We start from the raw sequence: 57,127 nt of genomic DNA, 5'->3' as shown, positions 1-57,127 counted from the left end.
GCTGACGGGTCGCATGAAGCTTGCCGTGATCCTGGGCGCGGCACTTCTGGCCATCCTGTCGTCCAATCCCGCGCGCGCCGAATTCACCGTCTGCAACCAGACGCTCGATGTCGTCAATCTTGCCGTCGGCCAGAAGGTCGACAATGCCGACCAGACCGACGGCTGGTGGACCATCGGCGCGAACCAGTGCGTGAACGTCATCCGCGAGGAGCTGACCAACCGCTACGTCTACATCTACGCCACCGATGTCTTCGGTCACGCGATCCTGAACGGGTCGACCGAAATGTGCATCGAGCGGCGGCGCTTCTCGATCCGCGGCATCGATGAATGCTGGCAGCGCGGCCATATCGCCGCGGGCTTTCTCGAAGTCGACACGCTCGAACAGGCGCGGTGGACGTTTTTCCTGACCGGACGCAATCCGTGACGCACAGCATCGACACCAGCTTCAAGGCAAAGAAGCAGGCCCGCCTGGCGCTTCGCAGGCGCAGGCTGTGGCTGAGGTTCGCTGCCGGCTTCGCCGTGCTCGCAGTGATTTCGTTGGGCGTCGGCTTCTATCTCACCGCGGACTATTGGTCCTTCGGCGACGAGGACGAGGACCTGCACGCTGTCGAAGGCGCCGACGACGTGCCGGCCGACGCGTCCGTCTACGTGCCCGCAATCATCGATCTTGCCGGGGACCCGATGTGGATCACCCTTGCCCCCGATGCCGACACCTCGTCGAAGGCCCAGTCGATCGCGCGGCCGGCGGAACTCGATCAGGCCGGCGTCTCTCCGCAGATCGAAATGCTGTCGGACGTGATGCTCAGCGCCAGCGAGAAATTCATGACCACCATACCGTCGACGCAGGAGGATTTCGCATTCTTCCAGGCGCAGCGGCAGACCGCGCCACCGCCGTCCGGCGACGTGCCGTCCAGCGACGCGCCAGCCAGCGACCTGCAGATCGAGCTTCAGCCATCGCCAGCAGCGGGCGAGACGCCGGCAACTGCGCAGCCGCAGGCTGATGCCGACGATCCCGAAGCAGGTTGGGGCGAAACGATCGATGCCGGCGAGGTCGCCCTTCCCGCCTTCCAGAAGACCCAGATCGAAAACAACACCAGCGTCGCGACCGTCACCAGCGAGTACCAGCGCTTCGAGGCGACCGAAGACACGTTCGTGAAGATCCTCAACGACCGCAGCCTGGACAGCGTTGCGCTCGACGCGCATTTCTCCGCCGAGGATGCCAGGCAGGCGGGAGAAGCCCTCAAAAGCCTGTTCAACCGCGACGGCCTGGAACCGGGTTATGTCGTCGCCATGCGTGGCTTCAGGCCGACGCGCGAGACGACGACGATGTCGCTGATGCAGGTTTCGATCTATGCCAAGAACGTCTTTGTCGGCACGCTGACGCGCAACTCCATGGGCACATTCGTATCGGGTGTCGACCCCTGGGTGCGCGAAGATCTGTTCAATTATTCGGGGGCACAGGAGGAAGGCACGCACAAACGGCAGTATCGCCTGCTCGACGCAATCTATTCGACGGCCGCGCGCAACAAGGTTCCGACCGGCGTGATCGGCGAAGCGATCATGTATCTGTCGCGAGGACAGGACCTGGATGCCTTCGCCAGCGAGGACCAGCGTCTGGTTCTAATCTATTCGCAAACGCCGCGCGGCAAGAGTGAGACCGACGGGCGGGTCTTGTATGTCGGTGTGCAGGGTACGGAAAAAAGCCTCGACTGTTTCGTCTTCCAGCAGAGCGACGGCCAATTCGCCTGCGTCGGCGGCGACGATCAGGTGCGCTCGCTGACGGTCACCAACGGCATGGTCACGCCGGTCAACGGTGTCATGACGTCGACCTTCGGCCCGCGCAAGCACCCAATTCTGGGCGTGGTTCGCATCCACAAGGGCGTCGATTGGGCAGCTCCAGTGGGCACGCCGATCGCGGCCGCCTTCGATGGCGAGATCACCTTCCAGGGCGACGGCGGCGGCTACGGCAATCTGGTGAAGATCGCGAACGGCAACGGGCGCGAGACGCGCTACGCCCATATGCAGAAATTCGCGATCGCCAGCGGTGTCGGCACCAAGGTGAAGGCCGGCGACATCATCGGCTATATCGGCACCACTGGTCTGTCGACCGGACCGCATCTGCATTTCGAACTCTATCAGAACGGCCAGGCGATCGATCCGCTCGGCACAGTGACCGCGGCGATCGCAACAACGAGCGATCCTGCCGTCGAAACGCTGACCGACCGCATCGTCCAAGTCGAAAGCGGCGGCAGTGCCCGCGCCAAGAACCCGCTGTCTTCGGCAACCGGCGCCGGCCAGTTCATATCAAAGACCTGGATCCGGATGATGAACACATACCGTCCCGACCTCGCCCGCACGCTGTCGACCGCCGATCTGCTCGCGCTGCGCTACGATGCCACGCTTTCGCGCGAGATGGTGCGCAATCTGGCGCGCGAAGGCGAAGCCTATCTCAGGGCGCGCGGCCACCAGATCACCGCCGGCCGGCTCTATCTCTGCCATTTCCTCGGCATGGAAGGCGCGCATCAGGTGTTGGCGGCGCCGGGGTCGTCGCAATTGAGCGCCGTGCTCGGGTCGGCCGTCATCCAGGCCAACCCGTTTCTCACCGGCAAGTCCGCCAGCTACGTCGTCGACTGGGCCGAAAGGAAGATGGGACGCAAGCTCCCGCCGGCGACCGGGACGGGCCAGGGGACGACCACGGTGGAAGTCCGGCAGACATCTCCGGAGTTCGAAAAATACAAGCAGGCCGTCACGGCCCTCATAGGCTCGATTCAGAAGACGCTTTGAACCTGCTCCTTGCAGCGTTTCGCCGTCACCGTTGGTGTTCCCGCCGCCAAGTGTTACAATAATGAACTTTTTTCGGGCTCTTTGTGAACCAAAACTGTGGTCGAGATCACATACGCTCAAGAGCCGTTTTGGCAGAAGCGACTGTGTCGCTAGTGAAAGTTTAGCATGCGCAGACAACAATAGCGCGCCCCAGTGGGGCGGAGGGCTGATCCATGAAAGCGTTCGCCGTCCTTGTGAGCGGAATTATCCTGTTTGTCCTAGCCTCGCTTGGCGCCCAGGCTGCAGCACCCGATGCTGCCGCGCCCGACGTCAAACGCGTGGCGCTGGTGATCGGCAACAGCAAATACGTCCATGCGGTTGCCTTGCCCAATCCCGCCAACGATGCCCACCTGATCGCATCGACCCTGCGCAATGCCGGCTTCGAGGTAATCGAGGGGGTGGATCAGGACAATGCCGGCATGCACAGCCTGATCAGCCGGTTCACCGAGCAATCCTACGATGCCGACCTTGCCGTCATTTTCTATGCCGGCCACGGCATGCAGGTCGACGGCAAGAATTTCCTCATTCCGGTCGACGCCGAGCTGACGTCGCCCGCCTATCTCAAGACCCGTACCGTCCAGATCGACGAGTTCATGGCGGCATTGCCGTCCGACCCGGCAGTCGGCGTCATCATCCTCGATGCCTGCCGCGACAATCCGCTCGCCAGGACGCTGGCTGCCTCGCTGCCGAAGTCGCGCTCGCTGGGCTCAGGCCTGGCGCCGATCGAAGCAAGATCGGAAGGCGTCGGCACCGGCGGTATCCTGATTGCCTACGCGACGGATCCGGGCGCCATCGCCTTCGACGGCAACGGTATCAACAGTCCCTACTCCACCGCACTCGCCAGGCACCTGACCGAACCAGGCATTGAGATCCAGAGCGCGCTGACGCGCGTACGCGGTGAAGTGACCGAGACCACCAAAGGTCGCCAGCGCCCGTGGCATAACGCGTCGCTGGGGCGCGAGGTCTTCATTGGCAAACCCGTCGTGGCGGCGCCTGCGGCAAAGCCGACCACCGACGCGACCGGCGCCGCGGCGGCAGCCGCTCCTGCCCTGGTGGTTGGTGAGCCTCCGTCCTGGGAAGTCGAACAGCGCCTCTGGGATGAAGCCTCCAAGCGCAACTCGGTGCCGTTCTACGAAGCCTATCTCGAGCAGTTTCCAAGCGGCCGCTTCGCCACCGTGGCGCGGCTGAGCATCGATGAATTGAACGACCCCAAAGCCGAAGACCGGCAAGTCGCAGCAGTCGATACGGACGAGGCGAACGCCAACTCCGGCTCTGCCGTGCGCACGTCGGTCGGCATTTCGGACGACATGAAGCAGGCGCTCGGTTCCGAGCTGACGGAAAGCGCCATCGGTCTCGATCGCGAGGGGCGCATCGACCTGCAGTTGCGCGTCGAAGCGCTGGGCAACGAACTTGGCCGCGTTGACGGAAACATCGGGCCTAAGACCCGCCAGGCGATCGGCGACTGGCAGGAGAAGAACGGTCTGCCGCCGACCACCTTCCTGACGCGCGAGCAACTGGCGTTCCTGGTTATCCAGACGGATCCGATGATGGACGCCGTGCGCGCCAGACATGCCGCCGATCAGGCCCGTCCGGCGCCGCCGAAGAAGCAGTCGGTGCAGAAGGCCCGCGCGCAAAAGCCGGTGGCACAGAAGCCCCGCAAGAAACAACAGCAGGTCGTTCAGAAGAAGCGCACCGACCGCGATACCTTGGTTGGGCGGGAAGACTCCCCGCCGCCTGAGAACAACAACGACTTCCTGACCAAGGCGCTGATCTTCGGCACCGGCGTGGCGGTCGGCGGCGCGCTCAACAAGAACTGACGGACCGGGCTCTGTTCGACAGCCCGGCGCGACAGGCGCCGGCGCTGGTTATTGCGCGCTTATGCGCATCTCCACCCGTCGGTTGACCGGATCATAGGGATTGGGGGCGCGCGGATTGTTTTCGCCCATGCCAATCGCCTTGATGCGGGCTGCCTCGACACCGCTGGACGTCAGGAAGGCGGTCACCGATTTTGCCCTTCGTTGCGACAGTCCCTCATTGTAGCGGGCCGAGCCGGAGGCATCGGTGTAACCCTCGACGACGAAGCTGAGTGTGCTCAACCGGCTGTCTTTCAGCGCTTTGGCGAACTCGTCGAGCTCGGAGCGGGCGGTCGCGTCGAGCTCGGCGGAATCCAGTCCGAAATTGATCAGCATGTCGAGGCTGGATTTCTTGGCCGGCGCCTTGTTCGTCTCGCTCTTGCTGCCGCACTCTTCCTCGGTGCCGACGCAGATGCCGCGCGCCGCGCCGAGATTGCCGGCTCCGGCAAAGAACTTCACGATGTCTTCCGATTTCTGAGTTGGATCGGCGGAGGCGTGGGTCGCAAAAACCACGACCGCCAACACGAGGGCTGAACTGCCGAAATTCATTGCGGTTACTCCTGTCTGAGCATCCGATCTTGCCAGCCGCGGATTATACCAAATCTTGCGGCGATTGTCTGTGAACAAACGCACGCGGCCGGCCGGCCTCGGCCTAGCCAAAGGAGAGACTTGACCCGCGCCTCGCCGGGCGCTTGAGTGGCGTATATTCCCTGGGGAAAGCGTGGCGGCCATGGCCAACGGGCTCCGATTCAGAACGGCACGGGATCTTTTCATGGCTTGTCCCGCTATTGCCAGGGACATGCGCACGGCGCCGACCGAACAGGCTTCGATCGAGTTCTGCCGCACCCTCCTCGCCGGCCGCGTGCCGGAGGAGGCGATCACGTTCTGCGCCTATCTGCTTCCCGAGCGGGCCGCACTCTGGTGGGCGCATGAGTGCCTGAGCCATCTGACCGAACTGCTGGACGGGAATGACCAGGAACTGCTCGCATTGGTTCGCGATCGGGTCGGCGAACCCGACAGTCCTCACCATCGCGCGGCGGTGAGCACGGCCGCCGCAATGCAGCCGGTAACGCCGGGCGGCTGGATCGCCCTGGCCGCGGGATGGGATGATATCGGCCCGGCGGCCGCGGAGCCGGCAGCGGCATCGGACCTGCAACCCTTCCCAGCCGCCCATGCCGTCAACGCAGGGATTCTGGCCGGACTGGCGCGCGTCGCGCTCGATGACCGTTCTGCCGTTCTCTCCGCCTTTGTCGAGATGGGCATCCAGATGGCGGAAATCGATGCGCTGCACCAATCAGCGGCTACGTATTAGCCCGAGGCGGAAACGCCTGCCCGCTAACACCTACTGATCAACCTCCCCAGCCGCCGCCGCCGCCGCCGCCGCTTCCGCCCAAAGTGGGAACGACAGGCTTTACAGGGGCTTCAACCGGCTGGACCACCTCAACCGGTTCGACCACTTTCTTGGTGGTGACGTTTTTCTTCTTCAAGACCTTTGGCGACGGCACCGTGCGAACGACCTTCGGCTGGGGCTTCGCCACCAGCGGCGTAGGTTCAGGCTGGGGCACCAAGGACGTGCAGCCCATGAGTCCCGCCACAAGGCCGGACAAAATTGTTCCGATGATTGCCTGCTTCAATGTCCTGCCCACCATTGCCTCCCAGTTGATCAAAACACGTCCCGACGCGGATTGGCTTCTTCCCAGACTCGCCTGGCCACTTTGACCAATTGGGCGTCCAGCGAACCGGACGCGGGAATCTTCGACTTGAGTTCCTGGCGCAGCTCTTCCAGCGCCGCCGTTTTCGGCTTCGCTCCAAATTGCGCCAGTATCTTCGGGGCGTCCGGCAACTCCTTGCGCTGATCGAGCGCGACCGCGAATGCAAGGAAACGCACGGCGACGGCCTGATCGACCTTGTCGCCCTTTTGCAGTTCGAGCGCCGCGCGGTCATAGGCACCGGACTGATCGCCGCGCGCGGTTGCCAACTCGAACAGTCTTTGCGCTTCGGCGAGATCTTGCTCTACGCCAACGCCATCCCGGTACATGCGCGCAAGGCTGGCCGGAGCGTAAGGCTGGCCAAGCTCCATCGCCTTCTGGAAAAGCGCCTGCGCCTGCTTCGGGTCTTTTTCCACGCCCTGACCGCTGAGGTAATTGCGGCCGAGCAGGTTCATCGAATACATGTCCTGCCGCTGCACGCCGGCCTCCAGGAAGGCGACGGCACGAGCCGCATCGGCGGTCACGCCGTTGCGGCCCTCGGTGAAGATCGCGGCGAGATCGTTCATGGCGTAGGTATGCCCCATCGCCGCCGCCTTGAGCAGCAGGTCCAGGCCCTTGGCCGTATCGGGCTTGACGCCATAGCCATTGAACAGGGCGCGGCCCCAGGACGTCATGCCATAGGGATCGCCCTTGTCGGCCGCCGCCTTGTAGAGGGCATTGGCTTGCGTGCGGTCGATGGCCATTCCGGTTCCGGTCGCATACATGTAGCCGAGTTCGAACACGGCGCGCACATGTCCCTTCTTGGCGGCCTCCTCGACGGCCGTCTTCGCTTCCTCGACCTTGCCGGCCGCAAGCAGCGCGCGCCCCAGTTCGTAGCGAAAGCGCGGCACATCCGGATAAGCCTTCACCGCGGCCTCGCAGACTTCCACCGCCTTGGCGCCGATTTCATTCGGCAGCAGGCCGGGGACGACACCTTGCAGGTCGAGCGGTTCTCCGGCGGCCGTATCGCAGGGGTCGACCGTCGGCGACAATTTCATCGTGGCGGGCTTGGACGAGCTGGCGTCCGCCCGGATCTCGAAGCCGACCGTGACCGGCGCGCCGGCGCCGATCTGGGGCTCGTAGCGCAAATGGTCGACTTCACCGGCCACCAGGCTCGATTCGGGCGACAGGGTTCGATCCGGCAGCGAGAGTGTTCCCGTCGCCGGATACCCCGAAACCTTCAGACTGACCGCCGGATCGTCGGTCGGGAAATCCAGGTTCAGCGCCACCGGGCCGACACCGACCGGAACATCGATGTCGCGGTTCTCGATCGCCTCGGCCGCGCCGGTGATGTGAATGCCGCGCTCCAGCACCTGTTGCTTCTGCTCGGCCTCGAGCGAAGCCATGACCTGCTGGCCCTCGGCGCCTTCGCCGCTTTTGACGCGGAACACCAGTATGCCCTGGGATTGGCCGCCCCAATTGTCATGCGTGGCATAGGCCAGCATGTCCACCTCGTCCTGCGTGGCGACCCCCTTGGGGACATCCATCTTCAGGCGTGGCAGGTCCCTGCCCTGGATGGGCTCGCCCGCCTCGACAGGCTTGCCGTCCAGCATCAGGCGCCCGAGCGCGGGTGGTCTCTCGATACTCACGGTGATTGTTCCGCCGTCGACATCGACTGGTTCCGGCAGGCCGAGATCGACCGGGCCGACCCCAGACAACACGACCTTCTCCAGCACCGGCGGCAGCGATGGGCGGTTGGCGCGGCGCATGAACACAACTTCGTCGATCAGCGACGAGTTTTCCCAGGGAACCTGCACGCCTTTCGTGGCCTCGACCACATCCCGGCGCACAGCCGCCATGACAGTGCGGATCTCCTGGTTCGGCGCGAGCGCGCGACGCGAGAACGCCGCCGAGAACGGGCTGAGGTCGCCGGTGCCGTCATAGGCAACCGCCCCGGGTTCGGTGGCAAAGGCAATCAAGGTGTTCAGCGAGCTTCGCACCTGCGCAAGGCCGGTATTCCCTGCGGTGAGAAGCTGGTCTCGCAGCCAGTAATCCTTGCGCGGAAATGGATTGTTGCGGCAGGCATCGAGGATGATCACCTGGATCTTCGACTTCGAACGCAACTGCTCCAGCACATCGTTGAGCTTGATGGCCTGGACCTCGATGTCCGCCGCCTTTTTCAACGAGGCATCGACCGGGATCAGGAAATTTTCGCCACCGACCTGAAAACCATGGCCTGAATAGTAGACGACCGACAGATCCGCGCCGTCCGCCGCCGAGAGATAGTTGCGAAACTGCTCCTCGAATTGGAGCTTGGTAAGATCCTTGGCGACGAAGACCTCGAAACCGGCCAGCCGAAACGTCTTGGATACGTCCTCGGCATCCCTGTCCGGGTTCTTCAGCGCCGGAATGTCCCGGTAATCGGAATTGCCAATGACAAAGGCAACCCTTCGATCGGCGCGAGCTTCGAATGCCGTGAACCCCGTGAGGATCAAGGCTGCAATGAACGCGCAGCATCGGAGCATGGCAGATTCCTTAACTGCTATTACCTGGAGACCACAAGAATGCAGCTTGCGGTATCGAGGTCTGTTAAAGAGGTCACAGTCTGCCGAGACAGAAAAAGAGAGAGAGAAAAGCCGTCGCGACAGCGGGCACATTCCTCGTCTGATCAGGGTCTAAATTAGCTCAGAGCCGGGCTGTCCGCAATGATGTCGACGGTTTCGAGCGTACCGGCGCCATCCTTCATGCATTTGCAGCGCAGTGCGTCGGCATAGAGCCAAGCCGATGCTCGATCTGCCGGGGTTAGAAACCTCGGGGCGCAGGGTCGAATATCCGCCCGGGATTGAGGATGTTGTTGGGGTCGAAGGCCGCCTTCAGGCGCCGCATGGCGGCGATTTCGGCTTCGCTGCGCACCAGGTGCAGCCACTTCTTCTTGTCGAGGCCGATGCCGTGTTCGGCCGAGACGGCGCCGCCGGCGGCGGCCACGCCCCGATAGATGATGTCATAGGCCATTGCCGGCTCGCTGGTCTGCACCTGATAGTGGAGATTGCCGTCGCCGAGATGACCGAAGACGTAGATCTCGGCATTGCGGTCGACGGTGCGGATCGCGGCTTCCGCATCTCGAAGGAACGCTGCCATCCGCGCCAGCGGGATGCTGATGTCGACGCCGACCAGGCCCTCGATCGAAAACAGGAAGCGGTTGGCGTCTTCCCGCACGTCCCACAGTGCGCGGAACTCGCGTGGCGACTGCGAGACGACCACGTCGTCGATCACGCCCTCCTCGACGGCCTGCATCAACACCGCGGCGAACCGCTCGCTGTCCCGGTCCGGCTCGGTGCCCTGTATCTCGGCCAGCACATAGACGGGCGAACCGACAGGCAGCGGCGCTGGGGCCTGCATGCCGGCGACCATGGCGCCGTAGAGCGGCGAAAAGTTCACCTCATAAGCCGAAAGCAACGGTCCGAGCCGTTGCCTGAGCAGCCCGAGCAGCGCGATGGCCGCTTCCAGCGAGGCGAGCGCGCAGAAGGCATTGACCTCCGTGGCCGGCTTCGGGTGCAGCCGCAGGCAGGCGCGCGTGACCACGCCCAGCGTGCCTTCGCTGCCGATGAAGAGCTGGTTGAGATCGTAACCGGAATTGTCCTTGGGCAGACCTTTTAGCGAGGTCAGGATCGATCCGTCCGCCAGCACCGCTTCCAGACCCAGAACCTGGGCGCGGTACATGCCGTAGCGCAGCACGCGAATGCCGCCGGCATTGGTGGCGACATTGCCGCCCACGGTGGCCGTTCCCCGCGCCCCGATATCGACGCCGAACAGCAGGCCGGCCGCATCGGCCGCGTCCTGAACCACCTCCAGCGGCACGCCGGCTTCGGCGACGATTGTCGCTGCCTCGCGGTCTGGCGCCTCGATCGCCGTCATCCGCTCTAGCGACAGCACCGCCTCGCCCGGCTCGACGCGCGTCGCACCGGCAAGGCCAGTGCGGCCGCCATGGACGACAAGCCGCTGTCCGATGCCGTTGCAGAGCCGCAGCATCTCAGCCACCTCCGTCGTGGTGCGCGGACGCAGGACGAGCTCGGGGCGCACTCCATTCTTTCCGGAAAGGTCGTCGCTGTAACGCGGATCGACCGCGTCACCAACCAGGACAGAAGCGGTGTCGAACCGCGCATGGAGCTGGGTAAGAAGCTGTTCCACCGGTCGCGTCATAGGGTCTGGATGTCCTGGAAGAAGCCTGTTCCCGGCGTCCTGCCTGGGGGCAGAGCCTTGGTCAGCGGCATGAATTTACTTTTGCCAATGAGGTTGGACGCACGGCGGAAAACCGTCAATCCAGGCATCGCAAAATCATTCACTTGACATTTGTCGATCACGATCTGACTATTGTCAGCGTCGACATTTGGAGACGGGGAGCTCTGGTGTCGATCACCCCAAACGGGGTTGCCGAATGCGTGGGAGGAGAACGGCGTGGAGCTTTTGCTCGAGGTGGAAGGGCTGAAAAAGTCCTTTGGTGGCGTCGCCGCCTTGCGCGACGGCCGCTTTCAGCTTCGAGCCGGCACGGTTCATGCACTCTGCGGCGGCAACGGCGCCGGCAAGTCGACCTTCCTCAAGATCCTGATGGGCATCTTCAAGCGCGATGCCGGCGCCATCCGCCGTCGCGGCAAGGAGGTGGAATTCACAAGCCCGGCCGACGCACTGGCCTCGGGCATTGCCATCATCGAACAGGAACTCAGCCCCGTTCCCCACATGACGGTCGCCGAAAACATCTATCTCGGCCGCGAGCCCAAGGCGCGCTTCGGCGGCATCGATTTCCGGGCGATGAACCGGTCCGCGCAAAAGCTGCTGGACGATCTCGAATTCGATATTCGCGCCACAAGCTACATGATGAACCTCTCGGTCGCGCAGATGCAGTTGGTCGAGATCGCCAAGGCGCTCAGTCACGACGCGGAGGTCATCTTCATGGATGAGCCGACGTCGGCGATCGGCGAGCGGGAGGCCCAACACCTCTTCGACGCGATCCGCCGGCTGCAGACGCAAGGGCGCGGCATCGTCTATGTCTCACACCGCCTGTCGGAGATTTTCCAGATCGCCGATTCCTACACGGTCTTTCGCGACGGCGCCTATGTCGGCAGCGGGGCGCTTGCCGACATCGACCGGCCCGGCCTCATCCGCATGATCGTCGGGCGCGAGCTGTCGGAGGAGTACGTCAAGACCAACGCGCCGACGCCGGAAACCGGCATCGAGGTCGTCGCCCTCTCTTGCCCGAACAAGATCGAGGACATCTCCTTCTCGGCCCGAAAGGGCGAGATCTTCGGCATTTACGGCCTGATGGGCGCCGGGCGAACGGAAATCTTCAACTGCCTGTTCGGGCTCGACAAACCGTCGGCGGGACGCGTCACGGTCGACGGCGCCGAAGTCACCATCTCCAAGCCGGCGGACGCCATGGCGCTTGGCCTGGCGCTGGTCACCGAGGACCGCAAGCTGACCGGTCTCAATCTCTCCGATTCCGTGCGCGCCAACATCTGCATGGCGAGCCTGCCCGAAATGAGCCCCGCCTTTGCCATGGACCGGGCTCGCGAGGCGCGGGCAAGCCGCGACATGCGCGATCAGTTCCAGATCAAGGCGGCGCGCGACACCATGCCGGTCTCCGGTCTTTCGGGAGGCAACCAGCAGAAGGTGGTGCTCGGCAAATGGTTCCTGCGCAGCCCGAAAGTCCTGCTGCTGGACGAGCCGACCCGCGGCGTCGACGTCGGTGCCAAGCGTGAGATCTATCGTATCATCAGCGACTTCGCCGCCGCCGGCGGCACGGTGGTGATGATCTCTTCTGAAATCGATGAAGTTCTCGGCATGTCGGACCGGATCATGGTGATGCGGGCCGGCAGGAGCGCCGGGATCTTCAGCCGGGAGGAAACAGATGCCCAATCACTCGTCCACCTTTCAACCTGAACCGGGACAGGGTGTTCGCTCAATGGCGGAGGAGCCGGTAATGTCGGTTGGCGACGACAAGAAGGCGAAGGGCTGGCTGGGTTCCGAGCAGCGACGGCTGTTGGTCCAGGAGTACGGCATCTTCCTCGCCTTCCTGATCCTGGTGGCGGTTCTGTCGGTCTCGAACGAGTTCTTCCTGACCGCCGGCAACATCTCGAACGTGCTGCTGCAGACTTCGATCAACGGTGTCCTCGCCATCGGCATGACCTTCGTCATCCTGACCCGCGGCATCGATCTCTCCGTCGGCTCGGTTGTCGCGCTTGCCGGCATCGTCAGCGCCAGTTTCGTCACCAGCTCCGCGACCGCTGGAATTTCCGGCGCGCCCTATCCCGTCGCCCTGGGGCTTGGCATCGGCCTGCTGGTCGGCATTGCCTGCGGCGCCGTCTCCGGCTTGATCGTATCGCGGTTTTCGGTGCCGGCCTTCGTGACGACGCTGGGCATGCTCTCGGCCGCGCGCGGGCTGACCCTCATCTACGGCGGCGGCCGTCCCGTTCCCGCGCTGACGCCGGCTTTCCGCTGGATCGGCACGGGCGACGTCTTTGGCATACCCGCTCCGGTCATCATTCTCGCGATCGTGTTCGCCGTCTCGTGGTGGATCCTCAACCGGACCCGTTTCGGCCGCTACATCTATGCCGTGGGCGGCAATCCGCATGCCGCAAGGACCTCGGGCATCAACATCACCCGCATCCAGTTCGTCGTCTACGTCATCTCCGGCGGGCTTGCCGGTTTCGCCGGAATGCTGCTCAGCGCGCGTACCGGTTCCGCACTTCCCCAGGCCGGCATCGCCTATGAACTCGATGCGATCGCGGCGGTGGTGATCGGTGGAACCAGTCTTTCCGGAGGCGTCGGCCGGGTCACCGGCACATTGATCGGGGCGCTGATCATCGGCGTCATGAACAACGGTCTCGATCTCATGGGTATCCAATCCTACTACCAGCAAGTGCTCAAGGGCGCCCTGATCGTTGGCGCCGTGATGCTCGACCAGAAGAGGAACTACGGGGCTTAGCGCTTTGGACCCAAAGCGGATTCCGCTTTGGCAATATCGATACTCGACAGCCCCCTTCAGGCACCGGACCTGCATCACGCGCGTCCGTTGAAAGGCGAACCATGTCGGTCGCTCACTTAGTGGAGGTAACAAAATGAAAAGATGGATGATTGCGCTCGCATCCGCGACCGCGCTGCTGGCCTCGTCTGCGATGGCGCAGGAGAAGATCAAGATAGGTGCAGCACCCTACGGCTTGAATGCGGAATTCATGCAGATCTGGGCGGCGGCGCTTCAGGAGCACCCGGCCGTCAAGAGCGGCGAAGTCGAGCTGACGGTGTTTGACGGCCGCTATGATGCGCTGGTCCAGCAGGACCAGTTCAAGACGATGGTCACGCAGAAATACAATGCGATCATCTTCGCGCCGATCGACGTCGACGCCGGCGCCGCTGCCGTACAGTCGGCCGCCGACGCCGGCATTCCGGTCATCGGCTCGAACACCCGCGTCAATTCCGATCTGCTGACCTCCTATGTCGGATCAGACGACACGATCTCGGGCTACATGGAAGCCAAGACCGTGCTCGACAAGATCGGCTGCAAGGGCAACGTCGTCATCCTCGAGGGGCCGGTCGGCCAGTCCGCGCAGATCTCCCGCCTCGAAGGCAACAAGAAGGCGCTTGCCGAATGCCCTGACGTCAAGGTTCTCGAGGACCAGACGGCAAACTGGTCGCGCGCCGAAGCCCAGACGCTGATGGAGAACTGGCTGACGGCCCACCCGAAGCAGATCAACGGCGTCATCGGCCAGAACGACGAAATGGCCCTCGGCGCGATCGAGGCGATCAAGGCCGCCGGCCTTGACGTCAAGAGTTTCGCCATTGCGGGCATCGACGGCATCACCGACGCCCTCCACGCCGTCAAGGCCGGCGAGATGACCTCGATCCTCCAGGACGCGCGCGCCCAGGCTCAAGGCGCGCTCGACCTCGCAATCTTCAAGGCCAAGAAGGGTGACTACAAGCCTCAGTCCGACATCTGGACAACCTACAAGGACATGCCGTGGAACGACGGCAAGGAGAAGATCTACAATGTCCCGTGGACGCCGGTGACGGCTGAAAACGTCGACCAGCTGCTGGCGACGCGCAAGTGATACAACCGTGGGGCGGGCTGAACGCCCGCCCCACTTTCCATCAGGACTGGAAGAAGAAAAACATGACCGATTCAATAGACGTCGATCTCAATTTTTCGCTGGCCGGCAAGGTCGCCCTGGTCACTGGCGGCGCCTCCGGCATCGGCAGTGCCATTGCGTCGGCATTTGCCGCGAAAGGGGCCGTCGTCGGCGTGATCGATATCAATGAATCGGTTGCGCGGGCGAAGGCCGACGAACTCGGCGATGGCGCGAAATCCTTCGTCTGCGACGTGGCCGATCCACAGTCCGTGGAAGCGGTGTTCGCCGCGGCGCAAGCGGCTTTCGGCCAAATCGACATCGTCGTCAACAGCGCCGGCGTCGCCATCCTTGCTCCCGCCGAGGAACTCACCCTCGACGCCTGGGACAAGACGATCGACATCAATCTCAAGGGAACGTTTCTTGTCTGCCAGGCCGCCGGGCGCGCCCTGATCAAGGCCGCCAAGGGCGGCAAGATCATCAACATGGCCTCGCAGGCCGGCAGCGTCGCGATCGACCAGCATGCCGCCTATTGCGCCTCGAAATTTGGCGTCATCGGCCTGTCGAAGACGCTCGCCGCCGAATGGGGCAAGCACGGCATCACGGTCAACACGATCTCGCCGACGGTAGTTCTCACCGACCTCGGCCGGAAGGCCTGGGACAACCCGCGCGGCGAGGCGCTGAAGCAGCGCATTCCGACCGGGCGCTTCGCCTTTCCGCAGGAGATCGCCGCGGCAGCGGTGTTCCTGGCGTCGAACGGCGCCGACATGATCAACGGCGCCGACCTCCTGGTCGACGGCGGCTACACCATTGTCTGAGCGGCGAAGGATCGGAGTAACAATGCAGCGGTTCATCAACAATCCCGACGAGGTCGTCGAGGATACGGTCAAGGGCTTCGTCAAGGCGCATGCCGACCTGGTCAGGCTGGGCAGCAACCCGCGCGTCATCGCCGCCCGCCATGCGCCGGTCGGCGGCAAGGTCGGCGTGATCACCGGCGGCGGCTCCGGCCACGAGCCTGCCTTCATCGGCTACACCGGCCGCAACATGCTGGACGCGGTTGCGGTCGGCGAGCTGTTCTCGTCGCCGACCGCAAAGAGCTTCCTCGACGCCGCGCGCGAAGCCAATGGCGGCAAGGGTGTCGTCTGCCTCTATGGCAACTACGCCGGCGACAACATGAACGTGAAAATGGCCATAAAGCTCGCGGCCAAGGAAGACATCGAGATCGCTACCGTCGTCGCCAATGACGATGTCTGCTCGGCGCCACCGGAAGAGCGCGAGAAGCGCCGTGGCGTCGCCGGCGAGATCTTCATGTGGAAATGCGCGGGCGCCAAGGCCGCGCTAGGCGCCGGCCTCGAGGAGGTGCAGGCGATCGCGCAACGGGCGATCGACAATTGCCGTTCGATCGGTGTCGGCCTTGGCCCGTGCACGCTGCCGGCGGTCGGGCATCCCAACTTCCTGATCGAGCCGGGTACTATGGAAGTCGGCATCGGCCATCACGGTGAACCGGGTGTGCGTGTCGAGCCGCTGAAGCCGGCAGCCGAGATAGCGCGCGAAATGGTCAAGGTCGTCCTTGACGATCACGATCTGGCGGCCGGCACGGAAGTGGCGGTGCTTGTGTCCGGCCTCGGCGCGACCCCGGTCAACGAGCTCTACATCCTCAACGACACGATCGAGACGGAGATCAGCGGACGCGGCTTGACCATCCACAAGACCTATATCGGCAATTATTTCACCTCGCTGGAAATGGTCGGCGCCACGCTCACGGTCATGGCTCTCGACACCGAGTTGAAACGATTGCTGGACGTCGATGTCGATTGTCCGGCAAGGCTTTAGGAACAGGCGCATGCAGCAGTTTGAAAACGCTTCCGCCGGCGACATCGTTCTTTCGCTGGCCGACAGGATCATCGAGAACCGGGCCTATCTCAGCGAGATCGACGGCAAGATCGGTGACGGCGACCACGGCGTCAACATGGCCAAGGGTTTCGGCATGGCGGCGGACAGGATCCGCGGCAACGACATGTCGCTGGCCACGGCCTTCGACACGCTGGGCACCGTGCTGATGACCGAGATCGGTGGCTCGATGGGTCCGCTCTATGGCGTCATGTTCACGCAATTCGCCGAAACGATCGAAGGTTCCTCGTCCATCGATGCCAGGACGTTCAGCGCCATGCTCAGCAACGGTCTCAACGGCATCCAGTCGATCGGCTCGGCCAAGGTCGGCGACAAGACGCTGCTCGATACCCTTGTCCCGGCCATCGAGGCCTTCGACGCCGCCAATGCCGGCGGCAAGCCGTTCCCGGAAGCCCTGGATGCACTGGTCGTCGCGGCTGAAAAAGGCCGCGACAGCACAAAGGATCTGGTGGCGCGGATCGGCCGCGCCAGCCGGCTCGGCGAGCGCTCGGTCGGTGTCCTCGACGCCGGCGCCACATCCTGCGCCCTGATCCTGGAAACCCTGGCGCATGGCGCCAAGCAGAAACTGCAGCTATCCGCGACCGCTGGAGGCTGAACACGGGCAAGGCTCCTCCCGAGCACTGGCTTCCGGCTGATTTCCAGCCGGAGGCCGGGTTGGTGCCGGATCGGACCAGGCGCCATCAGGCCAAGATTGAGTGTTCTGCCATTTACGCTCATCTTGGCGATCGATCTTGGATTCGGGGAAACTTGGCAGCATGACCGTCAAGACATCATCGGCGCGCAAGAACGGCACCGTGCGAGCGGGCGCCGAGGCTGCGTCCGAGCCCATTCCGCTGCGCTATGGCGACGACCCGTATGTCTGGGCCTGCTGGCTCTACTACGAAGATCATATGACGCAAGGCGACATCGCCGAGATCATGGGCATTTCGCGGGCAACGGTGAACAGCTACCTAGCCGATGCCCGCGCCCGCGGCATCGTCAACATCTCGCTCGAGCCGTCACGGCTGAGCTCGCTGTCGATCGCGCAGGAGCTCAAACGTCACTTCGGCCTGCATGACTGTCTCGTCGTGCCGAGCGACGACAATACGCGGCCGCTGATCGACCGCCTTGGCGGGGCGGCCGCGCAGGCCCTTGCCAAGCTGCTGAAATCCGGTGACACGCTCGCCGTCGCCTGGGGGCGCACGGTCCTGGCGATCGCGGAGCAGGTGTCGGTGCCCGGCCTTCAGGACGTCACCATCGTCCAGGCCACCGGCGGAACGGCCGCCAGCTTCGCCTATACGCCCGAGCTCTGCGCCTCCGCCATCGCCGGCGCGGTCAAGGCGAAGCTGATCAACATCACGGCGCCGGCGGTCGTTTCCACGGCCGAGGTTCGCGACATGCTGTTGCGCGAGCCGCTGATCCAGAGCCAGTTCGGCGCTTTAGCCAAAGCCAACAAGGCGCTGTTCGGCATCTCGTCTTTGCGCCCGAACTCGACGATCCACACCAGCGGCTTCTTTGAATCGGTTTCGCTGCAGCAATATCTCGCCAGGGACGCCGTCGGCGTCGTCGCCGGCCGCTTCATCGACGGGCAAGGCAATCCGGTTGCCGGTCCGCTGGACGACCGGACGATCGGCATATCGCTCGACATGCTGAAGGCCATCGGCTTGCGCATCGCGGTCGCCGGCGGTTTCGACAAGGTGCCGGCGATCCTGGCGACGCTGCGCGGCGGCTATGTCAATGTGCTTATCACCGACGCCGCCACCGGCCGCGGTATCCTCAATGCCGACGGCGTGACGGAACTCGACCAGAAGCTCTCGCAACGCCCACGAGTCGACAACACGGTGGCCCTGCCCAGTAACTACCGGACCCACATCAAGAAGTTCCTCAACGACCCCAATGATGTCGTCGAGGAAATGCTCGACGGCGTGGTGAAGGCCAACGCCGCCTATGTCATGCCGATCAAGGGTTCGCATCGCGCCCTCGTCGCCCGCACCGGTCCGAGGCCCGGCAAGGTCGGGCTTGTGGTCGGCGGCGGCACCGGGCACGAGCCCTGTTTTCTCGGCTATGTCGGCAAGGGACTCGCCGACGCCGTTGCCGTCGGCAACATCTTTTCGTCACCGCCTCCCGGCACGATCTTCCAGTGCGCCAACGCCGCATCGGGCGGGCAAGGCGTGCTCTTCGTCTACGGCAACTATGCCGGCGACGTGATGAATTTCGAGATGGCGGCCGAGATCGCGGCGGAACACAATATCGAGGTTCGCACGGTGGTGACGACGGACGACATCGCCTCGTCGCCGCTCGAGGACAAAGAAGGCCGGCGCGGCGTTGCCGGCAACTTCTTCATGTTCAAGATCGCCGGGGCCGCCTGCGATCGTGGACTGTCGCTCGACGCCTGCGAAGCCGTGACACGCAAGGCCAATGCGCGAACCTTCACCATGGGCGTCGCGCTGGAGCCTTGCTCCATGCCGCAGACGCGCCGCCACAATTTCGAGATCGGCCCCGACGACATCGAGATCGGCATGGGCATCCACGGCGAACCTGGTGTCATCCGTGAAAAGATGATGAGCGCCGACGCGATCACCGACCGGATCATGGACCGCATCTTTTCGGAAATGAAGCCGGCGGCGGGAGACCATGTCGCGGTGCTGGTCAATTCATTTGGCGCAACGCCGATGATGGAACTGTACATTCTGTTCAGGCGTGTCGAGCAGCGGCTGAGCGCCAAGGACATCACGATAGAGGCGAACTGGGTGGGACATTACTGCACCTCGCTCGACATGGTCGGCGCGTCGATCACGGTCATGCATCTCGACGCCGAGCTTACAGAATTGTTGCATCACCCTTGCGACACGGCCGTCCTGCGGATTGGTTGAAGATAGGGAATAGGCGCGCGCCCCCGTGAAGACGGGCGGCATCCTGCTTGAACTGGGAGGAACACGATGTCGGACAATGCGGCGCGACGCCTGAGCAGGATGTTCTATCGCATATCGATTGCGATCGAGGCCGGAAAGGACCACCTCTCGGACCTCGACGGCGCCATCGGCGACGCCGACCACGGCATCACCATGTCGCTCGGCTTCATGGCGGTGAATGCGGAACTGGCCAAGCTCAACCTCGACGACACGCTGCCGTCGGAGGTCTTCACGGCCGCCGCGTCGGCCTTTCTCGACGCCGTCGGCGCCTCCACAGGACCGCTCTATGCCACCGCCTTCCGGCGCGCGGCACAAGCGCTCAAACAGGATGAATGCCTTTCAGCCGCCGATCAGGCGATGATCGTCGAGGCGATGACCACCGGCATCAAGGAGCGCGGCAAGGGACAGCGCGGCGACAAGACGATGCTGGATGCCTGGATCCCGGCCACGGAAGCGGCCGTCAACGCACGCGCCCGTTCTGCCGGAGGACCGGAAATGTGGAACAGCATACTGGAGGCCGCCGAAGCCGGCGCGAATTCGACGCGGTCGATGGTCGCTGCCCGCGGCAGGGCGGCCAGGCTCGGCGAGCGGTCCCTCGGTCACATGGACCCGGGTGCCGCCTCGGCCGTCATCATCCTGCGCGCGATGAAGGACACCTTTGGCGAAGGCGAACCGGCAAGATAGTCTTCGGCGCAACCAAGGACGCTAAACGGAGAGTTCGTTGTTCGATCGGCCGTCGCTATAGCTTGCGCCGCGAAACCAGTGCGGAAACCGCAAGCAGGAACACCGACGCGACGATCAGGACAGTGGCGGCCGCCGCAATGGTCGGTGCCACCAGGACCGAGCCCGTGAAGTCCGGATTGGCAGCCAGGAAATAGGCGACGGCGGAGCCGATTACGGCCCCGCCGACCATGCCGACGTCGTAGCTCTGCCTCACGATTTCGGCTCGTCGTCCGGATGGCCGAGTTCGCAGAACCAGCCGCCCAGATATTTCACCGACGGCGCCTTCGGATCCAGAACCGGGGTCCTCGCCTCGACCGCTGCGCGGAATGGCTCCGTGCTGTCCTGCGGATAAAATCCGAGATGGTTCGCGCCGCTGTTGTCGACCATCTTCAACCTGTTGTCGGAGATGCCGAACGAGATCGTGTGACCGACGCGTGGCGCGGTCAGCGAGGCCTCGACCAAGCGGACACAATCGGCAAAGGAAAGGTACGACCACAGCATGCGGCGGTCGGCCGGCTCGGGGAATGACGAGAAAATGCGCAGGCACACCGTCTCGATGCCGAACTTGTCCCAATAGAGCCGGCTCAGGCTTTCGACGAAATTCTTCGACACGCCATACAGGCTGTCGGGCCGCACCGGCGCGTCGACGCCGATATGCGCCTCGACCTCGTGATAGCCTATGGCGTGCACCGAGGAGGCGTAGATGACGCGCTTGACGCCATGTTTCCGCGCGCCTTCATAGATGTGGTAGGAGCCGCGGATGCTGGAATCCAGGATCGTCTGCCAAGCGCATTCGAGCGGCGCGCCGCCGAAATGCACGATCGCATCGCAATCCTTGGTGGCCGCGATCGTCGCCTCCATATCGGCGAGGTCGAACACCGCTTCTTCCTCGTGCGCGGCAAGGTCACCGAACGGTTCGCGGCCCGCCAGGCGGATCGTCTTTGCCAGCGGCACCAGCCCCTTTCGCAGTTCCGAGCCAAGACGGCCGGCGGCGCCGGTGATCAGGATGCGTTCGTATTGGGGCATGGTTTACTCCACTTGCGCGACGGCGGCATTGATGCGCGCGATCGCTTCGGCAAGCACCTCCTCGCTCGTGGCGGTGGAGATGCGGAAATAGGGTGAAAGTCCGTAGGCAGCGCCCGGCACCGAAGCCACGCGGCCCTCATTAAGGAGATAGCTCGCAACCGCGGTGTCGTCTTCAAGCACGATACCCTTGGGCGTTTTGCGGCCGATCAGGCTTGCGCAGCCGATATAGGCATAGAAGGCGCCTTCCGGCGGCGGCAGCGTCAGGCCGTTGATGCGCCTGATGCCGTCGACGACCAGGTTCCTGCGCGACTCGAACGCCTGGCGGAAGCGGGCCACCTCGTCCTGCGGGCCGTTCAGCGCGGCGACCGTCGCCGCCTGGGCGATCGAGCACACCGAGGTGACCGACTGGCTCTGGATGGTCGACATCGCCTTGACCAGCGGCGCCGGCCCGGCGGCATAGCCGACACGCCAGCCGGTCATCGCATAGGCCTTGGCCACGCCGTTGACGATCAGGCTTCGGTCCTTCAGCTCCGGACAAGCCTTGCCGAACGACACGAATTCACGACCATCGAAGATGATGTGCTCATAGATCTCGTCGGACAACACCAGCACATGGCTGTGCCTGGCGAGCACTGCACCGAGCGCCTTCAGTTCGGCCTCGGAGTAGACCGCGCCCGACGGGTTGCCCGGCATGTTCAGGAACAGCCATTTGCTCTTCGGCGTGATCGCCTGCTCGAGCAGTTCAGGCGTAAGCTTGAACCCGGTCGCTTCCGGGCATTCGACGACGACCGGCGTGCCGCCCAAGAGCTTGACCATCTCGGGATAGGACACGAAATAGGGCGCCGGCAGGATCACCTCGTCGCCGCTTTCCAGCGTCGCCATCAAGGCGTTGAAGATGATCTGCTTGGCGCCGTTGGCCACGACAATGTCATCAGCGGCGTAATCCAGCCCGTTCTCGCGCCTGAATTTCCCGGCCACGGCCTCGCGCACTTCCGGCGTGCCTGCGGCTGCGGTGTAGAGGGTCTGGCCGGCCTTGGCCGCCGCATAGGCCGCTTCGGTGATGTGGGCAGGCGTCGGAAAATCCGGTTCGCCGAGGCCAAGGTCGATGACGTCGACGCCTTTGGCCCGCAGCGCCCTGGCGGCCTGGGAGGCCGCCATCGACGCCGACGGCTTGACCACGGAAAGCCGCGAGGAGATGTAGCTCATTTGCCATCCTCCGTAACATATCCCCTGGATTGATCCTGCGCCCTCGCCTCGGCGCTGCGCCTGGCCGGATCGCCATAGCCGCCGCCGCCCGGCAACTCCAGGATCAGCCGGCGTCCTGCCGGCACATGCTGCCATCCCTTCGGTCGCATCAACGTGCCGTCATCCAGCTTGACCACGCCGGCCTGGCCGTCCTTGCCGCCATTGCGGCCCTTTGCCGGATGCTTGACGCGATCGAACATGGCCGAGAAATCGAACTCATGTCCGTCAAGGGCGCTGATTTCCAGAACCTGGCCGAGGCCGCCGCGAAACTCGCCATCACCGCCCGAACCAGGCCGGAGTTCCTTGCGCCAGATGACGATCGGGCCGGTGTGCTCCGTCGCTTCGATCGGCATGGTGTGAACGCCGGAGGGGAAGGCTGTTGCCGACAATCCGTCCAACTCGGGACGAGCGCCCATGCCGCCCGAATTGAACATCAGCACCTCGGCGCGACGGCCGGCGCTGCCGGCAACCGGCCGGGCCGAGATATGGATATTCCACAGCGCGGCGGCACCTTCCGCCAGGATCTTGCCGGGCAGCGCCTGGGCCATCGCGCCGAGCACGAGGTCAGGAACCATGTGACCGATGACATGCCTTAGCGATACCGGCGCCGGCCGGGCCGCGTTCAGGATGTTGACAGGCGACGACACGGTGAAGAAGGCCAGCGAGGCGGCATTGTTGGGAATGTCGGGCGCCACCACGCATTTCAGCGCGTAGCAGGCATAGGCCTTGGTGTAGATGACGGGCACGTTGATGCCCCAGCGGCTCATCGGCGCGCTGCCGGAGAAGTCGACATTGAGATGGTCTTCATGCACCGAAACGGCCGCCGCCAGCTTGACCGGGTCGTCGTAGCCGTCGGTGACCAGTTCGTTGGACCATGTCCCCTTCGGCAGAGCCTTGATCCGTTCCAGCATGGCGTTATGCGTGCGCGAGAAGATGAACGCGCCGAGACCATCGAGCGATGCCAGGCCGATCTCGGTCATCATGCCGACGAGGCGCCGATGGCCGACCTCGTTGCACGCGGCAAGCGAATAGAAATCGCCGACGACCTGGTTCGGTTCGCGGACGTTGCAGCGCAGGATCTTCACCAGGTCGCGGTTGACCACGCCCTTCTCGGCGAACTTCATGATTGGGATCTGGATGCCTTCCTCGTAGACCGACTTGCCGTCGGCTCCAAAGCCTCGCCCGCCGACATCGACGACGTGGGCGGTGCAGGCAAAGAAGGCGACGAGTTCGCCATTCAGGAACGATGGTGAGACCATCGTGATATCGTGAAGATGGCCGGTGCCTTGCCAGGGATCGTTGGTGACATAAGTGTCGCCCTCGTACATCTCCTCGCGCGGAATCTCGTTCATGAACTGCAGCACGGCCTCGGCCATGGTGTTCACATGCCCGGGCGTGCCGGTCACCGCTTGCGCCAGCATTTCGCCGCGCGGGTTGAACACGCCGGCGGACAGATCGCCCGACTCGCGCACGGAAGTGGAGAAGGCCGTGCGCAGCAGGGTCAGCGCCTGTTCCTCGACGACGGAGATCAGCCGGTTCCACATGACCTGCATGCGGATTTCGCCAATGTCGCTCATGCCGCGCTCTCCTTGCGGATCATCAGAATGGCGCCGTCGCTCTGCATGACGGCGTCGAATGGTGTGGTGACGACCGTCGATGTCTCGCGCTCCACGATCACGGCCGGCCCCTTCACGCGGTCGCCTGCCGAAAGGCTGGTGCGTTCGACAATCGCCGTAGTCTGCATCGTCCCGGTACCCGGATCGAAGACCTCCCGTGTCACCGCGACCGGCACGTTGCGCGTGCCGGTCGTGATCTTGTGCTTTGCGGAGGCGGGCCGCTCGTCGCTTGCCTTCACGGACCAAGTGACGACCTCGATCTCCAGCCCGTCGAGCCCATCGATGGCGCGGCCGAAAAAGCGCTCGTAATTCTTGCGGAAGGCATCCGCCAGGGTGACGGCGGCGTCTCCGGCGAAAGGCTTGTCGGGCAGAGCGACGGGGATTTCCCAGCCTTGGCCCGCATAGCGCATGAAGGCGGTGATCTCGCGCACGATCTTGCCGCTGGTGCCGGCACGCACGAAGCTCTCGGCCGAAGCTTTCAGATCGTCGAGCAGCGCATTCGCCTCATCCGCCTTGAACTGCGAAAGCCGGATCAGTTTGGACGCCAGCGCCTCATAGCCGAAGGGCGCTTTGAGGAAGCCGATCGCCGAGCCGACGCCGGCACCCTGCGGCACCAGGCATTGGTCGAGGCCGAGCTTTTCGCAGAGCCGCGCCGCGTGTAGCGGTGCTGCGCCACCGAAGGCGATCATGACATTGTCCGAGATGTTCTTGCCGTTCTCGACCGCGTGAACACGGGCGGCGTTGGCCATGTTCTCGTCCACCACCTCGCTGATGCCGAACGCCGCCGACAGCGGGTTGAGCGACAGGCGTGCGCCGACATCGCTCGTGATCGCGCCTTGCGAGGCCGCAGCATCGAGCTTGATAGCGCCGCCCGCGAAATTGTCGGGGTCGAGCTTGCCCAGCACCAGATCGGCATCGGTGATCGCCGGCCGTTTGCCGCCACGCCCGTAGCATGCCGGCCCCGGCTCGGAACCGGCGCTCTCAGGGCCGGTCTGGATGCGTCCCATCGCATCGACCCAGGCAATCGAGCCGCCGCCCGCCCCGATCTCGATCATCTCGATCACCGGGATCGAGATCGGCATGCCGGAGCCCTTGCAGAACCGGTAGGTGCGCGCGACCTCGAAGGTCCTGGCCGTCTGCGGCGCATAATCCTCGATCAGGCAGATCTTCGCGGTCGTTCCGCCCATGTCGTAGGAGACGACGGTATCGAGATCGAAACGCCGGGCGATGTCGGCGGCGAAGATGGCGCCGCCGGCCGGACCGGATTCGACCAGCCGCACCGGAAATTCGGACGCCGTTTCGACCGAGATCAATCCGCCGCCCGAATGGATCATGAAGACCGGGCAGTCCGCGCCCATGTCCTTCAGCCGCGTCTGCAGCCGGGCGAGATAGCTCGCCATCTGCGGGCGGACATAGGCATTGGCGCAGACTGTGTTGAAACGCTCGAACTCGCGCATCTGCGGCGAGACTTCGGCGCTGACGGAAATCGGCATATCCAGCTTTCGCGCCAGGATTTCGCGAGCCCGCTGCTCGTGCGCTGGATTCATGTAGGAATGGATGAAACCGATCGCGACCGCGCCGAAGCCGCCCGCGGCGATCTGGTCGGCGATCTCTTCCAGGGCGGCCTCGTCCAGCGGCTGCAATTCCTGGCCTTCGGCGCCGATCCGTCCCTTGACGGTAAAGCGATGCTCGCGCGGGATCAGCGGCGTCGGCAGTTTCAGGTTAAGATCGTACTGCTCGAAGCGGTTCTCGGTCCGCATCTCGATCACATCGCGAAAACCCTCGGTCGTCACCAGCGCCGTCTTGGCGCCGCGCCGCTCGATGAGTGCGTTCGTCGCCAATGTCGTGCCGTGAATGACGATGCCGATGTCGGCTGTCGAAATCTTTGCATCGCGCACTACGATGGCGATGCCATCGAGGATCGCCTGCTCGGGCGCCGAATAGGTGGTGAGCACCTTGGTCGAAAAGATCGTTCCGCGCACATCGAGCGCGATGTCCGTGAACGTCCCGCCAATGTCGGCGCCGAGACGGATGTCGTCTGTCCTGGTGGTCATGCCTTGGCCTTCTGCGAAGCAAGTGCCGCCTCGCGCATCTGGGAAAGGGTCTGGCGCGGGGTCAGCGCCTCGGGGGAAATCGCGAGTTCCAGAACCGCACCTGTCGGCGATGCCAGCGCCCGCCCGAACGCGCCTGCGAAATCCGCCGTGGATTCGACGCGTTCGGCATGGAAGCGGTAGGATCTGGCAAGGCCGACGAAATCCGGGTTCTCGATGTTCGTTCCCGAAACGCGCGCCGGATAGTGCCGCTCCTGATGCGCGCGGATCGTGCCATAGATGCCATTGTTCAGGATGAGCACGATGGGCTGCGCTCCAGCCTGCATGGCCGTGCCGAGTTCCTGGCAGTTCATCTGGAAATCGCCGTCGCCGGCAAAGCAGACGACGGTGCGGTCGGGAAACGCCACCTTGGCGGCTATCGCTGCCGGCAGGCCATAGCCCATCGCACCGGACTGTGGCGCGAGCAGCCGCGCCTTGGGGCCGAACTTGAAAAACTTGTTCGGCCAGACCGTAAAATTGCCGGCGCCATTGGTCAGGATCACGTCGTCGGGCAGGTTGTCGCGCAGCCATGCGCTGATCTCGACCATGTCGACCGGACCAGGCTGGGCCGGCGCCTTGAACGCGCCTTCGTAGCTTGCCCGGGCCTTGGCACGCCATTCGGCCCACGCGCCCTCGACAGGGGTCAACGCTTTGGCGAAAGCATTGGGGCCGGCATGGATGCCGACGGAGGGAATGTAGACCTTGCCGATCTCGCGATCCGACGTATGGACATGGATCAGTTTCTGGCTCGGCTCGGGCACCGACAGCAAGGTGTAGCCATCCGTCGTCATTTCTCCGAAACGCACATTGATGGCCAGGATCACGTCGGCTTCGCGGATCAGCGCCTTGACGTGCGGCACCATGCCCACACCGGCCTCGCCGACGAAAACCGGCGAGCCATTGTTGAACTGATCCTGGAACCGGAAGGCTGCCACCACCGGCATGTCGGAAGCCTCGGCGAAGGTCTGCAGCGCTGTGCGTCCTTCGGCCGTCCAGTTGGTGCCACCGATCAGGATCACCGGCCGGCGCGCTGCGGCAAGCATTTCATGGGTTGCGGCAACCGCCTCCACTGCAGCAGCGGGTTCGAACATTGCAGCCGGTCCAAGGAGCGGAGCGGCGTCCGTCATCGTGGTCAGCATGTCCTCCGGCAGCGCCACGACGACCGGGCCAGGCCGTCCCGTCAGCGCCGTGGTCCATGCCCGCGCCACGATCTCGGGAAGACGCGAAACCTCGTCGATCTCGACTGCCCATTTCGCCAGCGTCCCGAACACCGCGCGATAGTCAACCTCCTGGAATGCCTCGCGGCCCTTCATGTCGGTGCCCACCTGGCCGACGAACAGCAGCATCGGCGAACTGTCCTGCATGGCGGTATGCACGCCGATGCCGGCATTGGTGGCGCCGGGGCCGCGCGTCACGAAGCAGATACCCGGAGAGCCGGTCAGCTTGCCATAGGCGGACGCCATGAACGCTGCACCGCCTTCGTTGCGGCAGAGCACGTAGTCCAGTCTGCCTTCGGTATCGTGCAAGGCGTCAAGAACAGCCAGGTAGCTTTCTCCGGGCACGCCGAAACTCTTGGTTGCGCCCAGCGCCATCAGGCACTCGACAAGAAGCTGGCCGCCATTGCGCATCATGCATCAACTTTCTCAATGGCCGGCGGGTGGGGCCGGTGGATGGCCGTGAACAGACAACGAGGCGAGTGGAGGAACTCTCGAAAAAGCATCCCGCCGTTGTGAACCTGCACGTTGAAGAGACAGAGCGAAATCAAGAAATCTCGTCTATTGGAAAGTTTTTCTTGCCTGACGGAAGAGATCAGAACGCCCGGATTCATCAGGCCTGACGGATCCAGGGCATCTTTGACGACCGCCATCAAGTTTCGCTCCACCGGACTTCTGTTGGTGTCAGCGAGCACGATCTTCGAGCGGCCGAGGCCGTGCTCGGCCGCAAAGCTGCCGCCCATTTCCGTGGCCAGCGAGGCCAGCGCCTGGCCGAGCTCCAACGCCTTGCCGGCAAAGTCGCTTTGCCCTTCGGGAGGGCTCAGATTGTAGTGGATGTTGCCATCGCCGAGATGACCGAAGGGATTGATGCGCACCCCCGGCAGAATCTCGCTGCAGATCGTCTCCCCCACCTCGATGAATTCGGCGATCTTGCCTGGCGGCACCGAAATGTCGTGCTTGAGCTGCTGCCCCTCCAGCCGCTGGCCTTCGGGCTGCTCCTCGCGCAGATGCCAGAAGTGCGCCCTCTGGGCATCCGACATTGCAAGCGCACCGTCGATCACAAGCTCCCGCTCCATGCCCCACTCCAGTGCCGCGTTCAGGATGTCATCCAGCGGAACCCGGGCCGAGCTCGACGCGAGTTCGGCCAGAAGGTGAACCCTGCCCCTGGTTTCCAGCGGAAAGGAAAGGTCCGCCATATGTTTCAGCACCAGCTTGAGGCCAAAATCGGAAAAGAACTCAAGGCCGGAAAGGAATTCGCCCGCTTCGCCCCTCAGATACGTGCCGAAAGAGACCGCTGAGCCGCAATCGGCGAAGGTGAGCAGCGCCGTCGTCCGCTGCTTGGGCGCCGGAAAAAGCTTCAGCACCGCGCGTGTCACAATGCCCAGCGTGCCTTCCGAGCCGCAGAACAGCTTGCGCAACTGGTAGCCGGCATTGTCCTTCTGCACGGAGCGCAGCCCGTTCCACACCGTGCCGTCGGCGAGAACGACTTCGAGGCCGAGGACGAGGTCCTGCATCATGCCGTAGCGCATTGCGTGGCTGCCGCCGGCATTGGTGCCAATCAACCCCCCGATCCTGGCGCTGCCCTCGGCGCCGAGATGCATCGGAAAGACGAGACCATGCGGCTCCAGGGCCTCATGCAGTGTGGATAGAACCACGCCGGCTTCGACAACGATCGAACCGCTCGCGAGATCCGGCTTTTCCATCGCCGCCATGCGGGAGAGCGACAGGATCACGGCGCCGGCTTCGTGCGCGACGGCACCACCGCACAGGCCGGTGTTGCCACCCTGGGGCACCACCGCCACGCCCGCCTCACGGCAGATTTCGACGACCCGCGCCACCTCCTGCGTGTTTGCAGGACGAGCGACGCCCAGCGGATCCGCTCCGTAGCGCCGCAGCCAGTCCCATCGATAGGGTTCGACGTCGCCGCCCGAAAGCCAGCCTTTCGCACCAAGAACATTCGACAAGGCAGAGACGGGATCGATCATGGGACAATCTGTACGAGTGCGGGAGGCTCAGATGCGCCGCATCGCATCCATGCGGCATGGAACCCGATCAATGCCCCAGAACCTGGGCTAGGAACAGTTGCGTTCGTTCGCTTTTGGCCGATGTGAAGAAGATTTCCGGCGGCGCCTCTTCGACAATCTCGCCCGCGTCCATGAAGATCACCCGGTCCGCAACCCGCCGCGCAAAGCCCATCTCGTGGGTGACGCAGATCATCGTCATGCCCTCGGAGGCGAGCGTGACCATCACATCCAGCACTTCCGAAATCATTTCCGGATCCAGTGCGGATGTCGGCTCGTCGAAAAGCATGATCTGCGGCTGCATGCACAGCGAACGCGCGATGGCGACCCGCTGCTGCTGGCCGCCTGAAAGCTGGCCGAGATATTTCGAGGCCTGTTCGGGGATGCGGACCTTTTCCAGATAGCGCCGTGCCATCGCTTCCGCCTCGACGCGGGGCATCTTGCGCACCAGCATCGGCGCGAGCACGCAATTCTCCAGCACCGTCATATGCGGAAACAGGTTGAAATGCTGGAACACCATGCCGACTTCGCGCCGGATCTCGTCGATGTTTCCGACATCATCGTTCAGTTCCGTGCCAAGCACCATGATGCTGCCGGCATTGTGTTCCTCCAGCCGGTTGATGCAACGGATCATCGTGGATTTGCCTGAGCCGGAGGGGCCGCACACGACGATCTTCTCGCCGCGCGCGACGGTCAGGTTGATGTCACGCAGCGCATGAAAGGTGCCGTAATACTTGCTCATGCCTTCGACGCGGACGGCTATTTCCTGCGTGGTTGGAACGGTCATCACGAAACTCCTTATCGCTCGCCGACCGACATGCGCCGTTCGAGGAAGGCGCCGTATCGGGACAGGCTGAAGACGAAGACGAAATAGATGAGGGCGATGAAGGCGTAGACCTCGACATAGGCGAACCGCCATTCGCCGGTTCCGTAGGCGGCGTTGCCTGACGCCAGGATCTCGAAGAAACCGACGATCACCACCAGGGACGTCTCCTTGAACGAGATCACGAACTGGTTGATCGTGGCCGGCAGCGCGTTGCGCATCGCCTGCGGCAGCAGGATGCGGCTGATGCGGTGCCAATAGCTGAGGCCGAGCGCCATCGCGGCCTCCTCCTGTCCTCTCGGAACCCCCTGCATGCCGCCCCTCACGATCTCGGCCTGATAGGCGGAGAAGAACAGCGCCGAGCCGAGGATGACCCGATACAGCTTGTCGCCCTGCAGCCACTGCGGCAGCGCGAACGGCAGGACGATCGCGAAGGTGAACAGGATCGAGATCAGCGGAAGCGACCGCACGCCATCGATGATGAGGCCTGTCGTGCGCGATATCCAGGGCAGTTCGGAGCGGCGCAGCAGGGCCAGGCAGATCGCCAGCGGAAAGCCGATCAGGCAGGTCGTCACGAAGATGAAGAGCGTCAGCGCAAGCCCGCCCCACATCTCCTCGCCGACAAAGCTCAGGCCGAGCAAACCGCCTTTCATCAGCACATAGAAGACGGCCGCTCCGAGCCCCCAGACGAGCGCGATGCGACGTCCCGTCCAGAAGGCGGGAATGCAACTCAGCACCGTCATGGCCACGACCGTGACGCAGGCCAGCGCGGAGCGCCATTGTTCCTCATAGGGGTACAGACCGAAAAAGATGATGCGCCACCGGGCGGCGATGACCGACCAGCAGGCTCCGGACGCCGCATGGCAGGCGTCCGCCCCTCCGCTGGCATCGAACACCGCGGAGAAGACAGCCCAGTTCAAGAGCTTCCAGACCAGAAAGACAATCACCGAGAGAGAAAGCAGTGAAACCACGGCCTGAAGAGGCGTCGCGAAGAAGCGTCTCTTCAGATCCTCAAGTTTTCCTGAGGCAGGCGGAGCGACAACGACCATTTCCATCTCTCATCCCCTCAGTTGATTGCCCTTGAGGGCGATCGCTTTGTTGATGCGGTTGAACAGAGCCGCCAGGCTCAGATTGATAATCAGGAAGCCGGCCATCAAAATGCCGATCGCTTCGAGGGTCTGGCCGGAATGGTTGATCGTCAGCGCCGTGATCATGAAGAAGTCGGTGAAGCCGACTGCTATGCCCATCGTGGTCGCCTTCATCAGCCAGACATACTGGTTGGCCAGGATCGGCAGCATGGCGCGCAGCGCAAGCGGCAACCGGACAAGCGTGAAAACCTGCCAGAGCGTGAGCCCCAGCGAACTGGCGGCCTCCACCTGGCCTTTGCCGACGGCCTTGAAGCCACCGCGCACGATCTCACCGATATAGGAACCGCCATAGATCGCGATGGCCACGACGAGTGCGGAAAACTCCGGCGGGATGCGCAGGCCGCCTCGCAGGTTCAGGCCTTGCAGCGAGGGCAGATCAAGCAACGGCGTGTCGGGCAGGCGGCCAACAAACAGAAACAGCACCGCGCATACGAGCGCGGCTGCAACGGCGGCAAGCTGCACCGAGGTTCGTTGACCCAGCGGGCGGCTGAGCAGGGATGTCCGGCCCAGCCAGATTGGCAGGACGATTGCCGCGACCGCGGCCAACGAAGCCGCCAGCATTGCCAGCCCGCCGACGTTCGGGACAGGCAGGTAGAGCCCACGGCTCGTGAGCAACATGCCCCAGCCCTCATGCGCGTTGCGCGGCGTCGGCAGGTGCGTGATCAGCGCGTACCAGAAAAACACCTGCAGAATCAGAGGGATGTTTCGAAAGACGTCCACGTAGGTGCGGCCGAGCAGCTTTGCCAGATCATTCGCGGACGTTTGTGCAAGACCTACGATCATTCCGACCAGCGTCGCCAGCGCGAGGCCGAAGCTGCCAAGAAACAGCGTGTTGAGGATGCCGATTACGAAGTACCACCAATAGGGATCATTGGCCGATGCCGGCAGAAGCGAGAAGCCCAAATCCCAGCCGGTCGACTTGAACAGGAAGTCGAAACCGGAGGTGATGCCCTGGGCGGCGAGATTCTGCCGCGCGATCAGGGTGCCGGCGAGAACCAGCGCTCCGAGCGCGCCGACATAGAGCGCCTGCAGCAATGCGTTGCGAACCTTCTGATTTCTCAGCAGCTTAAACATCGACCGACCTTTCCTGGGAGGGAGGGCCGGCTCCGCAGTGGCGGAGCCGGCTATGCGTCAGTCGACCACCAGCGGGAACAGAACGCCGCCATTGTTCCACAGATTGGTCAGGTCACGATCCATCTTGTAGGGCGAGTCCTTGCCGAGATCGCGATCGAAGATCTCCGCGTAGTTTCCGACCTTCTTGATGACGTTGTAGGCCCAATCGTCGGGCAGCCCGAGACCCTTGCCCATGCCCGGTGCGGCGCCCAGGAACTTGGCGACCGCCGGCGACGTCGGCTTGGCCTTGATCTCGTCGACATTCTTGGAGGTGATGCCTTCCTGCTCCGCGAACAGCAGGGCACTGAGCGTCCAGTTGGCGACGTCGACCCAATTGTCGTCACCCTGCCGCAGGATCATGACCTCCGGCTCGACCGCGATCACGTCAGGCAGGATCACATGGTCTTCGACCTTGCCCTTGGCCACGCGTGCGATGGCCAGCACCGGACCCCATTGTGCATAGAGGTCGCAACGGCCGGAGAAGTAAGCCTGTTCGAGCTCTTCCGTCTTTTCGATGACGACCGGCTCGAGCTTGATTCCGATCTTCTGGCTGTAGGCCGCGACCTGCTGTTCGATGGTCGTGCCTGCCGGGATGCAGATCGTGCCGCCCTCTGCGTCCTTGAGCGACTTCAGGTTCAGCTCCTTGTGCGCCATCACCTTGGTCGTGCCGAGGTAGTACGACATCGAGAACTGGAGACCCAGTTCCGTGTCGCGGCTTAGCGTGCCGCCGGAAGCCTTGATGACGATGTCGACATCGCCCGACTGAAGCGACGGCCAACGCTGTGCCCAGCTGATCGGCACGATCTTCAGCTTCGCCGGATCACCAAAGACGGCGGTGGCCACGGCCCGGCAAAGGTCGACGTCCATGCCCTTCCAGTTGCCCTTGTCGTCGACTTCGGCAAAACCGAGATACGAGCCGTCATGGCCGGTGCAATTGAGCACGCCCCGCGCCTTGACGGTTTCGAGCGTCTTGCCGCCCGCCGCCTGAGCCGGCGCTGAAATCTGGACAAGGCTGAGCGCAAGGGCGGCAGCCGCCCCCCATTTGAGAAACTGCATAGTCATTCTCCGCTGTTGAGGTTGTTGGATTTTTTATGTTGTTGGGGCTGTCGAGCCCGGGTTGAAAGCCGCCTTCAATCAAGAAGGGGGGTCGGCTTCGGCAGGGCAGAGATCTTCAGATCGCTGCCCCAAGCTTGTTGCGTTAGCCATCGGTGCAGGGCAGCGACAGCTTTCACGCGCAGGTGCCCTCTGGGCACGACCAGGTAGAAGCCCGGTATTTCCTCCTCCTTCATGTCGACGAGCACGTCGCGCCCAAGCGGCGCGACAAGCGCGCCCGATCGCAAATCTTCTTCGGCATCCATGACCGACACGAGCCCGATGCCGATGCCCTGCAGCGTCGCGCGCCGCATCGTCGCGGCGTCGTCGAAGCCGATGCTGCGGTCGCCGTCCGCCAGCTCGACGCCGAGGTGCCGCAGGATGTCAGGCCACAGACGCTTCGACTTCACCGTGTCCAGCAGCGTGAAGCGGGTCAGGTCCTTCGCCGATCCGATCTGCCCGCCGATCGCCGGCGTGCAGCAGATGATCTTCGGGTCTGGCACGAGCAGCGTCGTGTCGTAGTCGGACCAGCCGCCATACCCCCACTGCACTGTCATATCGACATCGTCGCGTCCGAAGTCGGGCAGATCGACCATCGTCGTCAGCCGAAGATCGGCGCCCGGCAATATCTCGCGGAACAGCGACAGGCGCGGCAGCAGATAGTGGGTGGCGAAATACGGGCTCGCATTGAGATTGATGCGATCCCGGTAGGTGGATTTGGTAACCCGGCGCACGCCTTCGGCAAACTCGTCGAACCCGGCCTTGACGAAGTGCGACAAAAGGATCGCCGACTCGGTCAACTCGATCGAGCGCCCCTTGCGCTCGAACAGTGTCACCTGCAGCGTGTCTTCCAGCAGCTTGATCTGCTGCCCGACGGCCTGAGGCGTTACCAGCAATTCGTCGGCGGCCTGCCGAAAGCTCTTATGCCGCGCGACCGCGTGAAAAACCCGCAGGGCGTTCAGCGGCGGAAGGCGCGGCTTGCCAGTCATCGTTCGTTCAGCTCCTTCCGGTTTTCGAACTCCATCATGCACGGCACGTCACGGTCACAGCGGCCAGCGCACGGACCTCAAGCGTAGATGTAACCACCTGAAACAATTATGTTTTCACCGGTCATGTAGGTGTTCCTGGGGCCACCGGCCATCAGCACCCATTCGGCGATTTCCGTCGGCTGCGCGCCGCGGCCCAGCGGGCTCGCCTTGGCCAGTTCATCGAGGAAGCCGAGAGCAGCCGCGCGCTCGGTCGCCATGCCGGCTGGAGCCACGGAATTGACGAGGATACCGTCCTTGGCGACGTGATGCGCGAAGGAGCGGGTGAGGCTGACCACCGCCGCCTTCGTTGCCGCATAGTGGGCGTTCTGCGGATGCGCTTTGAAGGCGTCCACCGACGTCAGGTTGACGATGCGCCCGCGAATCTCGGCCTTGGGTTCCTGCGACTGCATATGCCGGACGGCCGCGACCATCATGTGGTAGGTGCCCTTGATGTTGATGCCGTTGGAGGCGTCCCATTCGGCGTCGCTGATTTCGAGCAGCGGGCGGCGGGGATAGATCGCGGCAGAGTTGATCACCGTGTCGATGCGCCCCAGCTTCGAAGCGATGGCATCGAAGGCAGCGTGGCACTGCGGCCCGACCTGGATGTCGCATTTGGCAAAGGCCGTCGGCAGGCCTTTTGCGCGCGCCGGTTCAAGTGCTGCTTCAGCCGCCTCCGGGTTGATGTCGATGATGCCGACCTTGGCGGCGCCTTCGTCGACCGCCATGCGGGCCAGCAGCGCGCCGAGGCCGGAACCGCCACCAACGATGAGTATCGAAAGACCCTTCATGTGTCCTACGTCCTTACTTGCTGCCGCTGGGGGTGGTCGGGCGGGTTGGCATGATGTCGAAACGGGTAACGTCGGCCCAGGCGGGCAAACCAAGCAGGGCGACGACCATCCGGGCCACGTCTTCGGGCTGGACCGCGACATTGCCGGCATACATGGCGGCGCGAGCCTTGGCGCCGAGGATGTCTTTGTAGAGCTGCGTCTCGACCCGACCCGGCACGATCTCCGTCACGCGGATGCCGTGGCTGGAGAGGTCGGCCCGCAGCGCCGCGGCAAAACCCGCGATCGCCGCCTTGGTCGCGGAATAGACGGCTACATTCGGAAAGGCGGCATGGCCAGCCGAGGAGCCGGTGAACACGATGTGCCCTGCCCCGCGATCGCGCATCTGCGGCACGACCAGCCGGGTGAGTATGATCGCCGAGCTGAGGTTGACCTCCAGCGTGGTGTCGATGTCCGATATTTTCATGTCGGCGAAATTGCCGAGCGGCGGCATCACACCGGCATTGTTGATCAGCACGTCTATGTGCAGATCGCTGACCACAGCCTCGAGCGCCTCCCGGTCGGTGACGTCGACGGCGATGGGCGTGATCCCGGGTCGCGTGGCCCGCAATTCCTCCAGCGCGCTCTTGCTGCGGCCGACGGCATAGACATCGTAGCCTGCCTCGCTGAGCGCCAACGCCATCGCTCGCCCGATGCCGCTCGTCGCTCCTGTGATGAAGGCTGTCGTCACGTGGGCTTCCCCGTTCTCTGGAGATCAGTGTGTGGCTTTAGCCGGCACAGTGAAACCAAGAAAACCAGGAAAAAGGAAAGATAAGCTTTCTCATCGACCAATGGCACGACATTGCCGCACTGCGGTCCGCAAATGCTGCATTCCCACAAAACTCGGGGTCTACCGCGGAAATTGGCCGACCTCTCTCAAGCGGAATCGCCCGCGGCCAACTATCTTGAGCGAAAAACCTGGCTTTGCCTTTGGTTGAGAAACCGCCTGCCGGCCCTTGTTGGCAGGACCGCTTTCCGACTGATCAACGCGTCGGGGCAACCGACCCTTTCAGATCGGAGAAAAGCGAGGCCGCCGCGGCCTTCTGCGCCGCGTCCGTCGTTTCGACGCCGGACGCCAGCGCAAGAGCACGGACACGCTCCAGACTGTTTTGAAGATGCTTGCGCATGGCGTCCCGCGCGGCGCGGCCATCCTGCTTCTCGATGGCTTCGACGATCTTCCGGTGCTCGCTGTGGATGCGCGCATAGTACGCATCCTTGAGTTCGGGAACCACCACGTGACCAAGCTGGAAGCGCGGCACGATGACGGGGCGCAAATACTCCAGGAAGCCGTGGATGAACTCGTTGCGCGCCGATTTGGCGATGGCCAGGTGAAAATCGTAATCGTAGTGGACCGGCACCGCGCCGGGATCCTCATTACGGGCGTCAACCTGCTCCATCAGCGTGCGAATGGTGCCGGCCTCTGCTTCCGTCCGGCGCTCGGCGCAAAGGCCGGCGGCCTCCACTTCGACGCTCAACCGCAATTCCAGCAGAGACACGGTTTCCGGCAAGGTCTTGAGCGCGTCCTGCGGTATCGAGAAATTGCGCGGCGCCGGCGCCTCGCTGACGAACATGCCGCGCCCCTGCTGGGGGATCACCATGCCTTCGGAGCGCAGCCGCGCCACGGCTTCGCGCACAACCGTGCGGCTGACATCATATTCGGCGCAAAGCTCGGCCTCGGTCGGCAACTGCGCGCCGGGTTGCAGCCTCCCCGAGCGTATTTTCTCCGACAGGCTTTCCGCCACGACAGTGGAAAGTGGCTTGCGCTTGGTCATCGGTCTCCTTCCACCATGCCCGGATGCCAAATGAAAGGTCCGAATGCCGGGATGATGCCCCAAACCGGCAAGGCCTTTCAAACCGCCGCCGTCACGACCAACTCGACCAGCATGCCAGGCTTCGCCATCCGGCCTTCGCCGGACGAGCGGGCCGGCGCATGTTCCTTCGGCATCCAGGCGTCCCAGACCGTATTGACCTCGTCGAAATCGCGGATGTCGTCCAGCCACATCTGCACGTGCAGGATGCTTGTATTGTCGGTGCCGGCCTTGGCGAGCAGCGCGTCGATCTTGCTGAGCACTTCACGCATCTGGTTTGCCGCGGACTGGCCGGGCGTGGCGACCTGCCCGGTCAAGTAGAGCGTGCCATTGTGGATGACGCCGTGATGGATACGCGTGTCGAATGCAAACCGCTGGATAGCGTTCATTGGCTTTCTCGTCATGCACTGGGAGTGGGACGGATCGGGTTGCCCTGCAGGTACTGGGCATAGGGCGCCTGGACGAGCCAGCCGGCATCGACCGGCAAGGTCACCCCGGTGATCGACGCGGCGCGGTCCGAGCACAGGAACAAGGCGGCCTCCGCCACGTCGCGCGGATTGACGAAGCGGCGCAGCGCCGTGGTCGCCTTGATGGCCTCGGGATTGCGCTCGCCGCTGGCGATCTTGGCCTTCAGCCCGTCCGAGAGCGTATAGCCGGGCGCGACCGCGTTCACCCGCACGCCTTGCGGGCCGAGCTCGGCGGCGAGAATCTGTGTCAGCGCCAGCACCGCGTGCTTGCCGGGCGTATAGGCCGGAAGCGAAAGCGGCGCAAATGACGCAAGCGAGCCGACATTCAGGATGGCGCCCCGTCCCGCGGCCGACATCAACCTGCCGAACACCTGGCAGCCGAGCAACGTGCCGCGATAGTTCACGCGCCACATCTTCTCGTCCTCGTCCAGGCCCTGGTCGAGAACGCGCTTGCCGCTCTGCAGCATGCCGGCGCAGTTGACGACGACGTGCGGCACGCCGAACGCCACCTCGACGGACCGTGCCAGCGCTTCGACCGACGCGGCATTGCCGACATCCGTCTCGAAAAATCGGGCGGCAGGTGCGCCCGCGGCCTCGCAAGCGGCGGCAACGGCATGGCCGCGCGCCGTGTCGCGCCCCGACACGGCGACACGCAAGCCCTCCTCGGCAAAGCGCAAGGCAATCGCGTGGCCGATACCCGAGGTGCCGCCGATCACGACGACCGTTTGCGCCTCAGCCATTGCCGCGGTCCTTGCGCTCGATGTCGAAGAATTCCGACATGCCGCGGACCTGGAAATCCATCATCGGGCGCCCCGGCTGGACGCGGCAGCCTCTTTCGCGCCCCGCGCGCAGCAAGGCCGTCTCGGCCGGTTCCATGATGATGTCCACGACCGTCATGTCCGGCGTCAGCTTGCTGACATCCAGCGGCAGTGGATCGCCCGCGTGCATTCCGACTGGCGTAGCGTTGATCGCCATATCCATGCCCGAGGGATCGGCATCACCGACCTGGATGCGGCAGTTCGGAAACGCCTTGGCAACCAGCCCCGCCAGTTTCCCGGCTCGGTCGGCATCGATGTCCGCCAGGCGGATCTCCTCGGCACCGGCTTCGGCAAGGCAATAGGCCAGCGAAGCGCCCGCGCCCCCTGCCCCCACCTGCAGGACGCGCCGGCCGGCGATCTGATGGCCGCCGGCCTTCAATCCGTCGATGAAACCGACGCCGTCGAAATTGTCGGCATACCAGGTTCCGTCGGCCTGGCGGCGCACCGAATTGGCGCTCTGCACCCGTGCCGCCCGATCATGCGCGGCCGCGCATTTGTGATAGACCGCCGTCTTGTAGGGCACCGAAATGATCACCCCGCGGATGTTCTCGGCAGCGGTGATGCCTGCCCAGAATGTCTCGAAATCCTCGGGACGGCAGCTCAACGGCACCATCAGGCTGTCGAGGCCCTTCTGTTCGAAGATCTCGTTGAACATTCCGGGACTCTTCGCATGGCCCACAGGATGGGCCAGCATCACGAAGACATCCGCCTTGCCGGTTCCGCGCATCGTATTCATACCCTTTCGTTTGACAATTCGTGGCCGCTCAGCGCGCCATCGGAGCGCCCATCACACCCAGCCCGATAAAGCCGATCCTCATCCACCACCTTTTTGTGACACGGCCTGCAAGATCAGTTGCGGCTCGATGCAGGTATGATATATGACATCATACAAATTTCAATCCATGTTTTGCTGGAGTTTATGAAATGCAGGAGCGCCCAAATCCCTTGAAGGCGGCCGTGGCTGAAGGACGGCCGCATATCGGCATCTGGTGTTCGCTGGCGTCCGCCCTGACGACGGAGGTGGTCGCGGGCTCAGGTGCTGGCTGGCTGCTGATCGATGGCGAGCACAGCCCCAACGATTTGCGCAGCGTGATGGCGCAGCTCCAGGTGCTTGGCGGCTTTGCCTGCGAAGGCGTCGTGCGCCTGCCGTCAGACGACCCAAACCTGATCAAGCAGGCAATGGATATCGGCGCCCGCAGCCTGATGATCCCGAATGTGCGCTCGGCGGACCAGGCCCGCACGATCGTCGCCGCGATGAGCTACGCGCCGCTCGGCTTCCGCGGCTTCTCCGTCGGCCATCGCGCCAATGCCTTCGGCCGCATCGCAGGCTATCATGCCAATGCGCGCAAGCAGCAGTTGCTGGCCGTGCAGATCGAATGCGAAACCGGCGTTGCCAACGCAGCGGAGATCGCGGCGGTGGACGGCGTCGACGTCCTCTTCGTCGGTCCCGGCGACCTTTCGACCAATATGGGCGCCATGGGAAATCCGGGAGCCCAACACGTCCAGCAGGCGATTTCGTCGGTGCGTCAGGCCGCCGCGACGGCCGGCAAGGCGAGCGGCATCCTGGCGCCCGCGAAGGCCGACGCCGACCGCTATGTTGCGGATGGCTTCGCCATGGTCGCGGTCGGTTCGGATCTCGGCCTTTTGGCGCGCGGCTCCGACGCCCTGATCGCTTCCTTCAATAACTGACGAAAGCGCGCCATGGCCATTCCACCCTACAAAACCCCTGCCCGCACCAGCTACGATATCGTCATCGTCGGCGGCGCGGCGGTCGGATCGTCGATCGCCTACTGGCTGAGCCAGGCGCTCGGCACAAGCGCATCGATCCTGGTGGTCGAGCGCGACAGCAGCTACGAGTTCTCCTCCACCGCGCTGTCCACCAGTGCGATCCGCCAGCAGTACTCAAACCCGATCAACGTCAAGATCAGCCAGTTCGGCATCGAGATCATCCGTGGCTTTGCCGAGCGGATGGCGCCCTACTTCAAGGGCGAGCCGGCACCTGACCTCGGCTTCCGTGAACATGGCTATCTCTATTGCTGCTCACCCGAGGGCGTCGAAGCGGCCCGTGCGCGCGTCGACCTGCAGCGTAGCCTCGGCGCCCATACGCTGTTCCTAGAGCCGGGCCCGTTGAAGGACCGCTTTCCCTGGCTCAACGTCGAGGATCTCGGCGGCGGCGCCTGGGGATCGCGCGACGAAGGCTGGTTCGATTCGATGGGCCTGCTCAACGGCTTTCGCCGCGCCGCGCGCGGCTCAGGCGTGGAGTACGTGGACAACGCGGTAACCGGACTGGACGCCGTGGGCGGGAAGGTCGTCGCGGCAAGGCTGGCGACCGGCCAGACCATCTCGTGCGGAACCCTTGTCGATGCGGCCGGCCCGCGTGCCCAGCAGGTCGCCGCCATGGCAGGGCTGTCGATCCCGGTCGCGCCTTACAAGCGGTACAGTTTCGTCTTTTCGAGCGCCACGCCTATCCCCGGCCGGATGCCAAACGTGATCGACCTCTCGGGCACTTTCGTGCGGCCGGAAGGCGAGCTTTTCCTGACCGGCAATACGCCGCTCGACGACGGTCCGGCGGACTACGACGATTTCGAAATGCACCATGAGGAATTCGAAGAGCGGATCTGGCCCGCGCTTTGGCACCGCATTCCTGCGTTCGATGCCTTGAAGGTTCAGACAAGCTGGACCGGCCACTATGAATACAACATGCTGGACCACAACGGCATCGTCGGCTTCCACCCTGAGGTGACGAACTTCATGTTCGCCAACGGGTTCTCCGGGCATGGATTGCAGCAATCGCCGGCTGTCGGCCGCGCTGTATCCGAACTGATCGTTCACGGCGCCTTCCAGACGCTCGACCTGTCGCCTTTTGGCTATGAACGGATCCCACGCAACGAGCCTTTCCTCGAGGAAGCGGTGATCTGAATTTCCGAATTGCGCGGGCGCGTCAGCGAAAGATCCGTGTACGACGATTGCTCGGCCCTGACGGACCTTCATCGGAGATCATCAACCGACCAACACGGCCACAACGGCTGCACAATCGCCTGTCTTGACCAAGCCGGGAAAATGCCGCGCCGCCAGCAGGCCCGACATCCTGGCCCTGATCTCGCGCGGCGCGACACCGGTACGGCCGACGGAATGGATGCGTGCCAGCACTTGCCCCTCTTCCACCTTCTCGCCGAGATCGACCATCGTTTCGATCATGCCGTCGTCCTCGGCGAAGGAGAAGCAATCGCCCGACGGCATATCCAGCCATTGGGTTCTGACCTTCTCGACCGCACCGGCGACGATGCCGGCATGGCGAAGCACATTGAGCACGCCACGCCTGGCGATCCGCACCGTCTCCGCGCGAGACGTCCCGCCACCGCCGAGCTCGGTGGTGATGAACAATTTGCCCATCTCTTCTGCGGCGGTGTCGAACATGCCGACCGCGTCGATCTCCAGCATCTTCATCGACCACGGTGCCGAGAACGCCTCGACCGCGTCAAAACTCTTGGCTTGCAGCACCTTGTCGGGGCGGATATGGGCGGCGCAGAACGGCACGAAGTCGAGCGTCCTGCCACCGGAATGGAAATCGAGCGCGATGTCGGTGCGTGGCAAGAGCTCGCGCTGGAAATAGTCGGCGATCTTCTCCGTCACCGTCCCATCGGGACGGCCGGGAAAGCTGCGGTTGAGATTGCCCTTGTCGATCGGCGACGTGCGGGTGCCGGCGCGGAAGGCCGGATAGTTCATCGCCGGCACGATGATCACCGTGCCGCTGACCTCTTTCGGGTCAAGCGTGCGGGCAAGGTCATAGAGCGCCAGCGGCCCCTCATACTCGTCGCCGTGGTTGCCGCCGGTCAGCAGCGCCGTCGGCCCCTTGCCGTTGCGGATGACGCAGATCGGGATCATGACAGAACCCCATGCGGAATCGTCGCGGCTGTAGGGCAGGCGCAAAAAACCGTGCTGGACGCCGTCGCGGTCGAAATCGACGGTTGGTGCGATCGGCGAAGGACGAAGGCTGGACATCGGGCTCAATCCTTAACCACCAGCTTGCGCGGCACATTGGCCAGGCACTCGACGCCATCATCGGTGATCAGGATGGATTCGGTGATCTCGAGACCCATCGTCTCCAGCCACAGGCCGGTCATGAAATGGAAGGTCATGCCGGGCTTGAGTTCGGTGCGGTCGCCGGGGCGCAGGCTCATGGTGCGCTCGCCCCAGTCCGGCGGATAGGACAGGCCGATCGGATAGCCGGTGCGGTTGTCCTTGACGATGCCGTATTTCTTCAAAACGGCGAAGAAGGCGTTGGCGATATCCTCGCAGGTGTTGCCGGGCTTTGCGGCGGCAAGGCCGGCCTCCATGCCTTCCAGCGTCGCCTTTTCGGCATCGAGGAATTCCTGCGTCGGCTTGCCGAGGAAAACGGTGCGCGACAGCGGGCAATGGTAACGATTGTAACAGCCGGCAATCTCGAAGAAGGTGCCCTCGCCCGACTTCATCGGCTTGTCGTCCCAGGTCAGATGCGGCGCCGAGGCATCGGCGCCCGATGGCAGCAGCGGCACGATCGCCGGATAGTCGCCACCAATACCGTCGACGCCGCGCGTGCCGGCATCGTAGATTTCGGCGACGAGATCGCATTTGCGGGTGCCGACCTCGATCTTGTCGACGATGCGCTGGTGCATGGCTTCGACAATGCGGGCCGCCTTGCGCATATAGTCGATCTCAGTCGGGCTCTTTACCGCGCGCTGCCAGTTGACCAGCGCGGTGGTGTCGACGAAGCGCGCGTTGGGCAGGTGCTTCTGCAGCGAGGCGAAGGCAGCCGCCGAGAACCAGTAATTGTCCATCTCGACGCCGACGGTCAGTTTGCCCCAGCCGCGATCGGCAAGCACGCTGGCCAAAAAATCCATCGGATGGCGCTCGGTCGATTGAACGTAATGGTCAGCGTAGCCGACGATGTTGTCGTGGGCGAGGTAGGCGGTGCGCTTGGCGCCATTAGCGTCCTGGCCGCGGCCATACCAGACCGGCTCGCCCGACGGCGGCACGATGACAGCTTGATGCACATAGAAGGACCAGCCGTCATAGCCGGTCAGCCAGGCCATGTTGGAGGGATCGCTGACGATCAGGAGATCGGCGCCCTTTTCCTCCATGGCCTTCCGGGTCTTGGCAAGGCGCTCCGCATATTCGCCGCGCGAGAATTTCAGGTTTGGCTGCATTGTTCTTGATCCTTGTTTGTTGGGCCTCGCGGCCAGCATCAGCTTTCGAAAATGGTTCCGGCGTTGGCGGCCCGTGCGCGGTCGCGAGCCAGCGTGGCAATTGCGGTGTCCTGCACACCGGTGCCGGTCAGGTCGGCAACAGTGATGTCGCTGGCCGAGCGCCGGCCGTGCTTTTCGCCGGCGATGATCTGGCCGAGTTCGGTGACATCGGCGTCGGCTTCCATCACGCCGGCGGCGATGGCGTGATGCAATTCGCCGAGACGCCGGGTCTGCTTGGCGCTGTCGGCGACATAGAGATCGGCCATGCGCAGGATCGCCGGCGCGATCTCGTTCTTGTGCTCGGCGTCCGAGCCCATAGCGGTGATGTGCTGGCCGGCCACAATGAACCCGGCCTTGATCAGCGGCTCGGTCGACGGCGTGGTGGTGACGATGATGTCGGCGCCGGCGGCCGCCTCTGCCGCATCGGGCTCGGCGCGCACGATGATGCCGAGCTTCTTGCGTAAGCCGGCCGCAGTGGCTTCCGCCTTGGCGGCATCGCGCGCCCAGATGCGGGCTTCTTCGATCGGTCGCACCAGCCTCAGTGCCTGGAGTTGCAGTCCGGCCTGCACGCCGGCGCCGAAAATCGCGGCAACGGTGGAATCCGGTCGAGAAAGATGTTTCGCCGCGACCGCGCCGGCGGCGGCGGTACGGATGTCGGTGAGATAGCCATTGTCGAGCAACAGCGCCTCGACCAACCCGGTCTTCGCCGACAAGAGCACCATCATGCCATTGACGCTGGGCAGGCCGAGTTTTGGGTTGTCGAAGAAGCCGGGGCTGATCTTGATGGCGAAACCGTCGATGCCCGGCACATAGGCGGTCTTCACATCGACCTCGCCGCGATGTTCGTGGATGTCGAGGCGCAGGATCGGCGGCATCGCCACCGGCAAGGTGGCAAGCGCGCGAAAAGCGTTCTCGACGCAAGCGACGGCGTCGAGATCGAGCGCCACGATCTTGCGGAGTTCGGCTTCGGTGAGGATGGTCATCCGGTTCATGCTGCGCGCTCCACGGTTGATGGCGCCTCGCCGCAGACGATCCGGCGGTGCAGCGTCATATCGATGTTGCGGCCGGACAGGATGAGCACCACCGGGCCTTTCGCCCTGACCTTGTCGGTCAGCAGCGCCGCTATGCCGACCGCGCCGGCGCCCTCGACAATCTCGCGTTCCTGCTCATAGGCATGACGGATCCCGGCGGCGATCTCATCCTCGCTGAGCAGTATGACGTTGTCGAGCAGGTCGCGACACATGGCGAAGGTCAGCCGGTTTTCGAGGCCGATGCCGCCGCCAAGCGAATCCGCCAGTGTCGGCAATTCCTCGACCTGAACCGGGCGGCCGGCATCGAGGCTCGCCTTCATCGCGGCGCCGCGCGCCATCGAAACGCCGATGACCTTTGTCCTCGGGCTGACGCCCTTGACGGCAGCCGCAACGCCCGAGGCCAGCCCACCGCCGGACAGCGGCACCAGCACCGTTGCCGCGCCCGGAACCTGCTCGATGATCTCCAGCCCCAGCGTCCCCTGCCCGGCGACGATGTCGGGATGATCGAAAGGCGGCAGCATGACCAGGCCCTCCTCCCCGACCAGCCGATCGACCTCCTGCTGCGCGTCGTCCTGACTGTTGCCGACGATGCGGATCTCGGCGCCGAGGCGGCGGATGGCGTCCAGCTTGTTTTCGGGCACCAGCCGCGACATGCAGATCACCGCACGCAGGCCTTCGAGCTTTGCCGCATGGGCGAGCGCCCGGCCATGATTGCCGGTCGAGGCCGCGACAACACCGCGCGACCTCTCTTCAGGGTTTAGCGAGGCGATGGCGTTCGATGCGCCGCGCAGTTTGAAGCTGCCGGTGGTCTGGCGGTGTTCGAGCTTGAGGTAAACCGGTGCACCCAAGTGCTCGGAAAGACTCAGGGAAAGCGCGGTCGCCGTTTCCTCGACCTTGCCGGCAATGCGGTCGCGCGCTGCGCGAATATGCTGAAGCGTGACCTCTGTCATCTTATCAACCAAGCGGCAGCGTCATCAGCCGGCCGAATTCGGGACGCTGCTTGTCGTCGCCACAAAGCCGCAGGCAGTTCCAGGCACTGGCCTGGTTGCTGGTGACAACGGGGAGACCGATCGCCTGTTCCATGCCGGGCACCGCAAGGGCTGCCCGCAGTGCCGTGCAGGAGACAAACAACGCATCGGCCTCTGCATGCGTTGCTTCCCGGGCCAGTTCGACCAGCGAGGCCGGCGCAATGCGCGCCATCTCGCGGTCGTCCTCGAAGCCAAGACAAGTGAAGCTCAGTATGTCAAAGCCGCGTTCGGCGAAGTAGGTCGCCATCGGCCGGCTGGTCTCGACGGTGTATGGGGTGAGGATGCTGATCCTTTTCGCGCCCAGCGCCTTAAGCCCGCGCACGCCGGCCATCGGTGGCGTCACCACCGGTACGCCGGGCTTAGCGGCCTGCACCGCCGCCTCGATCTCGGCATCGCCGATGACCACCGAGGCCGAAGTGCAGGAATAGCAGATCGCATCGAGCGGCTCGTCCGGCAGGATCAGTGCCGCGCCGGCCGACAGCTCCGGCTGCATCTTGCGCAAATTCTCCGGCGTGGTCGGATTCTTGTAGGGGATGCGGGCGACATAGACGCCGATCCTGTCGCTCGCCACCATGCGGCGAAAATCCGGTTCGCTGGTGTGGTCGGTGGCAAGGATGATCAGGCCGACGCGCTTCTCCAACGGACGCTCGTCGAGGGCCGGCTTGGTCGGCATCAGTCCGATCTCGGGCAGAGGTTTCATGGAAACTACCTTTCGATCTTGCCGTAGCGATGTTCCAGCCAGCGCAGCAGCACGACCGAGAAAAGGCTGATGACCAGGAAAAAGGCGCCGACCAGGGTCATCGGCTCGATGTAGCGGTAATAGGTGTTGGCGACGCTCTTGGCCTGGTTCATCAGCTCCAGCACGGTGATCGCCGAAAGCAGCGGCGTCTCCTTGAACATGGCGATGAAATAATTGGCCAAAGCCGGGATCATCGGCGGGATCGCCTGCGGGATGATGATGTGGGTCCAGGTCTGCCCGGCGCTCAGATTGCAGGCCTTGGCGGCTTCCCATTGGCCGCGCGGCACATTGTCGATGCCGGCGCGATAAACTTCCGCCGTGTAGGTGCCATAGTGCAGTCCGAGCCCGATGACGCCGGCAACCAGCGGCGGCAACAGGATGCCGAAATCCGGCAGCACGTAGAAGATGAAATAAAGCTGCACCAGAAGCGGCGTGCCGCGGATGAATTCGGCAAGGAAGCCGACGCTGCGCGATAGGGCCCGGTTCGGCGAGCGCCGCGCCAGCGCGATCGCCAGGCCGACGATCGCCGCCAGCACCGAGCCGAGCAGCGTCGCCAGGATGGTGATCTTCACCCCCTGGATCAGCGTCGGCAGGATCTCCCTGACAAAATTCCAATCCCATTCCATCACACGCGCACTCCGTCGAGGCCGCGCGCCATGCGGCGTTCCAGCGAGCGCACGCCCCACGAGATGATCAGCGCCAGTACGAAATAGATGATCAGGATGGCGGTGAACGGCATCAGCGTGTTGCCGGTCTGAGAGCGCACCACCTGCGCCTGGAAGGTGAGGTCGGCGAGCGAGATCAGCGAGACGACGGAGGTCGCCTTGAGGAGCTCGATGGCATTGTTGCCGAAGGTCGGCAGCATGACAAGCAGCGCCTGCGGCAGGATGACATGGCGCATGCCTTGCCAGCGGCCAAGATTGAGCGCGATGCAAGCCTCATATTGCTCGCGGCCGACCGACTGGATGGCGCCGCGCACCACTTCGGCGGCATAGGCGCCGACATTCAAGCCCAGCGCCAGCACGCCGGCCTGCAGCGGCGTCAGCGATATGCCGGCAAGAGGCAGCACGAAATAGACCCAGAACAGCTGCACGAAGATCGAGGTGCCACGAAAGAATTCGATATAGGTGGTGGCAAGCGCCCGCAGCACGAAGAAGCGCGACAGCCGCCCCATGCCGGCGAGAAAGGCCATGATCAGGGCGAGCACCGATCCCATCAGCGTCAGCTCGATGGTGACAAGCGCTCCCTGCAATATCAGGCCGAGATAGCCGGACCACTGGGTCATCTGGGTTCCAACGTTGGCGGTTCTTGGGTCCTTCTCCCAGCTCACGGGGACAAGGTGCCGGCAGGCAGATGAGGGGCAGCGCGAACCAACTGAAGTACAGCGCCGCCCCTCATCCGGCTCTTCGAGCCACCTTCTCCCCGTGAACGGGGAGAAGGAAAAAGCGCGCCCTACTTCGCCGCGCAGAGCTTGTCGCGCGTCGTCGACATCGCCGCCGCGGCCGAGAAGCCGTAGGGCTCGATGATCTTGGCGAACTCGCCGGACTTCTTCAGCTTGGCAAGCTCGACGTCATAGGCGTCGCGCAGCGCCTCGTCGCCTTTCTTGAAGGCGGCGCCGTCGCAATAGACCGGCGCGCCCTGCACCGGGGCGATGACTTCGAGGTTCGGATCGTTGGCCTTCTTGACCAGGTCGTTGATCGACAGAACGGGCAACGAATAGGCGTCGATACGGCCGTCCTGCAGCATCTTCAACCCGCTCTGGCCGTCCGGCACGACGATGACGCGATCGCGCGGCACGCCGGCATTGAGCGCCAGCTTCTCTTCGGTGCCGCCGCCCGGCGCACCGATCGTGGCGGAAGAGTCCTTGGCGACATCCTCATAGCTCTTGAAGCCCTTCGGATTGCCCTTCTTGACCAGCATCGCCTCGGCGTCGCAAAGCACCGGCTCGGAATAGGCGACCGCCGCGCAGCGCTCAGGCTTCATGAACAGGCCGGCGGTGACGACGTCGAAGCGGCCGGCCTGCAAGCCCGGGATCATGGCGCCATATTCGGAGATCGAGGCGACGATGTCGCCGACGCCGAGGCGCTTGAAGATCTCACGCGCCACGTCTGGCGCCGCGCCCGAGACCTTGCCGTCGGCGGCGACCGCCGTATAGGGCGGCTCGTTGGCGATGGCGACGCGGGCAAAGCCCTGTGCCTTCAACTGCTCGAGCTTGCTGTCGTCGGCCGAGCCGGCGCTCGAGGCGGCAAGAACGGCCGTCAGTGCAAGGCCGGCGACGCCGGCCAGAATGCCAAGTTTTTTCACTGTTCCCAACTCCTTGTTCTGTCTTCTTGGTTTGCTTTGCGACGGCTTGCGCCGCCTAGAGGACGGCGTTGCCGCCTTTTGAGGGACGACTTCGTCGCCTCGGGACGGCGTTCGCCGCCCTAAGGACGACCTTGTCGCCTTTTGCATAGCGGTCAGACACGGTGTCCGGCCGCGATGATCTTCTTCAGGAAGCCCTGCGTGCGCTCCTGCTTTGGGTGGCGGAAAATCTCGTCGGGCTTGCCTTCCTCGACGATCCTGCCGCGATCGAAGAACAGCACCCGGTCGGCGAAGTCGTGGGCAAAGCCCATCTCGTGGGTGACCAGAAGCATCGTCATGTCGGTCTCGGCGGCGAGCTTGCGCATGACGTTCAGCACCTCCTCGACCAACTCAGGATCGAGCGCCGAGGTGACTTCGTCGAACAGCATGATCTTGGGGGAGAGGGCCAGTGCGCGGGCAATCGCGACGCGCTGCTTCTGGCCGCCGGAAAGCTGCGCCGGCATTGCCTTCGCCTTGTCGGCCATGCCGACCATGTCGAGCAATTCCATCGCCCGCTTTTCGGCGGCGGCGCGCGCCATACCCTTGGTCAGCATCGGCGCCAGCGTGACGTTGTCCATGACGCATTTGTGCGGGAACAGGTTGAACAGCTGGAAGACCATGCCGATCTTCTGTCGCATCTTGGCCAGATGCCGCTCGTCGGCGGCCAGCAACTGGCCGTTGCGCTCCATGTGATAGAGCTGTTCGCCGTCGATCTGGATGTGGCCGCCGTCGATCTTCTCCAGCGTCATCAGGATGCGCAGGATCGTGGTCTTGCCGGAGCCGGACGGGCCGATCAGCGCCAGCTTCTCGCCGGGCATGACCTGCATCGACAGGCCGTCCAGCACCTTGAAGGCGCCGAAGCTTTTCGAAATGGCGTCGACCTTGATGATGGGTGCGGGCAATCAATTTCCCCGTTCTGGAGAAGCCTATGCCCTTAACGATGCGGAACGCGCGAAATCATGTCAATTAGGAAAATAATATCATGACAATATTTCCGACGTCGCCCAATTTCAGGGCAATCTGTGCCCAAAAGCGCGCAGCGTTCTTAGGCGGACATGCATCAGATGGCGAGCAGGAGATGCTCCGGATCGCCAAGCAGAAGCTTGGCGACAACGCCTAAGCCCGCGCGCAGTTCCCCTTCCGTGGTCGATCCCAGCGAGATGCGCACGGCAGGGTGCCAAGGCGCCTCGGCGATGCGGAAGGATATTCCGGGCGCGATCGCCACGCCTTGCAGGCGGGCCTGCGCAACGAAGCTTTCCTCGGCACGGTCGCCGGGAAGCTCAAGCCACAGATGCAGCCCATCGCGGTGGACGCGATAGTCGACGCCGGCCAGCACTTCCGCGGCTATGTCCCGGCGTCGCCTCAGCGCCGCGCGCTGCCAGCGCACCAACTCCATCGCCGTGCCGTCGGTAACCCATTTCGTGGCGATCTCGGCTACCAGCGGCGTCGCCATCCAGTTGGAGACGAGGTGGCGGTTGGCGACGGCGGCGACATAGCGGTCGGGCGCGGCGAGATAGCCGATGCGCAGGCCGGGCACGGTGATCTTGGTGAAGGAGGTGACGTAGAGCGTGCGCTCGGGCGCGAAGGCGGCGACCGGCGGCGGACGGTCCTCGACCAGTGGGCCGAGCACATCGTTCTCGATGATGACGATGTCGTGCTTGCGCGCAACCGCGGCGATCTGCTCGCGCCGCGCGGCGTCCATCAGCGTTGCCGTCGGGTTGATCACCGAAGGCTGCACGAACACGGCGCGGATATCGGAGAGCCTGCAGGCTTCGTCGAGCGCTTCCGGGATCAGGCCGTTGCCGTCGATCGGCAGACCCTCGAGGTTGAAGCCGAGGTAACGGGCGAGCGGCACCAGCGTGTGGTGGCCGATTGCCTCGGTGGCGACTGTCGAGCCGGGCGGCGCCACGCTCATCAGCGCCACCGTCATTCCGGCGGTGGCGCCATTGGTCAGGCTGATGTTCTGCGGCGAGGCTTCGAGGCCGCAGAGCCTCAGCCATTCCACCGCCACCGCCCGATGGCGCGGAAACACCATGTTCGGACGGAACGACAGCGCCGAACTCGACGGCAGGTTCTCGGCCAGCCACCCCAGCGCCTGCTTCAGCCGTTCCAGATGCATCGGCTCGCAGACCGGCTTTAGGATCGAGAGGTCGATGACCTCGCCCAGCCGCTCCGGCAGATAGGGCGGCTCCGGCTCGCGGCGCTGCGTCTGCACGAAGCTGCCACGGCCGATCTCACCGGAGATAAGGCCGCGGCGGATCAATTCCTCGTAGGCGCGGCTCACCGTCTGCACCGACAGTTTCAGCTCGTCGGCCAGCCGGCGATGCGTCGGCAGCCGGGCGCCATTGGCGAGCCGCCCGTCATGAATGGCGCGCGCGAACTGGTCGGCGAGCGACTGGTAGGCCGGGCGGCGAATGAGCGCGGGATCGGGTTGCCACAATGTCATGACTTATTAGAGATCGAAATCAGTGCAATTGACAATCGAAATCATGCGCCCCCATGGTGGCGGGCAGCAAAAAGTGGACGCCCATGGCCGCAGCCAAACTCGATCCGATCGACCTTAAGATCCTCGACGCCATCCAGCGCGACGGGCGCATTACCAAGCTGGCGCTGGCCGACAAGGTCGGCCTGTCGCCGACGCCGTGCTGGATGCGGCTGCGCAAGCTGGAAAAGGCCGGCATCGTTTCGGGATATCATGCTTCGATCGCCATGCGCGCCGTCGCCCCGGTCGCCACGGTGCTGATGGAGGTGACTTTAGCCAGCCACCGCCAGGCCGATTTCGACCGCTTCGAGCGCGTCATCCGCGACATTCCGGAGATCGTCGCCTGCTGGTCGGTCGGCGGTGGCGTCGACTATGTGCTGAAGGTGATGGCGCGCGACATCGACGCCTATCAGCGGCTGGTCGACGCGTTGCTCGAGCGCGAGATCGGCATCGACCGCTACTTCACCTACATCGTCACCAAGACCGTGAAGGACGAGACGGTGCTGCCGGTGGCCGATCTGCTGCCGCTGCAAGCGTGAGGCAGAGAGATCGTCTGCTTCGCGCGACGAATAGAGACAATCTCTCTACGCGCCGGCGGTGAAACAGTCTCTCTGTCTCAACCGCGCGAATAGTCTTTCCGCATCGCCTCGGCACCGGGAGACCATCGATGTCCGCGCATTTTGCCCGCCAGTTGCGCCATGAAGCGCTCGACCGCCTCGCCGACCGCCGACTGCTGCGCGCCCTCGCCTATGTCGACGGCCACTGGACGGCAAGTGAGGCGGCCGAAAGTTTCGAGGTCACCGATCCGGCGACCGGCGCCACCGTTGCCTTCGTCGCCGCGCTCGATGCCGGGCAGACGACGAAAGCGATCGATGCTGCCGCGCGCGCCTTTCCGGCCTGGCGGGCGCTGCTGCCGCAGGAGCGGTCGAAGATCTTGCGAAAATGGTTCGAGCTGATCGTTGCTGCCAAGGAGGATTTGGCGCTGCTGATGACGCTGGAACAAGGCAAGCCGCTGAAGGAGTCGCTCGGCGAGATCGACTACGCCGCCTCCTTCGTCGAGTGGTATGCCGAGGAAGCAAAACGCCTCAACGCCGAGAGCGTCACCAGCCATTTGCCTGGCGCCGAGATGATGGTGCGGCGTGAGCCGCTCGGCGTCGTCGGCGTCGTCACACCGTGGAACTTTCCCTCGGCGATGCTGACGCGCAAGGCGGCGGCCGCACTTGCCGCCGGCTGCACCATTGTTGCGCATCCCTCTTCTGAAACGCCGCTGTCGGCGCTGGCACTGGCCGAACTCGGCGAGCGCGCCGGGCTGCCCGCTGGTGTTTTCAACGTCCTCACCGGCAATGCCCGCACTATCGTCAGCGCAATGTGCGAGGACGCCCGCGTCCGCGCCATGAGCTTCACCGGCTCGACCGAAATCGGCAGGCTGATCGCCGCGCAGAGTGCGCCGACAATGAAGCGCCTGGTGATGGAGCTCGGTGGCCACGCGCCGCTGATCGTCTTCGACGACGCCGATCTCGACAAGGTGGTGACGATCGCGCTCGACGCCAAATTCGCCACCTCCGGCCAGGACTGTCTTGCCGCCAACCGCATCTATGTCCAGCGTCCGATCTACGATCGTTTCTGCGCCGCCTTCGCCAAGCGAATCGAGACGCTGCGGACGGGCAATGGTCTGGCTGATGAAACCGACATCGGACCGCTGATGCACGAGCGTGCCGTCAACAAAGTCGAAGAGCAGGTCGTTGACGCCCTTGCCCGTGGCGCGCTTTGCCTCGCCGGCGGGAAGCGGCATCCTGCCGGACCGCTGTTCTACCAGCCGACGCTGCTTGTCGATGTGCCCGACGAAGCGCTGATCATCCGCGAGGAAACCTTTGGTCCGGTCGCGGCGGTGATGCCGTTCGATAGCGAGGAGGAGGTCATCTCGCGCGCCAATGCCACTGAGTACGGTCTCGTCGCCTATGTCGTGACCGCGAACGGTGCCCGGCAGCTGCGCCTGGGCCGCGCGCTCGACTACGGCATGGTCGCCATCAACCGGGTCAATATCACCGGCGCGCCGATCCCGTTCGGCGGCGTCAAGCAGTCCGGCATCGGCCGCGAAGGGTCTCGCCACGGGCTCGAGGCCTTCACCGATCTCAAATACCTTTGTCTCGATGTAGCCTAGGCTGCGCCGACCTTCCTTTCAGGAGTAAGAAAATGCTCGAACAGTCCAACGAACTCGCCGCCTGGGACCGCGACCACTTCTTCCATCCCTCGACCCATATGGGCATGCACGCGCGGGGTGAATCGCCGGCGCGCGTCATGGCCGGCGGCGAAGGCGTCACCGTCTGGGACAACAATGGCAAGAAGAGCATCGATGCCTTCGCCGGCCTCTATTGCGTCAATGTCGGCTACGGCCGCCAGAAGATATCGGATGCAATTGCCACCCAGGCCAGGAACCTCGCCTACTATCACGCCTATGTCGGCCACGGCACCGAGGCCTCGATCACGCTGGCCAAGATGATCATCGACCGCGCGCCAAAGGGCATGTCGAGGGTCTATTTCGGCCTGTCCGGTTCCGACGCCAACGAGACCAATATCAAGCTGATCTGGTACTACAACAATGTGCTGGGCCGGCCGGAGAAGAAGAAGATCATCTCGCGCTGGCGCGGCTATCACGGCTCCGGCGTGATGACCGGATCGCTGACCGGGCTCGACCTGTTCCACAACGCCTTCGACCTGCCGCGCGCGCCGATCCTGCACACCGAGGCGCCCTACTATTTCCGCCGTGCCGACCGTTCACAGAGTGAGGAGCAGTTCTCGCAACATTGCGCCGACAAGCTCGAGGAGATGATCCTCGCCGAAGGCCCGGACACCGTCGCCGCCTTCATCGGCGAGCCGATCCTCGGCACCGGTGGCATCGTGCCGCCGCCGGCCGGCTACTGGGAAAAAATCCAGGCGGTGCTAAAGAAGTACGACGTGCTGCTGGTCGCCGACGAGGTGGTGACCGGCTTCGGCCGGCTGGGCACGATGTTCGGCTCCGACCATTACGGCCTCAAGCCGGATCTCATCACCATCGCCAAGGGCCTGACCTCGGCCTATGCGCCGCTGTCGGGCGTCATCGTCGCCGACAAGATGTGGCAGGTGCTGGTGCAGGGTTCCGACAAGCTCGGTTCACTCGGTCACGGCTGGACCTATTCGGCGCATCCGATCTGCGTTGCCGCGGGTGTCGCCAATCTCGAATTGATCGACGAGATGGACCTGGTGACAAACGCCGGCGAGACCGGCGCCTATTTCCGCGCCGAGCTTGCCAAGGCCGTCGGCGGCCACAAGCATGTCGGCGAGGTGCGCGGCGACGGCATGCTGACGGCGGTCGAGTTCGTCAAGGACCGCGACGACCGCGCCTTCTTCGATCCACCGCAGAAGATCGGTCCGCAGATCGCGACAGCACTCGCCGAGCGCGGCGTTATCGGCCGTGCGATGCCGCAGGGCGATATCCTCGGCTTCGCACCGCCGCTATGCCTGACCCGCGAGGAAGCCGACATCGTGGTGGCGAAGACCGCCGATGCGGTGAAGAGCGTATTTGCCAATCTCTGATATCGACCCATGAACGCCATGACCAAAAACCTCCCCGCCACCATGGCCGCCGTGCTGCTCACCGGCCATGGCGGACCGGAAAAACTCGTCTACCGCACCGACGTGAAAGTGCCCTCACCTGCCCCCGGCGAAGTGCTGGTCAAGGTCAGTGCCTGCGGCATGAACAACACCGATGTCTGGGTGCGCCAGGGCGCCTATGGCTCGGAGGAAGACGCGGCAGCGGTATCGACTTGGCGGCGCCAGGGTAACACGCTGACCTTCCCGCGCATCCAGGGCACCGATACGGTCGGCACCATCGCCGCCGTCGGCGACGGCGTCTCACCTGCTCGTCTCGGCGAGCGGGTGATGGTCGACTTCTCCATCTACAACCGCGACGACGATTCACTGGCCGATATCGATTATATGGGCCATGGCCGCGATGGCGGCTATGCCGAATATCAGGCGGTGCCGGCCGAGAACGCGCATGTCGTCGACACCGAATTGAGCGACATCGAACTCGCCACCTTCTGCTGCGCCTATCTCACCGGCGAGCAGATGCTGGAGCGCGCCGCGCTGAAGGCCGGCGAGCGGGTGCTGGTCACCGGCGCCTCGGGTGGTGTCGGCTCAGGCATCGTGCAGCTGGCGCGGGCACGCGGCGCCATCCCTTACGCCGTCGCCGGCACGGGCAAGGAACAGGCGGTGCGCGACATCGGCGCCGAAGCCGTCATCACCCGTGGTGTCTCAGACCTGCCAGCCGCCGTGAACGAGGCGACGGGCGGCAAGCCGATCGATGTCGTGGCCGACCTGGTCGGCGGCGCCATGTTCAACGACCTCTTGCGCATCCTCAGGCCCGAGGGCCGCTACACGACGGCGGGCGCGATCGCTGGTCCGGTGGTGCAGCTCGATCTCCGCACCATGTATCTCAAGCAGCTGCAGCTCCACGGATCCAGCCAGGGCACGCGCGCGGATTTCCGCCGCATCGTGCGCTACATCGAGGCGCAAAAAATCCGGCCGCTGGTCGGCGGCGTCTACAGGCTGTCCGATTTCCACAAGGCGCAAGCAGACTTCATCGCCAAGGATTTCGTCGGCAAGCTGGTGGTGGTGCCGGACGCGATGTGGAACGGGAACACCCGTCTCTGAGCAATGGCCGGCTTTTGGCCGACTGCGCGACGCTCAGCGTGGGGCGACAGTGAATGCCCGCGAAACGCAGCAGGAGCCGGCGCTCGCTGAGGTTGGCAGCCCCCTACCCAGACTGTCGGTCGTGGACCGGTAGCGGTTTCCTGCCCCTTCATGCCAGAGTGCCGCGCGTGCGGCACCGGCCCCAACAGGTTTGTATCGTCCGCGCCTCAACTCGTTGAAAACGCCTGGTTTGCAGGCGGCCAAGTCCGGGTAGCGGAAGCGCATAGTCTGGCCAAAGGCCGACTATGTTGCCTGTTTCACAGTCAGCGTCACCGTTTCGTTACAGAAAAGAGCGACCTTAATGTACTCGGCAGGAGGTGAACCGTGGCTATGACGTACAAGACAGTTCAGGAAGCGCTCCGGGCGGCGGGGATTGTCATGAGCAAGAGGGGCGAAACCCATCGCATCAACTTCTTCTTCGGCCTCGAAGACACCGCGCACTACACGACAAGTCTTCAAGATGCCCTGGAGAAGGGATTGGCAATGGCGAGACGCCAGCGCAGTGTCAGGGTTGGTCCTGGTCCGCTCGCCTCGTTGGTCGAACCGATACAACTGTCGAGATTGCAAAATGTCCGAGGCTCTCTCGGTCCCGGTTACGCCAGGTAGGACAGGCCCGGCTTGATCAGTTCAAGCTGGAGGCGCAGCGGACCAGCTCGACCAAATCGAGCATTTCGTCCCAATGCGGTGAAAGTTCGACTCCAAGGCCGGAGCCATAGGAAAGCAGGGAAAACTGGGTCGCCAGTTCTTCCTGAAGACGCAAGGCTTCAGCCGGGTCAGGGATTGAGGTGGTGGCCATCACCGCCAGATTGCGGCACTGCGCCTCGGTTTCAAGGCCGAGGCCGCCAACAATCACACCCAGTTCAACCATGATCGAGATCAGTCGCACAAAGCCCCTCCGGCCATCCTGCGCAACACGAACGACCAAAATCAATCACGACTGATCGGAAATGAAAAGCGCCGTTTCCGCGCAATCCCCAAATTTCCCCCGAGGTTAGCCGGCTGTCTGAAAAGGCCGGCGCCCACATCAGGCGCAGCGCCGGCAGGGCCGGAGTTGGGATCACAGCCATCCGTTGCCGGCGGTTGAGCCCAAAAGGGATTTGTCCGTCACGCGCCGCGGCGAAGGACCCAGACGACAAGGTGGGCGCCCATGCAGGCGCCCACCCCGAATTCCATTGGATTGCGGTGCACTGGCGGGCTCAGCCGCCGCTACCGCCC

The 57,127-nt window shown here is 63.9% G+C and carries 51 protein-coding genes; 18 read left to right on the top strand and 33 right to left on the bottom strand.

What is annotated here, in order from left to right:
* Window positions 1-13 precede the first annotated feature (13 nt).
* From DH08_RS29505 to DH08_RS29495, 3 genes are all read left to right on the top strand, one after another.
* Complete coding sequence (locus DH08_RS29505; protein ID WP_192182784.1) at window positions 14-424, top strand: DUF1036 domain-containing protein; 411 nt, start codon at window positions 14-16, stop codon at window positions 422-424.
* The gene (locus DH08_RS29500) at window positions 421-2,784 is read left to right on the top strand and encodes a peptidoglycan DD-metalloendopeptidase family protein (protein WP_192182783.1); all 2,364 of its coding nucleotides are present in this window, start codon (window positions 421-423) and stop codon (window positions 2,782-2,784) included. Before DH08_RS29505 ends, DH08_RS29500 begins: the two co-directional genes overlap by 4 nt.
* 212 nt (window positions 2,785-2,996) lie before the next feature.
* Window positions 2,997-4,640 carry a caspase family protein gene (locus tag DH08_RS29495; protein ID WP_192182782.1) on the top strand — a complete coding sequence of 548 codons (1,644 nt, stop codon included), beginning with the start codon at window positions 2,997-2,999 and terminating at the stop codon, window positions 4,638-4,640.
* A 48-nt stretch (window positions 4,641-4,688) separates the two neighbouring features.
* On the opposite strand, the gene DH08_RS29490 is transcribed toward DH08_RS29495, so the two are convergent.
* Window positions 4,689-5,225: an OmpA family protein gene (locus tag DH08_RS29490; protein ID WP_192182781.1), complete on the bottom strand. Its 537-nt coding sequence runs from the start codon at window positions 5,223-5,225 to the stop codon at window positions 4,689-4,691.
* Window positions 5,226-5,406: 181 nt separating this feature from the next.
* Between DH08_RS29490 and DH08_RS29485 the strand changes: the two genes are divergently transcribed.
* Complete coding sequence (locus DH08_RS29485) at window positions 5,407-5,988, top strand: DUF6931 family protein (protein ID WP_192182780.1); 582 nt, start codon at window positions 5,407-5,409, stop codon at window positions 5,986-5,988.
* Window positions 5,989-6,025: 37 nt separating this feature from the next.
* Here DH08_RS29485 and DH08_RS29480 read toward each other — a convergent pair whose 3' ends face one another.
* From DH08_RS29480 to DH08_RS29470, 3 genes are all read right to left on the bottom strand, one after another.
* Window positions 6,026-6,343 (bottom strand): hypothetical protein, encoded by a 318-nt coding sequence (locus DH08_RS29480; RefSeq protein WP_246801039.1) that lies wholly within the window; start codon window positions 6,341-6,343, stop codon window positions 6,026-6,028.
* Complete coding sequence (locus tag DH08_RS29475) at window positions 6,340-8,889, bottom strand: caspase family protein (RefSeq protein WP_192182779.1); 2,550 nt, start codon at window positions 8,887-8,889, stop codon at window positions 6,340-6,342. The genes DH08_RS29480 and DH08_RS29475 overlap by 4 nt, the downstream gene beginning before the upstream one ends.
* Before the next feature lie 277 nt (window positions 8,890-9,166).
* Window positions 9,167-10,564: an FAD-binding oxidoreductase gene (locus DH08_RS29470; RefSeq protein ID WP_192182778.1), complete on the bottom strand. Its 1,398-nt coding sequence runs from the start codon at window positions 10,562-10,564 to the stop codon at window positions 9,167-9,169.
* A 255-nt stretch (window positions 10,565-10,819) separates the two neighbouring features.
* Here DH08_RS29470 and DH08_RS29465 point away from each other — a divergent pair, with 255 nt between their 5' ends.
* From DH08_RS29465 to dhaL (DH08_RS29430), 8 genes are all read left to right on the top strand, one after another.
* Window positions 10,820-12,298, top strand: coding sequence for an ATP-binding cassette domain-containing protein (locus tag DH08_RS29465; RefSeq protein ID WP_192182777.1), 1,479 nt, complete (start codon window positions 10,820-10,822; stop codon window positions 12,296-12,298).
* 40 nt (window positions 12,299-12,338) lie between these two features.
* Window positions 12,339-13,343, top strand: coding sequence for an ABC transporter permease (locus tag DH08_RS29460; protein WP_192182776.1), 1,005 nt, complete (start codon window positions 12,339-12,341; stop codon window positions 13,341-13,343).
* Between the two features lie 133 nt (window positions 13,344-13,476).
* Entirely contained in the window at window positions 13,477-14,463 is a 987-nt protein-coding gene (locus DH08_RS29455) for a substrate-binding domain-containing protein (RefSeq protein WP_192182775.1), read from the top strand.
* A 62-nt stretch (window positions 14,464-14,525) separates the two neighbouring features.
* The gene (locus DH08_RS29450) at window positions 14,526-15,296 is read left to right on the top strand and encodes an SDR family oxidoreductase (RefSeq protein WP_192182774.1); all 771 of its coding nucleotides are present in this window, start codon (window positions 14,526-14,528) and stop codon (window positions 15,294-15,296) included.
* A gap of 22 nt (window positions 15,297-15,318) precedes the next feature.
* The gene (locus DH08_RS29445; RefSeq protein ID WP_192182773.1) at window positions 15,319-16,311 is read left to right on the top strand and encodes a dihydroxyacetone kinase subunit DhaK; all 993 of its coding nucleotides are present in this window, start codon (window positions 15,319-15,321) and stop codon (window positions 16,309-16,311) included.
* Window positions 16,312-16,321: 10 nt separating this feature from the next.
* Window positions 16,322-16,984, top strand: a complete 663-nt coding sequence (gene dhaL, locus DH08_RS29440) for a dihydroxyacetone kinase subunit DhaL (protein ID WP_192182772.1) — start codon at window positions 16,322-16,324, stop codon at window positions 16,982-16,984.
* A 160-nt stretch (window positions 16,985-17,144) separates the two neighbouring features.
* Entirely contained in the window at window positions 17,145-19,241 is a 2,097-nt protein-coding gene (locus tag DH08_RS29435; protein ID WP_192182771.1) for a bifunctional sugar-binding transcriptional regulator/dihydroxyacetone kinase subunit DhaK, read from the top strand.
* Between the two features lie 66 nt (window positions 19,242-19,307).
* Window positions 19,308-19,964, top strand: a complete 657-nt coding sequence (gene dhaL / locus DH08_RS29430; protein WP_006206716.1) for a dihydroxyacetone kinase subunit DhaL — start codon at window positions 19,308-19,310, stop codon at window positions 19,962-19,964.
* Between the two features lie 55 nt (window positions 19,965-20,019).
* On the opposite strand, the gene DH08_RS29425 is transcribed toward dhaL (DH08_RS29430), so the two are convergent.
* The 18 genes from DH08_RS29425 to DH08_RS29340 form a co-directional block, all read right to left on the bottom strand.
* Window positions 20,020-20,217 carry a hypothetical protein gene (locus tag DH08_RS29425; RefSeq protein WP_192182826.1) on the bottom strand — a complete coding sequence of 66 codons (198 nt, stop codon included), beginning with the start codon at window positions 20,215-20,217 and terminating at the stop codon, window positions 20,020-20,022.
* Window positions 20,214-21,029: an NAD-dependent epimerase/dehydratase family protein gene (locus DH08_RS29420; protein ID WP_192182770.1), complete on the bottom strand. Its 816-nt coding sequence runs from the start codon at window positions 21,027-21,029 to the stop codon at window positions 20,214-20,216. Before DH08_RS29420 ends, DH08_RS29425 begins: the two co-directional genes overlap by 4 nt.
* Before the next feature lie 3 nt (window positions 21,030-21,032).
* Window positions 21,033-22,235: a pyridoxal phosphate-dependent aminotransferase gene (locus tag DH08_RS29415; RefSeq protein WP_192182769.1), complete on the bottom strand. Its 1,203-nt coding sequence runs from the start codon at window positions 22,233-22,235 to the stop codon at window positions 21,033-21,035.
* Window positions 22,232-23,851, bottom strand: a complete 1,620-nt coding sequence (locus DH08_RS29410; protein WP_192182768.1) for a hydantoinase B/oxoprolinase family protein — start codon at window positions 23,849-23,851, stop codon at window positions 22,232-22,234. The genes DH08_RS29415 and DH08_RS29410 overlap by 4 nt, the downstream gene beginning before the upstream one ends.
* Window positions 23,848-25,944 (bottom strand): hydantoinase/oxoprolinase family protein, encoded by a 2,097-nt coding sequence (locus DH08_RS29405; protein ID WP_192182767.1) that lies wholly within the window; start codon window positions 25,942-25,944, stop codon window positions 23,848-23,850. Before DH08_RS29405 ends, DH08_RS29410 begins: the two co-directional genes overlap by 4 nt.
* The gene (locus tag DH08_RS29400; protein WP_192182766.1) at window positions 25,941-27,611 is read right to left on the bottom strand and encodes a thiamine pyrophosphate-binding protein; all 1,671 of its coding nucleotides are present in this window, start codon (window positions 27,609-27,611) and stop codon (window positions 25,941-25,943) included. Before DH08_RS29400 ends, DH08_RS29405 begins: the two co-directional genes overlap by 4 nt.
* On the bottom strand, window positions 27,608-29,179 hold the full coding sequence (locus tag DH08_RS29395) for an FAD-binding oxidoreductase (protein ID WP_246801038.1): 1,572 nt from the start codon (window positions 29,177-29,179) through the stop codon (window positions 27,608-27,610). Before DH08_RS29395 ends, DH08_RS29400 begins: the two co-directional genes overlap by 4 nt.
* Window positions 29,180-29,246: 67 nt before the next feature.
* Window positions 29,247-30,002 carry an amino acid ABC transporter ATP-binding protein gene (locus tag DH08_RS29390; RefSeq protein ID WP_192182765.1) on the bottom strand — a complete coding sequence of 252 codons (756 nt, stop codon included), beginning with the start codon at window positions 30,000-30,002 and terminating at the stop codon, window positions 29,247-29,249.
* Window positions 30,003-30,013: 11 nt separating this feature from the next.
* The gene (locus tag DH08_RS29385) at window positions 30,014-31,093 is read right to left on the bottom strand and encodes an amino acid ABC transporter permease (RefSeq protein ID WP_192182764.1); all 1,080 of its coding nucleotides are present in this window, start codon (window positions 31,091-31,093) and stop codon (window positions 30,014-30,016) included.
* A 3-nt stretch (window positions 31,094-31,096) separates the two neighbouring features.
* Window positions 31,097-32,260, bottom strand: coding sequence for an ABC transporter permease subunit (locus DH08_RS29380; protein ID WP_192182763.1), 1,164 nt, complete (start codon window positions 32,258-32,260; stop codon window positions 31,097-31,099).
* A 57-nt stretch (window positions 32,261-32,317) separates the two neighbouring features.
* The gene (locus tag DH08_RS29375; RefSeq protein ID WP_192182762.1) at window positions 32,318-33,355 is read right to left on the bottom strand and encodes an amino acid ABC transporter substrate-binding protein; all 1,038 of its coding nucleotides are present in this window, start codon (window positions 33,353-33,355) and stop codon (window positions 32,318-32,320) included.
* Window positions 33,356-33,429: 74 nt separating this feature from the next.
* Window positions 33,430-34,380, bottom strand: a complete 951-nt coding sequence (locus DH08_RS29370) for a LysR substrate-binding domain-containing protein (RefSeq protein ID WP_192182761.1) — start codon at window positions 34,378-34,380, stop codon at window positions 33,430-33,432.
* A 77-nt stretch (window positions 34,381-34,457) separates the two neighbouring features.
* Window positions 34,458-35,207 carry an SDR family NAD(P)-dependent oxidoreductase gene (locus DH08_RS29365; RefSeq protein ID WP_192182760.1) on the bottom strand — a complete coding sequence of 250 codons (750 nt, stop codon included), beginning with the start codon at window positions 35,205-35,207 and terminating at the stop codon, window positions 34,458-34,460.
* Between the two features lie 13 nt (window positions 35,208-35,220).
* A complete protein-coding gene (locus DH08_RS29360) occupies window positions 35,221-35,934 on the bottom strand; it encodes an SDR family NAD(P)-dependent oxidoreductase (RefSeq protein WP_192182759.1) in 714 nt (237 codons plus the stop codon).
* A gap of 292 nt (window positions 35,935-36,226) precedes the next feature.
* Window positions 36,227-37,015, bottom strand: coding sequence for a FadR/GntR family transcriptional regulator (locus DH08_RS29355; RefSeq protein ID WP_192182758.1), 789 nt, complete (start codon window positions 37,013-37,015; stop codon window positions 36,227-36,229).
* Window positions 37,016-37,092: 77 nt separating this feature from the next.
* Complete coding sequence (locus DH08_RS29350; RefSeq protein WP_192182757.1) at window positions 37,093-37,440, bottom strand: RidA family protein; 348 nt, start codon at window positions 37,438-37,440, stop codon at window positions 37,093-37,095.
* Window positions 37,441-37,451: 11 nt separating this feature from the next.
* Entirely contained in the window at window positions 37,452-38,258 is an 807-nt protein-coding gene (locus DH08_RS29345) for an SDR family NAD(P)-dependent oxidoreductase (protein ID WP_192182756.1), read from the bottom strand.
* On the bottom strand, window positions 38,251-39,072 hold the full coding sequence (locus DH08_RS29340; RefSeq protein WP_192182755.1) for a shikimate dehydrogenase family protein: 822 nt from the start codon (window positions 39,070-39,072) through the stop codon (window positions 38,251-38,253). Before DH08_RS29340 ends, DH08_RS29345 begins: the two co-directional genes overlap by 8 nt.
* A 188-nt stretch (window positions 39,073-39,260) precedes the next feature.
* On the opposite strand from DH08_RS29340, the gene DH08_RS29335 reads away from it, so the two are divergent.
* Together DH08_RS29335 and DH08_RS29330 are read left to right on the top strand one after the other, a co-directional pair.
* Complete coding sequence (locus tag DH08_RS29335; protein ID WP_192182754.1) at window positions 39,261-40,025, top strand: HpcH/HpaI aldolase family protein; 765 nt, start codon at window positions 39,261-39,263, stop codon at window positions 40,023-40,025.
* Window positions 40,026-40,037: 12 nt separating this feature from the next.
* Complete coding sequence (locus DH08_RS29330) at window positions 40,038-41,255, top strand: NAD(P)/FAD-dependent oxidoreductase (protein WP_192182753.1); 1,218 nt, start codon at window positions 40,038-40,040, stop codon at window positions 41,253-41,255.
* Between the two features lie 81 nt (window positions 41,256-41,336).
* Here the strand turns inward: DH08_RS29330 and doeB are convergent, their stop codons facing one another.
* The 10 genes from doeB to ehuR all read right to left on the bottom strand — a co-directional run bounded on the left by doeB (window position 41,337) and on the right by ehuR (window position 51,145).
* Window positions 41,337-42,338: a N(2)-acetyl-L-2,4-diaminobutanoate deacetylase DoeB gene (gene doeB / locus DH08_RS29325; protein WP_192182752.1), complete on the bottom strand. Its 1,002-nt coding sequence runs from the start codon at window positions 42,336-42,338 to the stop codon at window positions 41,337-41,339.
* 5 nt (window positions 42,339-42,343) lie between these two features.
* Entirely contained in the window at window positions 42,344-43,522 is a 1,179-nt protein-coding gene (doeA, locus tag DH08_RS29320) for an ectoine hydrolase DoeA (protein ID WP_192182751.1), read from the bottom strand.
* A gap of 38 nt (window positions 43,523-43,560) precedes the next feature.
* The gene (locus tag DH08_RS29315; protein ID WP_192182750.1) at window positions 43,561-44,553 is read right to left on the bottom strand and encodes a cyclodeaminase; all 993 of its coding nucleotides are present in this window, start codon (window positions 44,551-44,553) and stop codon (window positions 43,561-43,563) included.
* Window positions 44,550-45,542 (bottom strand): hydroxyectoine utilization dehydratase EutB, encoded by a 993-nt coding sequence (eutB, locus tag DH08_RS29310; RefSeq protein ID WP_192182749.1) that lies wholly within the window; start codon window positions 45,540-45,542, stop codon window positions 44,550-44,552. The genes DH08_RS29315 and eutB overlap by 4 nt, the downstream gene beginning before the upstream one ends.
* 4 nt (window positions 45,543-45,546) lie before the next feature.
* A complete protein-coding gene (gene eutA, locus DH08_RS29305) occupies window positions 45,547-46,320 on the bottom strand; it encodes an ectoine utilization protein EutA (protein WP_192182748.1) in 774 nt (257 codons plus the stop codon).
* 5 nt (window positions 46,321-46,325) lie between these two features.
* Window positions 46,326-46,985 (bottom strand): ectoine/hydroxyectoine ABC transporter permease subunit EhuD, encoded by a 660-nt coding sequence (gene ehuD, locus DH08_RS29300; RefSeq protein ID WP_192182821.1) that lies wholly within the window; start codon window positions 46,983-46,985, stop codon window positions 46,326-46,328.
* The gene (gene ehuC / locus DH08_RS29295) at window positions 46,985-47,644 is read right to left on the bottom strand and encodes an ectoine/hydroxyectoine ABC transporter permease subunit EhuC (protein WP_192182747.1); all 660 of its coding nucleotides are present in this window, start codon (window positions 47,642-47,644) and stop codon (window positions 46,985-46,987) included. The genes ehuD and ehuC overlap by 1 nt, the downstream gene beginning before the upstream one ends.
* 167 nt (window positions 47,645-47,811) lie before the next feature.
* A complete protein-coding gene (ehuB, locus tag DH08_RS29290) occupies window positions 47,812-48,645 on the bottom strand; it encodes an ectoine/hydroxyectoine ABC transporter substrate-binding protein EhuB (protein WP_210328936.1) in 834 nt (277 codons plus the stop codon).
* Between the two features lie 170 nt (window positions 48,646-48,815).
* Complete coding sequence (gene ehuA, locus DH08_RS29285) at window positions 48,816-49,601, bottom strand: ectoine/hydroxyectoine ABC transporter ATP-binding protein EhuA (RefSeq protein WP_210328934.1); 786 nt, start codon at window positions 49,599-49,601, stop codon at window positions 48,816-48,818.
* 158 nt (window positions 49,602-49,759) lie between these two features.
* The gene (gene ehuR / locus DH08_RS29280; protein ID WP_192182745.1) at window positions 49,760-51,145 is read right to left on the bottom strand and encodes a MocR-like ectoine utilization transcription factor EhuR; all 1,386 of its coding nucleotides are present in this window, start codon (window positions 51,143-51,145) and stop codon (window positions 49,760-49,762) included.
* A gap of 83 nt (window positions 51,146-51,228) precedes the next feature.
* On the opposite strand from ehuR, the gene DH08_RS29275 reads away from it, so the two are divergent.
* From DH08_RS29275 to DH08_RS29260, 4 genes are all read left to right on the top strand, one after another.
* The gene (locus DH08_RS29275) at window positions 51,229-51,720 is read left to right on the top strand and encodes an Lrp/AsnC family transcriptional regulator (protein WP_120013821.1); all 492 of its coding nucleotides are present in this window, start codon (window positions 51,229-51,231) and stop codon (window positions 51,718-51,720) included.
* A 128-nt stretch (window positions 51,721-51,848) separates the two neighbouring features.
* Window positions 51,849-53,342, top strand: a complete 1,494-nt coding sequence (locus tag DH08_RS29270; protein WP_192182744.1) for an NAD-dependent succinate-semialdehyde dehydrogenase — start codon at window positions 51,849-51,851, stop codon at window positions 53,340-53,342.
* Between the two features lie 32 nt (window positions 53,343-53,374).
* Window positions 53,375-54,754 carry an aspartate aminotransferase family protein gene (locus DH08_RS29265; RefSeq protein ID WP_192182743.1) on the top strand — a complete coding sequence of 460 codons (1,380 nt, stop codon included), beginning with the start codon at window positions 53,375-53,377 and terminating at the stop codon, window positions 54,752-54,754.
* 9 nt (window positions 54,755-54,763) lie between these two features.
* Window positions 54,764-55,873 carry an alcohol dehydrogenase family protein gene (locus tag DH08_RS29260; RefSeq protein WP_192182742.1) on the top strand — a complete coding sequence of 370 codons (1,110 nt, stop codon included), beginning with the start codon at window positions 54,764-54,766 and terminating at the stop codon, window positions 55,871-55,873.
* Window positions 55,874-56,534: 661 nt separating this feature from the next.
* Here DH08_RS29260 and DH08_RS29250 read toward each other — a convergent pair.
* Window positions 56,535-56,798 carry a hypothetical protein gene (locus DH08_RS29250; RefSeq protein ID WP_192182740.1) on the bottom strand — a complete coding sequence of 88 codons (264 nt, stop codon included), beginning with the start codon at window positions 56,796-56,798 and terminating at the stop codon, window positions 56,535-56,537.
* Window positions 56,799-57,127: the final 329 nt, after the last annotated feature.

This window comes from Mesorhizobium amorphae, from assembly GCF_014843845.1.
Lineage (GTDB): Bacteria > Pseudomonadota > Alphaproteobacteria > Rhizobiales > Rhizobiaceae > Mesorhizobium > Mesorhizobium amorphae_A.
The sequence above is the reverse complement of the archived record's forward strand: the minus strand, read 5'-3'. Positions and strand labels throughout refer to the sequence as shown.

What these genes read in the sequence shown, in the direction of transcription:
- DH08_RS29470 (WP_192182778.1), bottom strand. Translation starts at nt 10,564, where the DNA reads ATGACGCGACCGGTGGAACAGCTTCTTACCCAGCTCCATGCGCGGTTC.
- DH08_RS29265 (WP_192182743.1), top strand. Translation starts at nt 53,375, where the DNA reads ATGCTCGAACAGTCCAACGAACTCGCCGCCTGGGACCGCGACCACTTC.
- DH08_RS29475 (WP_192182779.1), bottom strand. Translation starts at nt 8,889, where the DNA reads ATGCTCCGATGCTGCGCGTTCATTGCAGCCTTGATCCTCACGGGGTTC.
- DH08_RS29335 (WP_192182754.1), top strand. Translation starts at nt 39,261, where the DNA reads ATGCAGGAGCGCCCAAATCCCTTGAAGGCGGCCGTGGCTGAAGGACGG.
- doeB (WP_192182752.1), bottom strand. Translation starts at nt 42,338, where the DNA reads ATGTCCAGCCTTCGTCCTTCGCCGATCGCACCAACCGTCGATTTCGAC.
- DH08_RS29270 (WP_192182744.1), top strand. Translation starts at nt 51,849, where the DNA reads ATGTCCGCGCATTTTGCCCGCCAGTTGCGCCATGAAGCGCTCGACCGC.
- ehuC (WP_192182747.1), bottom strand. Translation starts at nt 47,644, where the DNA reads ATGACCCAGTGGTCCGGCTATCTCGGCCTGATATTGCAGGGAGCGCTT.
- DH08_RS29385 (WP_192182764.1), bottom strand. Translation starts at nt 31,093, where the DNA reads ATGGAAATGGTCGTTGTCGCTCCGCCTGCCTCAGGAAAACTTGAGGAT.
- DH08_RS29330 (WP_192182753.1), top strand. Translation starts at nt 40,038, where the DNA reads ATGGCCATTCCACCCTACAAAACCCCTGCCCGCACCAGCTACGATATC.
- eutB (WP_192182749.1), bottom strand. Translation starts at nt 45,542, where the DNA reads ATGACAGAGGTCACGCTTCAGCATATTCGCGCAGCGCGCGACCGCATT.
- DH08_RS29445 (WP_192182773.1), top strand. Translation starts at nt 15,319, where the DNA reads ATGCAGCGGTTCATCAACAATCCCGACGAGGTCGTCGAGGATACGGTC.
- DH08_RS29485 (WP_192182780.1), top strand. Translation starts at nt 5,407, where the DNA reads ATGGCCAACGGGCTCCGATTCAGAACGGCACGGGATCTTTTCATGGCT.
- DH08_RS29415 (WP_192182769.1), bottom strand. Translation starts at nt 22,235, where the DNA reads ATGAGCTACATCTCCTCGCGGCTTTCCGTGGTCAAGCCGTCGGCGTCG.
- DH08_RS29460 (WP_192182776.1), top strand. Translation starts at nt 12,339, where the DNA reads ATGTCGGTTGGCGACGACAAGAAGGCGAAGGGCTGGCTGGGTTCCGAG.
- ehuR (WP_192182745.1), bottom strand. Translation starts at nt 51,145, where the DNA reads ATGACATTGTGGCAACCCGATCCCGCGCTCATTCGCCGCCCGGCCTAC.
- DH08_RS29490 (WP_192182781.1), bottom strand. Translation starts at nt 5,225, where the DNA reads ATGAATTTCGGCAGTTCAGCCCTCGTGTTGGCGGTCGTGGTTTTTGCG.
- DH08_RS29405 (WP_192182767.1), bottom strand. Translation starts at nt 25,944, where the DNA reads ATGACCACCAGGACAGACGACATCCGTCTCGGCGCCGACATTGGCGGG.
- DH08_RS29365 (WP_192182760.1), bottom strand. Translation starts at nt 35,207, where the DNA reads ATGAAGGGTCTTTCGATACTCATCGTTGGTGGCGGTTCCGGCCTCGGC.
- DH08_RS29495 (WP_192182782.1), top strand. Translation starts at nt 2,997, where the DNA reads ATGAAAGCGTTCGCCGTCCTTGTGAGCGGAATTATCCTGTTTGTCCTA.
- doeA (WP_192182751.1), bottom strand. Translation starts at nt 43,522, where the DNA reads ATGCAGCCAAACCTGAAATTCTCGCGCGGCGAATATGCGGAGCGCCTT.
- DH08_RS29380 (WP_192182763.1), bottom strand. Translation starts at nt 32,260, where the DNA reads ATGTTTAAGCTGCTGAGAAATCAGAAGGTTCGCAACGCATTGCTGCAG.
- dhaL (WP_006206716.1), top strand. Translation starts at nt 19,308, where the DNA reads ATGTCGGACAATGCGGCGCGACGCCTGAGCAGGATGTTCTATCGCATA.
- DH08_RS29395 (WP_246801038.1), bottom strand. Translation starts at nt 29,179, where the DNA reads ATGATCGATCCCGTCTCTGCCTTGTCGAATGTTCTTGGTGCGAAAGGC.
- DH08_RS29390 (WP_192182765.1), bottom strand. Translation starts at nt 30,002, where the DNA reads ATGACCGTTCCAACCACGCAGGAAATAGCCGTCCGCGTCGAAGGCATG.
- DH08_RS29340 (WP_192182755.1), bottom strand. Translation starts at nt 39,072, where the DNA reads ATGAATACGATGCGCGGAACCGGCAAGGCGGATGTCTTCGTGATGCTG.
- DH08_RS29410 (WP_192182768.1), bottom strand. Translation starts at nt 23,851, where the DNA reads ATGAGCGACATTGGCGAAATCCGCATGCAGGTCATGTGGAACCGGCTG.
- DH08_RS29435 (WP_192182771.1), top strand. Translation starts at nt 17,145, where the DNA reads ATGACCGTCAAGACATCATCGGCGCGCAAGAACGGCACCGTGCGAGCG.
- DH08_RS29275 (WP_120013821.1), top strand. Translation starts at nt 51,229, where the DNA reads ATGGCCGCAGCCAAACTCGATCCGATCGACCTTAAGATCCTCGACGCC.
- dhaL (WP_192182772.1), top strand. Translation starts at nt 16,322, where the DNA reads ATGCAGCAGTTTGAAAACGCTTCCGCCGGCGACATCGTTCTTTCGCTG.
- DH08_RS29420 (WP_192182770.1), bottom strand. Translation starts at nt 21,029, where the DNA reads ATGCCCCAATACGAACGCATCCTGATCACCGGCGCCGCCGGCCGTCTT.
- DH08_RS29260 (WP_192182742.1), top strand. Translation starts at nt 54,764, where the DNA reads ATGAACGCCATGACCAAAAACCTCCCCGCCACCATGGCCGCCGTGCTG.
- DH08_RS29315 (WP_192182750.1), bottom strand. Translation starts at nt 44,553, where the DNA reads ATGAACCGGATGACCATCCTCACCGAAGCCGAACTCCGCAAGATCGTG.
- DH08_RS29400 (WP_192182766.1), bottom strand. Translation starts at nt 27,611, where the DNA reads ATGATGCGCAATGGCGGCCAGCTTCTTGTCGAGTGCCTGATGGCGCTG.
- ehuD (WP_192182821.1), bottom strand. Translation starts at nt 46,985, where the DNA reads ATGGAATGGGATTGGAATTTTGTCAGGGAGATCCTGCCGACGCTGATC.
- DH08_RS29375 (WP_192182762.1), bottom strand. Translation starts at nt 33,355, where the DNA reads ATGCAGTTTCTCAAATGGGGGGCGGCTGCCGCCCTTGCGCTCAGCCTT.
- DH08_RS29370 (WP_192182761.1), bottom strand. Translation starts at nt 34,380, where the DNA reads ATGACTGGCAAGCCGCGCCTTCCGCCGCTGAACGCCCTGCGGGTTTTT.
- DH08_RS29505 (WP_192182784.1), top strand. Translation starts at nt 14, where the DNA reads ATGAAGCTTGCCGTGATCCTGGGCGCGGCACTTCTGGCCATCCTGTCG.
- DH08_RS29355 (WP_192182758.1), bottom strand. Translation starts at nt 37,015, where the DNA reads ATGACCAAGCGCAAGCCACTTTCCACTGTCGTGGCGGAAAGCCTGTCG.
- DH08_RS29345 (WP_192182756.1), bottom strand. Translation starts at nt 38,258, where the DNA reads ATGGCTGAGGCGCAAACGGTCGTCGTGATCGGCGGCACCTCGGGTATC.
- DH08_RS29455 (WP_192182775.1), top strand. Translation starts at nt 13,477, where the DNA reads ATGAAAAGATGGATGATTGCGCTCGCATCCGCGACCGCGCTGCTGGCC.
- DH08_RS29350 (WP_192182757.1), bottom strand. Translation starts at nt 37,440, where the DNA reads ATGAACGCTATCCAGCGGTTTGCATTCGACACGCGTATCCATCACGGC.
- eutA (WP_192182748.1), bottom strand. Translation starts at nt 46,320, where the DNA reads ATGAAACCTCTGCCCGAGATCGGACTGATGCCGACCAAGCCGGCCCTC.
- DH08_RS29450 (WP_192182774.1), top strand. Translation starts at nt 14,526, where the DNA reads ATGACCGATTCAATAGACGTCGATCTCAATTTTTCGCTGGCCGGCAAG.